Raw genomic sequence first — 57671 nt, 5'->3', positions numbered from 1 at the left:
CCTGGGCGCGGTACTCGGGCGAGACCGCGCCGAGGAGCCCGTAGAAGCCCTTCTGGTGCTCCTCGTGCGCGAAGTGCTCGGTGAGGATCTCCGCGAGCGACTCCAGCGCGGCGGTGATCGCGGCGACGTCCTTCGCCTCGGCGAGGCGGTCCACCACGGCCTCGATCCGCCCGTGGTCCTCGTGGAGCGCCGCCTGGACCTGCTCGGCCGCGTGGGTCGCGCCGGTCCTGCCCGCGGCGGTGAACTGCGCGGCCTCGGTGGAGCCCTCGAGGGCGAGGGTCGACGCGGTGCCGCCCGACACCGCGGTGGCGACGAGGTCGAAGTAGCCGGTGCCGACCTCGCGCTGGTGGCGCGTCGCGGTGTAGCCGTGGCGCTCGGAGGCGAACTCGGCCTGCTGCAGCTCGGTGTAGGCCGCCATGCCGCGGTCGCGGTAGCCGCGCGCGAGCTGGAACATCCCGTGGTTCAGGGCGTGGAACCCGGCGAGCGTGACGAACTGGAACCTGTAGCCGATCGCGCCGAGCTCGCGCTGGAACCGCGCGATGGTCGCGTCGTCGAGGTTCTTCTTCCAGTTGAACGACGGCGAGCAGTTGTAGGCGAGCAGCTTGCCCGGGAACTTCGCGTGGATCCCCTCCGCGAAGCGCCGCGCCTCCTGCAGGTCCGGCGTCTGCGTCTCGCACCAGATCACGTCCGCGTAGGGGGCGTAGGCGAGGCCGCGGGCGATGGCCGTGTCGACGCCGGGCTTCATCCGGTAGAACCCCTCCGCCGTGCGCTCGCCCTTCACGATGAAGGGCGCGTCGTACGGATCGACGTCGCTCATGACGAGCTTCGCGCCCTCCGCGTCGGTGCGGGCGACGAGGACCGTCGGGACGCCCATGACGTCGGCCGCGAGCCGCGCCGCGTTGAGCGTCCGGACGAACGTGGAGGTCGGGACGAGCACCTTGCCGCCGAGGTGGCCGCACTTCTTCTCGGAGGCGACCTGGTCCTCGAAGTGCACGCCCGCGGCGCCGGCCTCGATCATCGCCTTCATGAGCTCGAAGGCGTTGAGCGGGCCGCCGAAGCCCGCCTCGGCGTCGGCGACGATGGGGGCGAACCAGTAGGTGCCGCCCTTCCCCTCGGAGTGCTCGATCTGATCGGCCCGCTGCAGGGCGCGGTTGATGCGCCGCACGACCTCGGGGACCGAGTTCGCCGGGTAGAGGCTCTGGTCCGGATAGGTCTGGCCCGCGGAGTTGGCGTCGGCCGCGACCTGCCAGCCGGAGAGGTAGATGGCCTTGAGGCCCGCCTTCACCATCTGCACGGCCTGGTTGCCGGTGAGCGCGCCGAGCGCGTGCAGGTACGGCTCGCCGTGGAGGAGCTCCCACAGGCGGTTCGCGCCGAGCGCCGCGAGCGTGTACTCGATGCGCACCGAGCCGCGGAGCTTCTCGACGTCCTCCCGCGTGTAGCGCCGGACGATGCCCTCCCAGCGCCGCGGGTCGGGGTGGTGCGGCGCGGGCGAGCCGGCGAGGCCCTCCGTCCCGCCGGCGAGCATGCGCGCCTTCTCCTCGCCCTCGGCCTCGAGCAGCTCGTAGGCGGGGAGCGTGATGAACTCGACGAAGTCAGCCTGCGTGCTGATGCGCTCGAAGAGCGCGCGCGCCTCCTCGAAGCGGCCGCCCTGGAACGGGGCGTCGCCGACCTCGAGCCGGATCCGCTCCATCTCGTCGGCGAGCACGGTGCGGAACCGCTCGACCGTGAGCGGCTGGCCGTCGTCGAGCGTCGCGCCGTGGTGGATCCACTGCCACGCGAGCGAGCGGGAGATCTCCACCGTCGCCGCGTCCTCCATGAGGTCGTAGATCGGCACGCAGCCGGTGCCGCCCAGCCACGCCTCGAGGTACTGGACCGAGACGCGGATGTTGTGCCGGAGGCCCGCCTCGGTGCGCGGCCCCTCGGCGACCTTGAGGAGGTCGCGCGCGGTCACCTGGACGTCCTCGCGCTTGCGATGGAGCTGGTTCGGCGTCTTCATGTGCTGGTCGAAGATCGCCCTGGCGATGGGGACGAGGCCGGGGTGCGCGACCCAGGTGCCGTCGTGGCCGTCGGTCACCTCGCGGATCTTGTCGGCCCGCACCTTGGCGAGCGCGGACTCGTTCGCCGCCGGATCGTCCTTGATCGGGATCTGCGCGGCCATGCCGCCCATCGCGTGGACGTTGCGACGGTGGCAGGTCTTGATGAGGAGCTGCACGTACGCGCGCAGGAACCCCTTGTCCATCGTGATGTGCGAGCGGTCCGGCATGACGTGGCTCGGGTCTGCGCGGAACCGCTTGATGGTCGAGAAGATGTAGTCCCAGCGCCCGCAGTTGAGGCCGGCGGAGCGCTCGCGCAGCTCCCACAGGATCTCGTCCATCTCGAACGCGGCGGGGAGGGTCTCGATGAGGCAGGTGGCCTTGACGGAGCCGCGCGGGATGCCGAGCCGCTCCTCGCCGAGGGTGAACACCTCGTTCCAGACGCGCGCCTCGAGGTGGCTCTCGAGCTTCGGGCAGTAGAGGTACGGGCCGGTGCCCTTCGCGAGGAGCCGCCGCGCGGCGTTCCAGAAGTAGACGCCGAAGTCCCACAGCGCGGCGGTGGCGGGCTTCCCGTCCACGAGCACGTGCTTCTCGAGCAGGTGCCAGCCGCGCGGGCGCACCATGAGGACGGCGGTCCGATCCTTCAGCCGGTAGAGCTTGCCCGTCTCGGGCGCGGTGTAGGCGATCGTGCCGTCGACCGCGTCCTTGAGGTTCACCTGCCCCTCGACGACGTTGCGCCAGGTCGGCGAGTTCGAGTCCTCGAAGTCCGCCATGAACACGTTCGCGCCGGAGTTGAGCGCGTTGATGATCATCTTCCGGTCGACCGGCCCGGTGATCTCGACTCGCCGGTCCTGCAGGTCCGGCGGGAGCGGCGCGACGGTCCAGTCGCCGGCGCGGATCTCCTCGGTCGCGGAGAGGAAGTTCGGGCGCTCGCCGCCGTCGTAGCGGCGCTGCATCTCGCGGCGTCGCTCGAGGAGCGCCTCCACGCGCGGCCGGAAGCGGCGGACGAGCTCCGCGACGAGCGCGAGCGCGTCGCGGGTGAGCACCTCCTCAGCGCGCCGGGGAAGGGCGCCGCGGAGCTCCATCCCGGGCGGAAGGTCGAGCTGCGGGGTCTCTGGGGTCGGCATCGGGCGGGCTCCTCCTCGTTGAAGGAAAGGTTGTCGTGATTTCGATCAAGCTCAATACCTCCAGGGATTCCCGTCGGTTCAGATGCCAAAGCTCTGTAAAGGTCCGCCTGTAAGGCCGTAAACGTTGAAAATGTCCCCCTGCGTCAACATGTTCCGGAAAGGCGCTCGTCTGCCCCCACCTGAAGGAGGCGCGCCGTGCGGGATACCTCCCATCTGGGCGCCAAGGTTCGCTCGCTTCGCCGCCAGCAGAGCCTGACGCAGGCGCAGCTCGCGGAGCGGCTCGGCATCTCGGCGAGCTACCTCAACCTCATCGAGCACGGCCGGCGCAGCCTCTCCGCGCCGCTCCTCATCAAGCTCGCCGAGATCCTCGACCTCGACCTCAAGGCCCTCTCCGCCGAGAACCACGCGCGGAGCGTCGCCGACCTGATGGAGGTCTTCGGCGATCCCATCTTCGACGCGCACGACGTGACGAACGCGGAGGTCCGCGACCTCTGCGCCTCCACCCCCACCGCGGCGCGGGCGATGCTCGCCCTCTACCAGGCGTACCGCGCCGCGCGCGAGGCGGCGGACACGCTCGCCGCGACGCTCTCCGACGGCGATCTGGCCGGCGTGGACTCCTCGCACCTCCCCACCGAGGAGGTCTCGGATCTCATCCAGCGTCACATGAACCACTTCCCCGAGCTCGAGGAGGGGGCGGAGGCTTTCTGGCGCGAGGCCCGGATCGACCGGGACGACCTCTACGCCGGGCTCGTGAAGTACCTCGCGGAGCTCGGCGTGCAGGTCCGGATCGTCCGCACCGCCGAGATGCTGGGCGCGGTGCGCCGCTACGACGAGGAGGCGAAGGTGCTCTCCCTGTCCGAGGTGCTCCGCCGGGGCAGCCGGAACTTCCAGCTCGCCTACCAGATCGGCCTCCTCACGCTGGCGGGAGTGATCGATCGCATCGCGTCGGATCCGCACCTCACGAGCGAGTCGGCGCGCGGGCTCGCCCGCGTCGCGCTCGCGAACTACTTCGCCGCCGCCGTGCTCATGCCCTACGGGCCCTTCCTCGAGGCGGCGCGCACGGAGCGCTACGATCTCGACCTGCTCGGCCACCGCTTCCGCACGAGCTACGAGCAGACCTGCCACCGGCTCACCACGCTCCGCCGCCCAGGCGCCGAGGGCGTGCCGCTCCACATGGTGCGCGTCGACATCGCGGGGAACATCTCGAAGCGCTTCAGCGCCTCGGGCCTGCGCTTCGCACGCTTCTCCGGCGCGTGTCCGCGCTGGAACGTGTTCGAGGCCTTCACCACGCCCGGTCTCTTCCGCACCCAGCTCTCGCAGATGCCGGACGGGGCGACCTTCTTCTGGGTCGCGCGGACGGTGAACCGCGAGGGCGGCGGCTACCACGCGCCGCGCTCGGTGCTCGCAGTCGCCCTCGGCTGCGAGGGTTCGCGCGCGAAGGAGCTCGTGTACGCGGACGGCGTCGACCTCGAGAGCCGCGAGGCGGTGGTGCAGGTGGGGATCACCTGCCGGCTCTGCGAGCGCATGGACTGCGAGCAGCGCGCGTTTCCACCCCTGCAGCATCCGCTCAAGGTGAACGCGAACGTGCGAGGGGTGTCGTTCTACGCGCCGGTGTCGGGGAGGTAGAGGGGAGACGACCTCGACCTCGACCTCGGCCCGAGCCGCAGTCCGGCCCGCCCGCTCCCTCGCTCCCCGACCTCCCTCCCAGGTCCGCGCGCCCTCGCGCATTGACGCCCGCGGACGCACGGCGGAGCATCGGCTTGCCGAGGGGCCATGAGCGACGCGCGGCCACCTGTCTTTCGCGCCCGCGGGATCGAGAAGGTCTACCGGATGGGCGAGGTGGAGGTCCGCGCCCTGCGCGGCGTGGACGTGGATCTCTACGAGGGGGAGCTCGTCGTCCTCCTGGGGCCGTCCGGGAGCGGCAAGTCCACGCTCCTCAACATCCTCGGAGGGCTCGACGCACCGAGCGCGGGGACGGTCTCCTGGCGCGACCACGACCTCGCGACGCGCGACGACCGGCTCCTCACCCGCTACCGGCGCGATCACGTCGGCTTCGTGTTCCAGTTCTACAACCTCGTCCCCAGCCTGACCGCGCGCGAGAACGTCGCGCTCGCGGCGGAGATCTCCGAGCACCCGCTCCGGCCCGAGGAGGCGCTCGAGCGGGTGGGGCTCGGCGATCGGCTCGATCACTTCCCCGCGCAGCTCTCGGGCGGCGAGCAGCAGCGCGTCGCGATCGCGCGCGCGGTGGTGAAGCGTCCCGACGTGCTGCTCTGCGACGAGCCCACCGGGGCGCTCGACGCCGCGACCGGTCGGCTCGTCCTCGAGGTGCTCGACCGCGTGAACCGCGAGGTCGGCACGACGACGGTGCTCATCACCCACAACGCGAGCATCGCGGACATGGCCGACCGCGTGATCGCGCTCTCCGACGGGCGGATCGTCCGAGAGCGGGTGAACGCGACGAAGAAGCGGCCGGCGGAGCTGTCCTGGTGAGGGCCCTCGAGCGCAAGCTCCTGCGCGACCTCCGCGGCCTGGCGGTGCAGGCGGCCGCGATCGCCGTCCTGGTGGCGTGCGCGGTCGCGATGTTCGTGGGCTCGGTCGCGACCTGGCGCGCGCTCGCGCGGAGCCAGGCCCGCTACTACGAGACGCACCGCTTCGCGCAGGTGTTCGCGGAGGCGCGGCGCGTCCCGGAGCCGGTGCGGCAGCGGCTCGCGGCGATACCCGGGGTCGCGACGCTGGAGACGCGCGCGACCGGCGCCGCGACGGTGAGGGTCCCCGGCTCGGACGAGCCCGCCAGCGCGCGCGTCCTCTCCCTCCCGCCCGACGGGGCGCACCTCAACGTGCCCTACGTCCGCGCGGGACGCACGCTCGCGCCCGGCGCCGCCGACGAGGCCCTCGTGTCGGAGGGCTTCGCCGGCGCGAATCGGCTCGCGCCGGGGGACGTCCTCGACCTCGTCGTGAACGGGCGGCGCCAGCGGGTGCGGATCGCTGGGATCGCGATCTCGCCCGAGGTGGTCTATGCGATCCGCCCCGGCGACGTCTTCCCGGACGATCGCCACTACGGGATCCTCTGGCTCCCGCGCGAGGCGCTCGCGGCCGCGCTCGACCTCGAGGGCGCGTTCGACGAGGTGTCGCTCACGCTCGCCCCGGGCGCGCGGGAGGAGGCCGTCGTGGCGGCGGTGGATCGCGTCCTCACGCCCTACGGCGGGCTCGGCGCCTACGGCCGGGACGAGCAGGTCTCGCACCGCTTCCTGACCGACGAGATCTCGCAGCTGAAGACCATGGCCGCGGTGCTCCCGGCGATCTTCCTCGGGGTGGCCGCGTTCCTCGTGTCCCTCGTCATGTCGCGCCTCGTCGCGACCCAGCGGCAGCAGCTCGGGATGCTGAAGGCGGTCGGGTACTCGTCCGCGGAGATCGGCCTCCACTACGTCGAGCTCGTGGTCCTCGTCGCGGGCGCCGGGGCCTGCCTCGGGGCGATCGGCGGCGCCGCGATGGGCCAGGGGCTCGCGCGGACCTATGCGGACTTCTACAAGCTGCCGGTGCTGGTCTTCGAGGGGGACGCGGCCGTCGTGGCCATCGGCGCGGCGCTCGCGGTGGGCGGGGCGGTCGCGGGCGCGCTCGGGGCGGTGCTGCGCGCGGTGCGGCTGCCGCCCGCGGAGGCGATGCGTCCCGCCGCGCCGCCGAGCTACCGGCGCGCCGCGATCGAGCGGCTCGGCCCGGTGCGCCTCGTCTCGCCGGGCGCGCGCATGGTGCTGCGCGACCTGTCGCGTCGCCCGGTGCGCGCGCTCCTCTCCGCGCTGGGCCTCGCGCTCGCCATCGGGATCCTCGTGGTCGCGAGGTTCGCGGGCGACGCGATGGACCTCATGTTCACTCGGGTGATGGGCGAGGCCCAGCGGCAGGACGCGACGGTGACGTTCACGCACACGCTCACGGACGCGGCCGCGACCGAGCTGCGCGCGCTCCCGGGGGTCCGCCGCGTCGAGCCGTTCCGGGCGGTGCCGGCCACGCTGCGCAGCGGGCACCTGCGCCACCGCACCCCGCTCCTCGGCGTCGACGTCGACGCAGCGCTCACGCGGCTCGTGGACGCCGACGGCGCGGTGGTGCCGGTGCCGCCGGGCGGCGTCGTCCTGTCGAAGAAGCTCGCCGAGCTCCTCGCGCTGCGCCCCGGCGACGCGCTCGACGCGGAGGTGCTCGAGGGGCGGCGGCCGGTCCTGCGGCTGCGGGTGGCCGCGACGGTCGAGGACTACCTCGGCGTGCAGGCGACGGTGGCCCGGCCGTACCTCGCCGCGGCGCTCGGCGAGGGCGCGCTCGCGTCCGGTGCCCACCTCGCGCTCGATCCCCGCGCGCTCCCGGCGCTCCAGGCGGAGCTGCGCGCGCGGCCGAACGTCGCCTCGGTCACGCTGCGGGCGGCGACCGTCGCGGCGTTCCGCGCCCTCATCGCCGAGTTCCTCGGGATCTACCTCGGCGTGGTCGCCGGGCTGGCGCTCGCGATCGCCGCCGGGGTCGTCTACAGCTCGGCGCGCGTGACGTACTCGGAGCGCGAGCGGGAGCTCGCCACGCTGCGCGTCATCGGGTTCACGCGCGGCGAGGCCTGGCGGATCGTGGCCGGCGAGATCGCGCTGCACGTCGCGGCGGCGGTGCCGGCGGGGTGGCTCGTCGCGCTCGCCTTCGTCGTGTACACGGCGGGCGCGGCGAGCACCGACCTCTACCGCCTGCCGACGACGATCGCGCGCCCGACCTTCGCGACGGCGGCGCTCGTCGTCGCCGGCGGCTCGGCCCTCGTCACGCTGGTCGCGCGGCGCTGGATCCGCCGCCTCGACCTGGTCGAGGTGTTGAAGTCCCGGGAGTGAACATGGCCGCCTCGCGCAAACGGATCGCGCTCCTCGCCGTGGCCGCGGCGGTCGCCGTCGGCGTGGTCGCGCTCGCGCTCCGGCCGGAGCGGGTCCGGGTGGACGTCGGCGCAGCGTCGCGCGGCCCGATCCGCGAGACCGTCGACGGCACCGGCAAGACCCGGGTCCGCGAGCGGTTCGTGGTCTCGGCGCCCGTGCCTGGGCACCTCGAGCGCGTGGCGCTGCGGGCGGGCGACTGCGTGGCGGCGAGCGCGGTCGTCGCGGTGATGGCGCCGGCGGGGTCCGCGCCGCTCGACGCGCGCACGCGCGCGGAGCTCACGGCGCGGCTCGCCGCCGCTCGAGCGGCGCTGGAGGAGGCGCGCGCCGGCGCGAGCCGGGCGCGGGTCGCCTCCGAGCAGGCGGGGCGCGATCTCGCACGCACGCGCGCGCTCGCCTCGGGCGGCTCCGCGCCGGCCTCCGAGGTCGAGGCTGCGGTCGCCCTCGCGCAGGGGAGGGCGGAGGAGGCCGACATGGCGGAGCACGCGGTGCGCCGGGCCGCCGGAGAGGCGGAGGCGGCGCGTGCCGCCCTCGCCGGGGCCGCGGCCCGGGGCGGGGAGCGCGTCCCGCTCCGTGCCCCGGCGGAGGGGCGCGTGCTCGAGGTGCTGCGCGAGAGCGAGGGGCCCATCGCCGCCGGTACGCCCATCCTCGAGCTCGGCGACCCGCGCGTCCTCGAGGTCGAGGTGGAGCTCCTCACCACGCAGGCGGTCCGCGTCGCGCCGGCCGCGCCGGTGGAGGTCGTGCGCTGGGGCGGGGAGGGCGTGCTCGCCGGGCGGGTGCGCAGGGTCGAGCCCTCCGCGTTCACGAAGGTGTCGGCGCTCGGGGTCGAGGAGCAGCGCGTGTTCGTGCTCGTCGATCCGGTCGGTCCGGGATGGGAGCGGCTCGGGGACGGCTTCTCGGTGGAGGCGCGCGTCGTCGTCGCCGCTCGCGAGGATGCGCTCCAGGTGCCGGCGTCGGCGCTGTTCAGGAGCGGCGACCGCTGGGCGGTGTTCGTCGTGGAGGGTGGACGGGCGCGGCAGCGGGAGGTCACGGTCGCCGAGCAGGGCGAGGTCGCCGTCGCGATCGCGTCCGGGCTCACCCCCGGCGAGCGCGTGGTGCTGCACCCGACGGACGCGATCGCGGACGGCACGCGCGTCGCGCCGCGGTGACGGAGCGGCTCCGCCAAACGACAGCGCGATGCGCGACACCGGAGGTGATCGCGAATCGCGAGCTGTCGTCTCAGCCGGTCACGCCGAGCCGCTCGGAGGAGCGCTCGAGCCTGCGCACCGGGCGCACGAGCGCGTCGTGCGTCGCCTCGCTCGCGAGGCGCAGGAAGACGTAGCGGTCGAGCTCGAGCGCGCCGGCGAGCGACTCGGCCAGCCGCTCGAGGCGGCGGGCCTCGAGCCGGCTGCGCTCGCTGGCGGCCCGCTCGGCGTTCACGGCGCTCTGCTCGAGCGCGCGGATGCGGCGCCGGGCCTCGGCGCGGTCGGCCTCGACCCGCTCCACCTCGGCGCGCGCCTGATCGACGATCTCGATCCGGCGCGCGCGCTCCGAGACGTCGCGGGCGAGGGCGCGATCCCAGGCGAGCGCCGCGTCGAGGGCCGCGTCGCGGCTGGCCTGGAGCCGCGTCGCGACCCGGACGAGGAGCGCGCCCGCGAAGGGGACGATGGCGAGGAGCGCCACGTGGGCGAGCCGGTTCGGGGCGGTCGCGGCGGCGGCGACGCCGCCGGCCAGGAGCGCCGCGAGGAGCGCCGCGGTGCCGACGAGGCCACGGCGGGGCGCGCCGTCCGGCCGGTCGAGCAGCGCGGCACGCTCGAGCGAGACGGCCGCGAAGGCGAACACGGCCGCGGCGGCGCCGAGCGCGAAGATGAGCGCCATCCCCACCGGGACGGGCGAGGAGTTCAGGGCCTCGACGACGCGCGACGGGTCCACGCCCTGGGCGGACAGGATCGGGCCGGAGAAGAAGAACGCCTCCGCGACCACGAGCGCGAGCACGAAGCCCCGCAGGATCGCGGCCGGCGCCGGCGACGGGACCGGCGGGCGTCCGAGCTGCTCGGGCGTCGCGTCCACCGTGGAGGGCGCCGGCACCTTGCCCGCGGCGAGATCGTCGGCGAGGGTGCGCGCGAGCGCGTCGGCGCGGCTGCGGGCGGCCTCGGCGCGCGCGTCGAGCGCCGCGAGCGCGGCCAGCGCCTCGCGGATCTCCTGCGCGGCGAACGGTCCCTCGCGCTCGACGAGGGACTTCATCCAGCGCGCCTGGTCGTCCGTCCGGGGCTGCGCGGCGTACGACGCGCCGTAGGCAGCCGGGATCGCGGGCGCCGCGGCGACGCGGGCGTGCACGACCGGCTCGCCGCCCTCGACGTCGACGACGACCGGCAGATCCTCGAGCGTGACGGGGAGCCGCGACGCGTACTTCGCGAGGCGGTTGCGCAGGAAGTCCTCGAGCCGGACGCCCGAGCGGACCGCGAGCCGCGCCTCGAGCGCGACGTCGAGCCGCGACCGGGACACCCTCACGTCCGGCAGCGGCTTCGGCGCCTTCGCCGCAGCGCGGGCTGCGGCGCGCCGTCGCGACGCCTCGACGGCGAGGTCGAGCGCTCGGCGCCAGGCCGGCCCCTTCCGCCGCTTGAACTCCGCCACGAGGCCGACGTTGTCGTCACCGACGTGCATGGACTCGATGCCTCCGTTCCCCACCCGTCGCCGAACCTATGGAGGGCAAGCGAGCCCTGGAAGCGAACCCGGCGGGGCGAGCCTGGAGGGGCTCGGTGGAGAGGCGTACGGGCGGCGCGGGAGGGTTCGAGATCCGAGCGTGGCCTCGCTCGGAAGGACGCCCGGCCCGGGAGGGAGCCGTGCTCACGGAAGTCCTGCGGCGCAGCGCGATCGCGAGGTGAATCCCCCTCGCCTCGGGGGCGGCCGATCGGCGGGACCTGCAACGGGCCCTCGCCGGCGTCCTCGCCCTGCCAGGTTCACTGCGAGCGCCAGTCCGGTGGTGCGTAAAGTTGGGGACCGAGCGGGCGGTCGCTGGGGGTCGGCGAGAGGGGGGACGACGCGCGGGGAGCGGCGACCCGACCCCGACCCCGACCTAGACCCGACGCGACCCGGACCTCCCAAAAACCGCGCCCCCGACCCGGGCCAGCCGGGCGGGGGCGATCATTCGTCGCGGACGCGGCCGAGCGCTACCCGCGCGCGTACACCTCGAGCGCGGCCGCCGTCGCGGTGCCCGGCTTCGGCGCCTTGCCCTGCTTCGCGAGCGCCTGCTCGATCGCGGCGAGCACGACGAGCACGCTCTCCTGCCGCGAGCCCTCGCCCATGAGGCCGATGCGCCAGACCTTGCCCGCGAGCGGGCCGAGGCCGCCGCCGATCTCGATGCCGTGATCGGCGAGGAGCGACTTGCGCACCGCGGCCTCCTCGATCCCCGCCGGAACCTTCACGCAGTTCAGCGTCGGGAGCCGGCGACCCTCCTGCGCCTGCGGCGAGCACCCCAGCGCGGCGAGGCCCGCCATGAGCGCGGCCGCGTGGCGGCGGTGGCGCGCGAAGCGCGGCTCGAGCCCTTCCTCGTGGACGATCCGGAGCGCCTCGCGGAGCGCGTAGACCATGCTGATGGGCGCGGTGTGGTGGTAGGCGCGCTTCCCCTCCGCCCAGTAGTCCGCGATCATCGACGCGTCGAGGTACCAGCTCTGCACCTTGGTCTTGCGCGCGCGGACCACGTCGAGCGCGCGGTGCGAGAGGGTGAGCGGCGCGAGCCCCGGGGGGCAGGAGAGGCACTTCTGCGTGCCGGAGTAGCAGGCGTCGATCTCCCAGGCGTCCACCTCCACCGGCACGCCGCCGAGCGAGGTGACGGTGTCCGCGACGAGGAGCGCGCCGTGCGCGTGGCAGAGCTTGCCGAGCCCCTCGAGCGGCTGGTGCGCGCCGGTCGACGTCTCGGCGTGCACGATGCCGACCGCCTTCACCTTCTCCTTCTTCAGCTCCTCCTCGATCCGTCCGAGGTCGCAGGTCTGGCCCCACGGGATCTCGATCTTCACGAGCTTCGCCCCGCAGCGGCCGACGATGTCGGCCATGCGGTTGCCGAACACGCCCGCCGCGACGACGACGACCGTGTCGCCCGGCTCGACGACGTTCACGAGCGCCGCCTCCATGCCGGCGGAGCCCGTGCCCGACACCGCGATCGTGAACGGGTTCTGGGTCCGGAAGACCGCGCGGAGCTGGCCCTGGACGTCGTTCATGATCTCCAGGAACTTCGGGTCCAGGTGGCCGAGGAGCGGCGTCGACATGGCGCGCAGCACGCGCGGGTGGACGGGGCTCGGCCCGGGGCCGAGGAGGAGGCGGGCGGGCGGAGACAGCTCGGGGACGTTCATGTGCGGGACCTCGTGGGTTACGGGCGCGCGGCGGTGGTGCACGCCAGCTCGAGAGCGCGAGTCGAGTACAGATACACCACGGGGTTATCCGCGGCCCAGGGGTCATGGGGGCTCTCCGGGGCCGGTCGTCCGGCCGGGGGAGAGGCCGCACGCGGCAGGACGGGCGCGGCGCGTAAAACGGCCGATCGGAATTTCGCGATCAGGCGAGCGAAGCGAGCCCGCCGGGGCGCCGCCGCGTTCGCGGCGAAGCCGCCACGCGGTGGCGCAGGGGACCCGGCCAGCAGGGGTGGGGCCCCGACGACGGCGGCCAGCCGTCGGCGGGGCGGGGGCGCAGCCCCCGCTTAGATCGACGCGCGCCCCGCACCCCGGAGCCAGAGCTCCACCTGGCCGACCGCGTAGGGCACCGCCGCGTCGACGCGCAGCACGCGCGGCCCGAGCGAGAAGGGCGCGAAGCCGCGCGCGCCGAGCGCGTCCGCCTCGTAGGGCGTCCAGCCGCCCTCCGGACCGATGGCGACGCAGGCCCGCTCGGAGAGCGGCGTGAGCGTCTCGAGCGGCGCGCTCCCGGCCGGGTGCGCGAGGAGGCGCGATCGCGCGGGGAGCGTCGCGTCGAGCTCGTCCTCCACGAACGGCTTGAAGAAGCGCCGGAGCGACACCTCGGGGAGGATCGTGTCCTTCCCCTGCTCGAGGCCCAGGACGAGCTCCGCGCGGATCGCGTCGGGCGCGAGCAGCGGCGAGCCGAAGTAGCTCTTCTCGACGCGGTAGCTGCCGAGGAGCACGAGCCTCTTCACGCCCATGGAGGCGACCGCCTGCAGGACGCGGCGGAGGATCTTCGGACGGGGCACGGCGGCGAGGAGCGTCACCGGCGAAGGCGGCGGCGGGTCGCGATCGAGGCGGGGCGCGATCACCACCTCCGGGCCGGAGGCGTGGAGCACCTCCGCCTCACCCATGCGACCGCCCACGACGCCCGCCTGGATCCGATCGCCCGCGACGGCGCGCAGGACCTCGCGCACGTGCAGCGCGCGCCGGCCGGCCAGCCGGGCGGTCCCGTCCGCGGAGAGCTCGGAGGGCTCGAGGAGGAGGAGGTTCACGGAGGCGGAGACTACACCGCGCCGAGGCCGCCGCAGCGCACCTGGCCCCCCCGCCGGGCGCCGGGCCGTACGACCGGGTACAATCCGCTCGATGCCTGCGGATGCGTCCCAGTCCTGGACCCTCATCTCCGTCCTCTTCTCGTCGATCCCGCTCTCGCCGTCGCTCGCCGCGACGCTGCACGAGGCCGCGGTGGACCTCTACAGGCGCGACGACTCCGTGGGGCAGGTCGCGGGCGACCTCATGAGCGGGCGAGTCGTGAATTTGAAGAAGACGATGCAGCTCGGCGCGATCACGGGGCCCGCGTTCGAGGCGAAGCTCGACACGGAGCGCGGCGCCGGGACGGTCCGGTACCTGCTCACGCGGCAGGGCCTCGAGCTGCTCGGCCTCTCCGGCGAGCGGTCGCGCGAAGGCGGCTATCTCAACTGATGTCGGCGGGCGGTGGCGCTCCGCCCGACATCTGCGCACCGGCACGCCTGAGCCGTCCCTCGGTCGTGCGACCGGGCCGCGCGCGCGTCCGGGGTAGGCTCGCGCCGATGCCTTCGAGCAGGCGAGTCCTCCTCATCGAGCAAGACACCGCGGTGCGCGCGTCGCTCTCCGCGGCGCTCGCCGGCCGCGGCGCGGAGGTCGTCGTCGCGAGCGACGGCGCGGACGGGCTCGCCCGGCTCGAGGACGGCGCCGCGCCGGCGGTGGTGCTCCTCGGCCTCCGTCAGCCCCGGCTCGGGAGCGAGGCGTTCGTGACGGCGATGCGCGCCGATCCGCGCTTCGCCGACGTGCCCGTGATCACGATGGCCGGCGACGGTCACCACCGTCACGGCCCGACGCCGTTCGACGTCGACGACGTGCTCGCGCTCGTGCTGTCGCTCTGCGACCCCGATCGCCACGCCTGAGCGAGCGCACGGCGGTCGTGGAGGTCGCCGCCGGAGTGGACGCGCCGCGCGCACGCTCGCGCTGCGGCCGAGAAACCCTCGTTGGGCGTGACGACCCGTTACGGGAATGCCCTTCGGGAGCGTCGCTCCCAGCGTGAGCACCGGGAGGGGAATCCCCGATGAAGGGTGGTCGTCTCGCGCGGTTCGCCCTGGTGGGGCTCTCCGGTGTCCTCGTGAACCTCGCGGCGCTGCACCTCTTCGCCGGGGTGCTCGGGGTCCAGGAGGTCGTCGCCTCCGCCCTCGCCATCGAGACGAGCATCGTCACGAACTTCGCCCTGAACGACGCGTTCACCTTCCGCGATCGCCGCGCGCTCGGCGCGGGGGTCGTGGGCCGGATCGGGCGCTACCACGCGGTGAGCCTCGCGGGCGGCGTGGTGCAGCTCGTCACCTTCGTGCTCGTCGCGCTGGCGCTCGTGCGGACCCTCGGCCGGGCGGAGCTCGGGGGCCTGCGGTACCTCGCCCAGGGCGCGGGCATCGCCGTCGCCTTCGCGGTGAACTATCTGGGGAGCCTCCGCTTCGCCTGGGGGCCCGCCGGGGCGTGCGCGCCGAAGCCGGCGCTCTCGATGCGGCGCCCGGGGGCCTGGATCGCGCCCGCCATCTTCGCCGGGATCATCGCCCTCCACGTCCTGCCGATCTGGCTCGTGCACTACTTCCCGACGCAGGATGGGCCGCTGCACGTCGAGAACGTCCTCTCGCTCATGCGCTACCGCCACTCGCCGCTCCTGCAGCACTGGTACGTGGCGAACTGGGGCGCGCAGCCGAACTGGCTCACGCAGGCGCTCCTCGCCGGGCTCCTGCAGGTCGTCGGCCCGCTCACGGGCGAGAAGCTCGTGCTCACCGGCTACACGGTGCTGTTCCCGCTGGGCTTCCGGGCGATGCTTCCGCCGGGGCGCGACGGCTGGTGGGCCGCCTTCGCGGCGTTCCCGTTCGTCCACGCCTTCCCCTTCCAGATGGGCTTCTGGAACTTCTGCTACGGGCTCGCGCTGGCGCTCCTCACGGTGGGGTTCTGGATGCGAAGCCGCGGCCGGCTCGGGATCGGCCGCTGGCTCGTGCTCGCGGTGCTGTCGGTGCTCCTCTTCCTCGCCCACTCGGTCGCGTTCGCGGGCGCGTTCGTCGCGATCTGGACCCTCCTCGCGTGGCGGCTCGCCCTCGCGCTCACGCGCTCACGCGGGCAGCCGGGGCGCCGGCGCGCCGTGGTCCGCGCTTACACGGCGCGTGCCGGCGGCGCCGCGCTGGCGATGCTGCCCGGGGCGGTCCTGCTCGGCGCGTGGCTCGTCGCGCACGCGGATCGCGCGTCCTCGCGCATCCCGGTCTACGAGCTCGCGGCCAAGCTCGCGACCGCGTACGCGCTCGTCTCGATCGATCGCCGCGAGATCCTCCTCGCGTGCCTGGTGTCGCTCGTCCTGTTCATCGGCGTCGTGCACCTCGCCCTCGTGCGTGCCACCTCCACGCGCGCGTTCCGGCCGCACGACGGCTGGCTCCTCGCGGCGGTCGCGTTCGCCGTCCTGTACTTCGTGATGCCGGAGGTCGTGGCGTCGGGCGCGCACGTCTCGGACCGCTTCGCGCTGCTCACGCTCCTCAGCGTGGCCGCCTGGATCGCCACGGGCGCCGCGCCGGCGATCGCGGTGCGGCGACTCGCCCTCGCGCTCGCCGGCATCGCGGTCGTGGCGACGGGGATCCGCTACGACAAGCAGCGCCACCTCTCCGGCTACGTCGAGGAGTACGTGGCGGCGGCGGCGGGGCTCGGCCCGGACCGCGTGCTCCTGCCGATCGCGATCTCGCCCCACGGGCCGGTCGACGCGAACGGCCGGAACCTCGGCTATCGCGTGAAGCCGCTGCTGCACGCGACCGGCTGGATCGTGGCGAGCAACGGCGGGGTGGATCTCAAGAACAGCCAGGCGTTCACCGATCACTGTCCGCTGCGGTTTCCCGCCGACAACAACCCGTTCCTGATGCTCGCCGGATCGCTCGCGAAGATGGAGGGGATGCCACCGTGCATCGACCTGCGCGCGGCCGTGACCGCGCGGGTCGACTACGTCCTCCTCTACGGCCTCACCCCCGACGCGCTCGCGAGCCCGTGCGGCGCGCGGATGGCGCGCGAGCTCCGGTCCCGCTACGAGCCGGTCTCCCGCTCGGCGAGCGGCATGCTCGAGATCTGGCGGCCCAGGCCGGAGGGCACGCAGCACGCGCAGTATCCCTGACGTGACCGCGGCACGGCCCCCGCGGACGACGAGGCCCCCCGGCGCGGCGCGCCGGAGGGCCTCGGACGGCTCACGAAGAGCGGACGGCTACTTCTTCGCGGGCGCGGCCGCGGGCGCAGCGGCCGCGGGCGCAGCGGCGCCGTTGCGCTGATCCATCGAGCTGAAGATCGCCGCCTTCTTCGCGACGACCTTCCCATCGGCCTTGGCGGAGTGGCAGACGGCGCAGAACGCGTCCATGCTCTGCCCCTTCGCCGTGTCGACGCGCAGGTACTTGTAGTTCGCGTTCGACGGGTGCGGGTCATGGCAGCCGACGCACTCGAACCGGCCGCCGCGGAGGAGGTCGGCGGGGACGTTCGCGACCTTCGGGTTCACCGAGGTGAGGCCGTACGGGTGGCTCATGTGGCCGGAGACGGGGGCGTAGCCCTGGCCGCCCTTCGAGGTCTCCTCGTGGCAGCCGAGGCAGAGCGCCGTCGAGCCGGTGTACGCGGCCTTCGTGCGCGGGTTCTGCGCGACCTTGTTCGGGGCCACGGCGAAGATGACGTCGCCCTTCGCCGTGTGGATGCCGTGGCAGCCGTTGCAGCCGACGCCGTCGTGCCCGCCGAAGGCGAACGCGGAGAGAGGCAGCGCGGCCGCGAGGGAGAGGACGAGGATTCGAACGCCGTTCATGTGAAGAGCTCCTGATGCTTACCGCGGGTTGACACCCTCGATGGGTGCGAAAGCCGCGGGACTCTACGCAAACGGGTCGCTCGGCTGCCTTGACGAAGAGCAACCGGGCGAGCGTGCGTCAGGGGCCGTGGTCGGGTTCGAACGCGCCGGTTCGCCAGCCGAGCCGGATCGAGAGGAGACGTACCATGAACGCGAGACCTATCCCCCCGATCGCCGCGGTCTCCTCGGGCAGGTGCAGCCCCGCCGCGAGCGCGATGAAGGCGAGCACGCCGGCGAGGGCGGCGAGCGCGTAGAACTCGCCCGGCTTGAAGATGAGGGGCTCCTCGCGCACCAGGACGTCGCGCAGCATGCCGCCGCCCACCGCGTTCACGCAGCCGACCAGCGCCACCGACACGAGGGGGAGGCCTGCGGCGAGCGACTTCTGCGCGCCCACCACCCCGTATACGCCGAGGGCGAGCGCGTCGACGATCTCGATCGCGAGTCGGGCGCGCTGGACGTGCCGGCCGAAGAACGCGCCGGTGAGCCCGCCGCCGAGGACGCCGAGCAGGTAGCGCCCGTCGGTGAGCACGGCCGCCGGCCCCTGCTGGAGGAACAGTCCGTCGCGGAGGAGCGCGCCGCCGAGCCCCGTGGCGAACGAGAGCACGAGGATGCCGACGAGGTCGTAGCGCTTCCGGACCGCGGAGATCGCGCCGGTGACCGCGAACAGGAACGAGGCGGCGACGTCGAAGAAGATGGGGAGGTGGAAGCCGCCGTGGAGCACGCGCGCTACTTAGCACGACCCCAGCCGCCGCGAACGCGCGAGCTCACGGCGGCACGGCCTCGCGAGAGCCAGAGCGCCCGCTCCCCGCTCACGGGGCGTGGAGCGCCGGGTCGCGCGCGTGGCGGAGCACCTCCGCGGCGAGCGCCGTGCTCGCGTTCGCGATGTCCTCGACGGAGAGCATGCCGGCGAGGTGCCCGGTCCCATCGAGCACGATGAGCCGCCGCACCGCGCACGCCTCCATCGCGTGCGCCGCCTCGGCGAGCTCGTCCTCCTCGGTGCAGGCGACGACCTGCGGCGTCATCGCCTCACGGACCCGGGTGCGCCGGGGATCGGCGCCCGCGGCGGTCGCCCGCACGGCGAGATCGCGGTCGGTCACGATCCCCGAGAGCGTGCCGTCCTCGAGCACGGGGAGGGCGCCGACGCCGAGCTCCTTCATCTTCCGCGCAGCCGCGACCAGCGTCTCGTCGACGCCGATGGTCACGGCGTTCCGCGTCATCACCTCGCGCACTCGCATCGCCCACCTCCGCGTCCATCGAACCTCACGCGCTCGCGTCGCGCGAGAGGGACCGTCGGGGCGCTCCCGTGGAGGCGGGCAGCGCGCCGCGCCCACCGTGGCGCCGGCCGAGCGGGCGGGCGAGGAGGCGTCGTACGATGTCGCATGGCCGAAGCGAAGCCCCTCGTCGCCGCCCCCGTGCGGATCGTCCTGCTCCGCCCGCGCAACCCCGAGAACCTCGGCGCCGTCGCCCGCGCGATGAAGAACTTCGGCCTCGGCGACTGGGCGATCGCCGAGCTCGGCACGCACGACTTCGCGACCGCGCGCAGGGTGGCGGTGCACGCGGAGGACCTCCTCGACCGGCCCCGGCTCGTCCGGACGCTCGACGAGGCGGTCGCCGACTGCGCCTGGGTCGTCGGCACGAGCTCGCGGAGGGTCCGCGGCAAGCGGCGCCTCGCTCCCGCGGCGGTCGCGCGCGAGGCTCTCGAGCGCGCCCCGGCCGGGCGGACCGCGATCGTCTTCGGCGACGAGCGCAGCGGGCTCACGAACGACGAGGTCCACCGCTGCCACGACCTGTCGGCCATCCCGACGGACGAGGCGCAGCCGTCCGTGAACCTCGCCCAGGCGGTGCTCCTCTACGCGTACGAGCTCCGGCGGGCGGCGCTCGAGGCGCACGAGCGGGCTCCCGCGCCCGCGCCGGCGGGCGCGACGGACGAGGAGCTCGGCAACCTCGAGGAGGCGCTGCGGACCGCGCTGCGGACCGGGGGCTTCCTCGCGGGACCGGAGCGGCACGCGGTGCGCGACCTCGTCGCGCCGCTGCGTCGCGCGCGGCTCACGCAGCGGGAGGCGAGGCTGTGGGCGGCGGCGCTCCGGACGCTGGGGAGGGAGGGGTAGAACTCGACCGCGATCGCGACCTCGACCCCATCAACCCGCGATCACGGGCACCCGGCCCGCGCGCTCCGCCGCCTCTCCGATCCGCGGCAGCATCTCCCCTCCCACGCCCTCGACCACGATCGACGCAGCCGCCGCGCCGAGGCGGGCCGCGTCGCCCGCGTCGGCGCCGCGCGCGAGCGCGAGGAGGAAGCCGGCCGCGAACACGTCTCCGGCGCCCGTCGGATCGACCTCGCGCGTCGGGAACACGCCCACGTGGAAGGTGCGGCCCCTCGCGGTGACGGTGCAGCCGGCGGCGCCCCGGGTGAAGACGACGATGGGCACGGCCGCGGCGAGGCGCGCGAGGAGGTCGTCCTGGCCGGCGAGGTCGTCCTCTCCCACGAACGCGGCGGTGACGCCGGAGAGCTCGGCCGGCGCGAAAGACCAGCGCGGCTGCACGACCGCGCCGTCGGGCGCGACGGCACGCACGAGTCCCTGGACGCCCAGGCCGACGATGCGTGCGCCGGCGGCGTCCGCGAAGGCGCGGGGCGAGATCTCGCCGAGGACGGGCGCGAGGTGCAGCACGTCCGCCCCGCGCCATGCGGCGGGGAGCGCGGCGGGATCGAGCGGCGGGGCGGCGGCCTCGACCCGCTGCCGGCGGCCGCCGCCGGGCGCGTGCACGTTCACGAAGAGCGTGGTCCGCGCCGCCGCCGCGATGCGGGACTCCATCCCGGCGAGCGCGCTCTGCGGGTAGTCGGGGCCGGCGGCGGTGAGCACGCGTGCCTCGGCGCCGAGCCCGCGGAAGGTGTGCGCCGCGTACCACGCAGAGCCCCCCGGGACGAGCCGCCCGGCGACGCGGTCGAGGGTCACGAGGCCGCAGACGACGGCCGCTGGACGCGCGAGGGAGGAGTGCAGGTCGAGCATCGCGCCGAGCCTAACATCCGTCCCGCCGGGCGCAGCCTCGCGAGCAGGATCCGGCGGGGCCCGCCCCGACGCGCCGAGGGTCAGGGCAGGATCTCGAGCACGCGCGCCTGCCGGACCGGACCGTCCTCGATCTCCACCGTCGTTGGGACGTCGTAGGACGCCCGGACGACGAAGCCTTCGCGCGGCGCGTAGGTGCGGCCCGCGTCGCCGGCGAGGACGCGCACGCCGAGCGCGGCGAGCCGGTGGAACCAGGCGAGGCTGCGGGCGGCGAGCGACCGCTCGTAGAACACGTCGCCGGCGAGCAGCACGTCGACCGCGGGGAGCGGCGCCTCGATCGCGTCGCCCGCCCGGAACTCCGGCGCGACCCCGTTCAGCCCTGCGTTCACGCGTACGGCCGCCTCGCAGAACGGATCGAGGTCGAGCGCGAGGACCTTCGCCGCGCCGGCGCGGAGCGCGGCGATGGCGACGAGGCCGCTGCCGGTCGCGAAGTCGGCGATCGAGCGCCCGCGGACGAGCTCCGGGCCATCGAGCACGTACCGTGCGAGCGCCTGGCCTCCCGCCCACGGAAAGGCCCAGAACGGCGAGTCGTCCCATCCGGCCAGCTCGGCGGCCGTCGCGTGCCACAGCGGAGTGAGCTCGCTCGCCTGATGGAGGACGAGCTCCGGCGCGAGCGGGACGGGCGCGGGGTCGGTCCGCTCGCGGACGAATTGGACGAGCTCCTCGAGCGTTCGCAATGGCACGCACCAGACCACGCAGTTGCCGCCTCACGCAACCCGGACGGGCGGGCGCCGCCCTCCTTGCCGCACCCGGAGGCGGCTCCCCTTGGGGCACTTGGTGGCTCGGCTGCCGTGACGGAGGTTCGCCGCAAGGGTCATGTGGACGGTCATTCGCTTCGCGCTCTCGGGCGCCGATCTCGCTCCGTACCGCGCCGCCTTCGAGCTGCTCGGGCGCTCGGGCTTCCAGCCGCATCGCCGCCCTGACGCGGCAGCCGCCTGCGAGGTGTTCCCCGCCTCGGTGGTCGCGGACCTCTTCCAGGATCCGGGGGTCGTCGCGCGCGCCATCTTCGAGGCGCTCGCCGGCGCCCGGCTTCGCCCGGTGATGGTCACGGGCGCGCACGTGGAGGTGCGCGCTCGCGCACGCCCCGAGCCGCCCGTTGCGCCGCGCTGATCCCTCGGGCGAGGTTCGACGGACGAACGTCGTCGGCCCTCCAGCGGGCCGCGCGCGGAGGTCCTGCATGGACGCACCCGACCGGCGGCGGTTCTCGCGCATCCCCTTCCACGCCGGCGTCGAGCTGCACGTGGAGCGCGGCACCGCGCCCGCGCGGCTCCTGGACATCGGGCTCAAGGGCGCGCTCGTCGAGGTGGGCGAGGGGCTCGAGGTCGAGCGCGGCGACCCGTGCGCGCTCGCGCTCCGGCTCGAGGGCGGCGAGGTGGTGATCCGGATGGACGGCGCCATCGCGCATCGCGAGGGGACGCGCCTCGGCGTCCGCTGGTACGCGATCGACCTCGAGAGCATCGCGCACCTCCGCCGGCTCGTGGAGCTGAACGTCGGCAGCGACGTGCAGGGCGAGCTCGCGGCGCTGGTGGGGGGCGCGTAGGGGCCCGACCCTCGACCTCGACCGCGATGGACCTCGCGGGCGAGCTGGCCTCGATTCATCACATCTCAGGGTCGACCGCCCGGAGGGCCGTACGCCGATGGATTGGCGTATGGATGCGCGCATCGGACTCGGGCATCAACGAGGTGGGATCGCGCTCTCCGGGCACGGTTCCGAGCGGCCCGGCCGGAGTGGCGGGTTCAGGCGAGCGTCTCCACCGAGAGCGTCTTGCCGTGACCGCTCGCGCCCACGCGCGGCGGCGAGCCCGGAAGAGGCGCACACCAATTCACTAATCGTGACAACTATCGCCAGAGGAAGCGCCGGTCGTCGTACGGGCTTCCTGACGATATGAACAATCCGTCCCAGTTGCGGTGCGTAAAGAACGTCCTTGACTGCTCCCGCCGAAGTTCCGCTCCGGGGTTCGAGGCGGCGCGATAGGGCCGCTCCAGCGCGCGCAGCTGGGCCTGGCGCGCGAGTTCGACCGCGGGAGGGGGTTGCCGAGAGGAGGCCGAGAAAAGCCGCGCTCGCGCGAGCCTGGAGCGCCTCCGGAGCTCCCGAAATCGCGTGTTACGAAGGGTGCATATGGAGGTGCACCTTATGTCTTCGTTCGCCCCCGCCTCACTCGACTCGGACGCCCTCGCCGTTCGCTTGCGCCAGCTCGCCGGAGAGGAACGAAACGTCCAGGTCGACTTCCTCCTCCACCTCGACGAGTTCGACCGACGGCGCGCCTTCGTCGAGGCGGGGCATGCCTCGCTCTGGGCCTATTGCCTGAAGGTCCTCCACCTCCGGGAGGGGGCCGCCGGCCGCCGCATCCAGGCCATGCGCGTGCTGCGCCGCTTCCCGAGGCTCGAGGCGCCGCTGCGCGATGGGCGCGTCTGCCTGTCTACCGTGACGCTCCTCGGCCAGGTTTTCACCGAGGAGAACGTGGACGACCTCCTCTGCCGCGCCGCGTACCGGACCCGCGCCGAGGTCGAGCACCTCGTCGCCTCCATCCAGGCGCGCGCCGCGCCGCGCGCGGGGATCCGCAAGCTCCCGGAGCGCGAGCCCGCCCAGGCGAGCGCGGCGCTGCCGCTAACAGCGCCGGAAGCTGGCGGGGAGCGCGCCGAGCCGTCGGAGGGAGCACCCGCAGCGCCCATGCCCGCGAGCCCGACAGACGGCGCGTCCCCGGCAACCCGCGAAGTCCGGAGCGAGAGGCCGAGGCGCAGGTCGGAGACCGTGGCGGTCACCGAGAGCCACTGGTCCCTCCGCGTCACCCTCGACCGCGCCTGCAAGGAGGACCTCGAGACGCTCCGATGTCTTCTCTCGCACAAGATCCCGGACGGTGACCTGGCGGCGGTGCTCCACGAGGCGATCCGCTGCGCCATCGAGAAGCACGGCAAGCGCAAGGGCGCGGTCGCGCCGGAGCGAAAGACAAAGCGCCCGGAGCCGACCGCGGCGGCGTCCCCGGAGCCGACGTCCACGATCCCAGCGATAGTGCGCCGCGCGGTGTGGAAGCGCGACGGCGGGCGCTGCGCCTGGGTCGGTCCGGACGGGTGCCGCTGCAGCAGCCGCTGGAAGCTCGAGCTCGACCACATCCAACCCGTCGCGCTCGGGGGGCCCTCGACGATCGACAATCTACGGCTCGCCTGCCGAGCTCATAACCTGCTTCACGCCGAGAGGACCTTCGGACGCGAGCACATGGAGCGCTTCCGCCGCGACCTGGCCGAGGGCACGACGCCGCAGGAACGCGCTGGCGTCGCGCCCCTGCGCCCCGTCCTGCAGCTAGGAATGTGGGCGCAGTGAGACTTGCGGGCCGGCACGGCTGCGCCGGCGCCCCGCGCGCGGACGGCGCCTCGCCGCCGCGGCGGCACCCAAGCGACGGCTCTCCAGCTTCGGTCGGGCCGACGTCGCGGCGCGGCGCCTCCGCCAGGCGTTCGACCTCTCGGCCCGGGTCCCAGCAGTCAACGCTCGCCGCGAGCTTGCCGCTCGCGTACCGCTCCGAAGGGCGCGTTCCGGGCCGCACGGGCTCACCCCCGTCGATGCCCCACCGGTCCGCGCGCTGGGCCGCTCGTCGAGCGGCAACCGCGTGCACGGTTGCATCACCAGGACGCGATGAATGATGAGCATCGGCGCCCGCCGCGGAGGCGGCCACAGCGCGAGATCCGTCGCGCGGCGGCGGGTGGGCCCGTCAGCGCGCGGGCGTTCCGCGCGCGGGGGCGGGGCCGCCCGGGAGCTCTCCCGTCGAGGGCTCCTCGCCCGGGACGGGATCCACGCGGCGCAGGATCCGGGCGATGGCCCGCTCGAGATCGTCCGCCAGCCAGCGCGGCGGGTCGTAGGGGTCGCGCCGGAGCCGCCGGAAGAGCGCCTCGAGCGCGCGCCGCTCGCCGCGCGCGAACTCCGCGACGATGCCTGCCCGCGCGCCCTCGCCGGCGTCGACCGCGATCGCTCCGCGCCGGGCGTGGGTGCGGCGGACGACGCTGTCGTAGTGGAGGAGCGCGCGATCGAGCAGGACCCACGGGAAGTTGGGCTGCGCGTGGGGTCCGATCCGGAAGCGGCGCGCGCCGGACCAGTAGCGCTGGACGTCGAGGAGGAGGCCGGGGATGCCGGGCGGCCCGATCGAGCGGACGCGCGCGTAGCGCCTCCCGACGCCGTACAGCGCGCCGCCGCCGCCGAGCGCGCCGCCGAGGACGGTGCCCGCGAAGATGCTCGCGCCGCCGACCGCGGCGTCCACCGCGCCGCCGATCGCCGCGCCGGCGAGCGCGCCGGCGGCGACGAGCTGTGCGGGCGAGAGCCCGAGCATCTTCCACGCCTCCTCGGCGAAGAGATCCTGGCGGTACACCGGCCGCTCGAGGCCGGGGCCCTCGTCGAACCGCGCCTCGCGGTGACCGTAGAGCGCCTCGACGCGACGGCGCGCCTCCTGCTCTCGCGCGCGGAGCGCGTCGTGGAAGCTCCGCTCGAGCCGGTCGCGCTGCTCCTCGATGGCGGCCTCGTCCTCGACCGCGAGCTCCTCGGTGTGCGTGAGCGCGTCCACGAGGAGGCTGGAGACGAGCGCGGCCGCCTCCTCCCGGCGCCGCCGGCGCTGCGCGACGAGCGCGGCCACGGCCTCGTCCACCGCTGCGCGCCAGTCGGGCCGGAGCTCCCGGAAGACCTGCAGGAGGTGCACGCGCTCCTCGAACGAGACCGAGAACGCGTCGAAGTCGCGCACGATCTTGAAGTGCTGATCGAGCGCGCGGCGCCACTCGGCCGCGTGGTCCTCCGTGCCGATCCGGTTGACGAGCGCCATCCCGGGCCGGCCCGTCCAGCGGAGGATCTCCATCTCCGCGTCGTAGTTGGGGCGGTACGGGTGCGTGCCGTCGACGACGTACAGCACGCTCGCGCCGGCGAGGATCGGCGCGAGCAGGCGGCGCTCCTCGACGAACTCGGAGGTGCCCTCGAAGGCGCGCAGGAGCTCGGCGACGCGCGCCGGCCGCTCCGCGGCGCTCACCTCGCGCGCGCGGAGCCAGGCGAGCGCGCGCGGCGCGTCCTCGAACCCCGGCGTGTCGACGAGCACGAACAGCGTCCGCCCGTCCACGCGGACCGGGAACTCGCGGACCTCGGTGGTGGTCCCCGGCCGCGCGTCGATGCGCACCGAGTCGTCCTCCGCGAGCGTCGCGACGATGCTCGACTTCCCCTTGTTCACGCGGCCGACCACCGCGAAGCGCGGCACCGCCGGGATCACGGCGCCCCCCGGAGCGGCTCGACGGCGAGGTACGGATCCTCGAGCCGGGCGAGCCCCTCTCGCCAGGTGCGGACGGTCGCGTCCGCGGCCGGGCCGACGCGGTCCTCCCTCACCTCCGCCACGAGCACGAGCAGGTGCCGGCGGGGGCCCAGGGCGGCGCGCAGGTCGCGCACGAGCCGCAGCGCCGCCCGATCCGGCGCCTCGAAGCCCTCGGCGACCACGACCACCGGCTCCGCCCCGTCCACCGCGGCGAGCCAGCGCGCGCCGAGCTCGTCGCGCCCCTCACGCCCGCCGGCGGCGTGCACGTTCGCGATCTCGCACCGGACCTGCCGCGCGATGGCCGCCGCGAGGCCCGGGTGCTCCGGCACGTCTCGCCAGAGCACCACCGCGCAGCGCGTCCCCGCGGGCGGCGCGGCGGCGGGGACCGGACCCTGGAGCGCCCCGGAGAGCGCGGGCTCGGGGACGACCGCGCCCGTCTCGACGAGCGGGCCTGCGAGCCGGGCGAGGACGCGCGAGATCTCGGCGTCGTCGAGCGGCAGGCGGGCGAGGAGGCGCGCGGCGCGGAGGCGGGCGACGGCGAGCGCGAGCGCGCGCGGGAGGAGGCCGTAGGTCGCGACCGCGGCGAGGAGGAAGCGCCACCACCCGCCGACGAGGGCGAGATCCGCGGCGCGGCCGGCGCCTGCGTGCAGGTAGGCGCCCTCGAGGCGCGAGTAGCGCGTCGCCTCCACCAGGGCGAGCGAGGGGGCGGCGTCGGGCCAGAGCCACGCCCACGGCCGCGCGAGCGCGGAGACGAGGGCGTGGAAGCGAGGCGCGTCGAGGTCGACGAGCGTCGTGCTCCAGGCGAAGGCGATGTCGGAGAAGACGACGAGGCGCAGGCACCCGAGGAGCGCCCCGACGTTGAAGGCGACCCCGAACGTCTGCGTCGCGCCGAGCAGGAGCCAGGGCTCCACGGCGTGGTACAGCGAGCGGCGGCTGCGCAGCCGGTGCCAGAGCGCGCGCCACTCCTCCGCGCGCGCCGTTCCCGCGGCGCGCCTGGCGAGGCGCGGGTAGAGCGCCCCGACCGCCTCGCGGAAGACGCCCACGAGCGGCGCCCCGAGCGTCGCGAGAGGGAAGAGGAACGCGGAGAGGAGGAACAGGAGCAGGAGCACCTGCACGCCGACGAGGACGAGCAGCACGTCCCACACGTTCACGGGGTGCTCGCCGGTGTAGTGCAGGAGCGCGGTGGCTGCGCCCCAGCCGAGCGCGAGCCCCAGCGCCGCCAGCGCGAGCCGGACGCCGGCCAGCGCGCGGGACACCGTGCGCCCGGGGAAGAGGAGGCCCGGCTCGCGCTCGCGGAGCGCGGCGAGCCAGCGGCCGAGCAGCTCCGCCCGTCCGCCCGCGCGGGAGTCCTCCCGCAGCGCCTCGCGATCGCGCCGCTCGAGCGCGCCGGCGGGCGCGTCCCGATCGCGGGCGAGCTGGGCCTCGAGGTCGATGAGGTCGGCGAGCGTCACGGCAGGTCGCGGAGGGAACATAAGGGATTGGCGCGCCCGGGTCCCGGCCGGCGGGTGTGCTCGACCTCGGGTCGGCCGGGCCGGGCCCGTCCGCCTGCGGCGGCCGCGGAGCCCTATCCGCCCGGGTCCCAGGATCGGCGGCAGCTTGGACCCCCGCTTCTTGACGGTGCGCGGATCCGCCACAGGCGGCCTCCGTCCTGCATTCGGAGGACGGTCGAGACGTCCTGTCCGGGTAGGTGAACGTGATGAAGCTGCGGCTCAGTGGGAAGGTGCTGGGACTCCTCGTCGTGGCGGTGATCTTCGTCGCGCTGGTCGGCGGCGCCGGTCTCCTCGCCACGTCCTCGATGGGCGGCGTGGTCGGCGACTACGCGCGCGCGAAGGTGCCCCAGCTCGTCGCGGTGTCGCGCCTCGCCACGGCGGTGGGGCGCGCCACGGGCGCGGCCTCGGCGGTCGAGAACGGCACCCTCGAGCCGGCGGTGCACGAGGCCGCGCTTGCGCTGATCGCCGGCCAGCTCCGCGAGGCGGTGGACGCCGAGCGGGGGTTCGAGGCGGCGCGGCGTGGCGCGGACGCCGGGGCGCCCGCGATCGCGCCCGCGCTCGACCGCTGGAAGCAGGATCTCGCGCAGCTCGACGCCGCCGCGCGGGCGAGGCAGGAGGCGGGCGCGGCGGGCCAGTTCGCGGAGGAGGCCGGCGCGCAGCACGACGTCACGGACGCGTTCGAGCGCCTCCGCGTCGACGCGCAGCGGCTCCTCGAGGTCGTCGACGCGAGCGCGGCGGAGACCCGCGCCGCCGCCGACGCGAGCGAGGCGCGCGCCCGCGACGCCGAGGCCGAGGCCCGGCGCGACATCGCGCTCGTCTTCCTCTTCGCGACGACGGCGCTCGCCGCCGCCGGGGCGTTCCTCGTCCGCGCCATCCGCCGCGGCCTCCGCTCGGTCGTGCAGGCGGCGGAGCGGATCGAGGCGGGCGACCTGCGCGACGCGGTGGAGGTGACGAGCCAGGACGAGCTCGGCGACCTGCAGGCCGCGATGCGCCGGATGGGCGCACAGCTCGCGCAGGTGATCGGCGACGTGCGCTCCGGCGCCGCCGCGCTGGCCTCGGTCGCGGGCCAGGTCTCCGCCACCTCGCAGCAGCTCTCGCAGGGCACCGGCGAGCAGGCCTCCAGCGTGGAGGAGACCTCGGCGCTGCTCGAGGAGATGAACGCGTCCATCGGCTCCAACGCGGCGAGCAGCCGGGACGTGGAGCGGATGGCGGGCGAGGGCGCGAGGAACGCGGAGCGCAGCGGCGCGGCCGTCGCGGAGACCGTGAACGCGATGCGCGCCATCGCCGACCGGGTCTCGATCGTCGAGGAGATCGCCTACCAGACGAACCTCCTCGCCCTGAACGCCGCCATCGAGGCGGCGCGGGCGGGCGAGCAGGGGCGGGGCTTCGGCGTCGTGGCGACCGAGGTCCGAAAGCTCGCCGAGCGCAGCCAGGCGGCCGCGAAGGAGATCGGCGAGCTCGCCGCCCGCTCCGTCGGCGTCGCCGAGCGCAGCGGCGGGCTCCTCGCGGAGCTCGTGACGACCATCGCGACGACCGCCGAGCGGGTGCGCGAGGTCTCGGCGGCGTCGCAGGAGCAGTCGGCCGGCGTGGGTCAGCTCTCGAAGGCGATGACGGTCGTCGATCAGGTCACGCAGCGGAACGCCTCCGCCGCCGAGGAGCTGTCTGCCACCGCCGAGGAGCTCTCCACCCACGCCGACGCGCTCCGCGAGCGGGCCGCCTTCTTCACCGTCGCGGACGACGGCCCCGCGAAGGCGCCGGACGCCCACCCGCGCGCGCTCGCCCCGGCCGACCTGCCCCGCCTGCGCGCCGCCGGCGCCCGCTGACCCGGGGCCGCCCCGCGACGCTCCACCCGCCGACCCGATCTCGCACCCCGATCCTGGAGGATCCCGCATGAAGAAGCTCCTCGCCGCCGCCCTCGCCGCCGTCGTCCTCGGAGCGTTCGGGCAGGCCGCCGCCGCAGAGCCGTACGCCACCAGCAAGGACGCCGAGCTGCTCGTGCACCGGGCGGCGCTGTTCATGAAGAAGGAGGGCAAGGAGAAGGCGATCGCGACCTTCAACGACCCGCACGGTCCGTTCATCTACCGGGATCTGTACGTCTTCGCGTACGACCTCGACGGCACCTGTCTCGCGCACCCGACGAAGCCGGAGCGCGTCGGCAAGAACAACATGAGCGACAAGGACCCCGACGGGCGGGAGTTCGTCCGCGAGCGGCTCCAGCTCGCCCGGAAGCACGGGAAGGGCTGGCAGCAGTACAAGTTCAACAACCCCGTCACGAACAAGGTCGAGCAGAAGGTGGCGTACTTCGAGCTCGTCGACGGCGTGGTGCTCGTCGCCGGCGCCTACAAGAAGTAGGCGCGCCGCCCCTCGGGCCGAGGGCTCCCGCGCGGTCCGAGGCGCCGGTCGCCGTCAGGAGGCGGACGGCGCCGCAGCCGCGCGAGCGAGCCCGGCGCCGGACCCGGGTCCGGCCGCCCGGAGCGCGGCGAGCCGCCCGTCGAGGCGCGGCAGCACCTCCTCGTGCGTGTAGCGGAGGAGGTGCTCGCCGAGCACCGCGAGCGTCACCGCGCGCGGGACCGCCGCGGGGCCGAGCCGCAGCGCCTGGGCGACGAGGCGCCAGAAGTGCCGGCGGCGCGATCCGCGCGCGCCGAGGCGCCAGACGATCCGCGCGAGCGCGGCGAGGGACCCCGGCCTGAGCGGGCTCGGGCGGGCCGGCGCGAGCGCGAGGTGCAGCGCGCAGCGGCGGAAGTACGCGTCCTCGTCGTAGAGCTCCGCGAGCAGCCGGCGGTAGCCCTCGAGGAGCGGCAGCTCGCCCATGGCCGGCTCGAAGTTCGTCTCGCCGAACTGGTCACCGCTGGCCTCGGCGCGCAGCCGACCCTCGCGCGCGAGCCGTCGCCACAGCGCGGTGCCGGGCAGGGCGGTCAGCGTCCCGACCATCGCGCGCGGGATCGGGAGCGCCTGGATGAACGCGCGCTGGCGCGCGAACGTGCCCGCGTCGTCGGCGTCGAAGCCCACGATGAACCCGGCGAACACCTCGAGCCCGGCGGCGGTGAGGCGCATCACCGCCTCCGCCGGATCGACGCGCAGGTTCTGGCGCTTGCCGGCCTCCTGGAGGGCGGCGCGATCGGGCGTCTCGATCCCCACGAACACCGCGGAGAAGCCGGCGTCGATCATCGCGGCGAGCAGCTCCGGGAGCGTCGCGAGATCGAGGCTCGCCTCCGTGTAGAGGTCGAACGGCCGCCCGTGCGCCTCCTGCCAGCGCGCGATCTCGGGGAGGAGCCGGGCCGCCGCGCGCCGGTTGCCGATGAAGTTGTCGTCGACGAGGAACAGCGGCCCGCGCGCTCCGAGGCGGCGGAGCGCCTCCAGCTCGGCGAGCACCTGCGCCGCGGTCTTCACCCTCGGCGTGCGCCCGAAGACCTCGATGATGTCGCAGAACTCGCAGCTGAACGGGCACCCGCGCGACACCTGGATCGCGTGGCTCGCGTAGCGGTCGAGGGCGAGGAGATCGAAGCGCGGGACCCGCGCGAGCGCGAGATCGGGCCGCTCCTCGCCGGCTGGCGAGAGGACGCGGTCGTGACCGCCGGGGTGCTCGAGCGCTTCGACGAGCCGCTCGAGCCGGCCCTCGGCCTCGCCCTGGAACACGTACCCCGCCTCCGGGAACCGCTCCGGCAAGGTGGTGGGGGCGGGCCCGCCCGCGACGGTGACCTTGCCGAGCGCGGCGGCGCGCGCGAGGGTCGCGCGCATCGACGGAGCCTGCACGAGCATGCCCGACACGAGCACCGCGTCCGCCCAGCGGAGGAGCTCGTCCGGCAGCGCCTCGAGGTGCTCGTCGTGGAGCCTGAGCTCCCAGCTCGCCGGCAGGTGCGCCGCGAGCGTCGCGAGCCCGAGCGGCGGGAGCGCCGCGTCCTTGCGGATGAACGGGAGGCTGTGCCCGTAACCCCAGTACGTCGGCGGCGTGGAGCCCTGCACGAGGAGTGCACGCATTCGCGCGGTTTACGCCGCGCGGGTCATCCGTGAGTCACGAGGCCGAGCCTTCGGTGGGGTGACCAGGCCGAGGCGGTCGCGCGGCCCGGGTCGAGCCGCCCGAGGGGCCCGCGCAGGGCGCACGTCCTCCCCAGCACGGGGCAGCCGGCCGACACGCTCGGGGCGCAAACGTCCGATCCGGCCGCGAGGGGTTGCGGCACGACGCCGCGGTCGTCATGAGTTGCGCAGGCTCCGCTCCGGGGGCCCGAACGAAGGAGTGATCCATGAAGCTCGTTCTCCGCGCCGCCGCTGCGCTCGCGATCCTCGGCCTCGCGACCCCTGCCTTCCCGTGTGGCGAGAAGCAGATGACGACCGCGTCCTCGTCGTCCTCGACCACCGCCTCGACGAAGGGCAAGGAGGCCGTAGCGAAGACCGAGAAGAAGGCCCAGACGAAGACGGCCAAGGCGGCGCCTCAGAAGGCCACTGCCACCAACTAGTTTCGAAGCGCGGGCCCCCCGCATCGCCACGGGGGGTGGGCGCCGCCGGGCTCCGGGCCGGCGGCGCTCTTTTTTTCTCCCGCCGCCGTCAGGGCGCCTTGTGCTTCGTGAAGTCGTGACCGCGCAGCGCGAGGCACGGATCCTCACGCTCTGCGGCGGGCGTGAACACGACGAAGTCGAAGGGGAGCGGCCCCGTCCCGAACTCCGCGGCGTAGAGCGCCGGGTCGAGCTTCCCGGGCGAGACCTCGAACAGCCCCACCGAGACGACGCGCCGGCCCGGGCGCTCGCGCGCGAGCGCCGCCGGGACGCCGCGGTCGGTGCGGGCGTGGCCGTTGCCGGTCACGAGGATGGCTCCGCCGGCCGCCTCGCCCGCGGCGGAGAGCCGGCGCGCCATCTGCGCGTCCCGGGCGCGCTGCGCGAGCGCGAGCCGGTCGAGGATCGGGTCCGGCATCGGCGCGTCGCAGTGCGCGGCCTTCATCTCGGCGCGGAGCGAGGTGACGACCTCGGGCGGGAGCGGCTCCTCCTTCTCGAGCGCGCCGCGGAGCTCCGGGGTGAGCGCCTCGGAGCCCTTCATGGCGATCGCCTTCGCGAGGGGGACGGGCAGGTTCGCGCCGACGATCGGCATGCCCGCCTCGAGCCCGGCGGCGAAGATCGGCCGGTACGTCGCGAAGTCGTACCAGCCGCTGTGATTCCAGTCGACGGCCCGGGCGATCGCGTCGGGATCGCGGGGGGCGCGGGCGATCGCGGCGTCGATGGCGGGCTGGTCGTCCTCCTCCATCATCTCGAAGGCGAGGGCCGGCCGCTTCCCCGCCGCGCCGATCGCGCGCACGAGCCGGGCCTGCAGCAGGTGGTGGTCGAGGTTGTCGTGCATCTCGCCGAGCATCACGAGATCGGCCCCGTCGACCGCGCTCGTGAGCGTGGCCTCGTCGACGAGCCGCCCCGCGCGCGCGTCCCAGATCTTCCCCACGAGGGGGTGATCGCGGAGGCGCTCGGACACCCAGGTGCGCTCGGTGGAGATCGGCTCCTGCACGAGCTTCGGGTTCGGGCGGCTCGCGCAGGCGGCGGAGAGGAGGGCGAGGGCGGAGGCGGCGACGACTCGGTTCGGGCTCACCCCTCGACAGATAGCGCGTCGCGGCGAGCGACGCTCGTGTCCGGTGGGGCCGCCACGCACCTCGCGTGATGCGGGCCGGCCTCCGCCGGCTCCGGGCCCGCCGCGTCAGCGCGCCGCGGCCGACGGCGCGGCGCCCGCGTCCTCGAGCTTCACCGCGACGTCGAGCCGCTCGGTGCCGAGATGGCCGCGCTCCACCACCTCGCCGCCGCGCCACACCGTCCAGCCGGGCAGCCCGCGCTGCCAGGCGTGGGTCATCTGCCAGAGCTGGAGGCGCGAGTTCGCGAGGTACACGTAGAGCCCGCGCCGCGGGTTCCACGGGTTCCGCAGGGCGACCGCGAGCCCCTCGTCGGCGCGCCCGTGGAGCGTCCCGTCCCACCGGAAGAAGCCGCGCCCGGCCTCGAACGGCAGCTTGCCCTCGCGCGCGAGCCGCGCGACGAGCGCGTTGTCGGCGACGCCGCCGAGGACCACGAGGTCGTGCGCCGCGAGATCGGCGTCCGACACCTCGGCGTCCGGCGACAGCGACGGGAGGACCTCGGTGAAGGCGTCCGCCACGGTGTCGCGCCAGACGATCGCGAGCGAGTGGCCGGCCTCGACCTGGCGAGACGAGCCCCACACGAAGAGCGCGCCCGGGAAGTCGTCGAGGAGGTTCGGGAGCACGAACGGATCGTCGCGCCCCACGGCGGCGTCACCCGCGAGGGCGACGCGCAGCGGACGCTCGGGGAGCTCGAACGTGAACTTCTGGGAGGCGGCGGCGGGGATCTCGATCCGCTCGTACCGGACCGTCTTCTCGCCCCGGATCGCCAGCGTGGACACGAACGGCCAAGGGTCCCCGCGCTGCGCGACCTCCACCACGAGCCGGAAGCGTTCGCCCGCGCGCGTGGCCACGGCGGAGAGCGCGGGGTCCGGGAGATCCGCGCGCTCGATCCACGGTCTCACGAACGGAGCGACGTCGCGGCCCGCCGCGGCGGAGAACGTGCGCAGGAAGTCCTCGGTGCGCATCGGCCTCCCCGCGTAGCGCTCGTGCACCGCGCGCATGCCCCTGGCGAACGCCACGTTCCCGAGGAGGAGCCGCAGCTGGTGCAGCGCGAACGTCCCGCGGATGCGCGGGATCTGGTACGGGCCGTAGCGATCGTAGGCGAGGGAGAGCCGGGCCGGGGCGGCCGCGCCCTCGCGCAGCGTGAGCCAGGCGAGCCGCGCGGACAGGTCGTCGAGGCCTCCGCGGAGCGCCTCGAGCGCCTTCGCGGGCTCCTCGGGGAGCTTCGCGAGCAGGGCGTGGTACGCGGCCGAGCCGCTCGTGAACCACGCGTCCGCGTCGGTCGCGGGGAACACCGTGTCCTTCCAGAGCAGCTTCGGGTCGTAGGCGAGCGCCGGGGCGATCCCGGCGAGCTCCGGCTTCGGCCGCGCGTCGGGCGCGGGCGCCGCGCCGGACCCGGGGCGGGCGGCGTCGCGCGCCGCGCGGGCGCGGGCGAGGCCGTCCGCCACGACGATCGGGCTGAAGGCCGTGTAGCCGAGCGTGAGGTGCGGGATCGCGTCCGGGAGGTCGGCGGGGATCCACCGCCCGCCCACCCACTTCTCGCGGAGGGTCGTCTTCCCGTAGTGGGCGAGGAACACGAGCTTCTCCGCCATCTCCGCGGTGGTGAGCTTGCCGTCGCACGCGTGCGGACGGTTCAGGGGCGACGATGCCCAGAGCCGCACGCCCGCCTCCAGGTCGATCCCGCCCCGGCCGTGCTCGCGGTAGAACTCCTGGAAGGCGATGTCGCGGTTCCAGGCCGGGAAGTTGACGTCCACCGGGGCGTCGCCGGGCCCGAGGGTGAGCTCGCGCCTCACCGCGGGATCGCGGGCGTTGTTGTTGGCCCACACGAAGTCGCGGAGCCCGCCGGGCGTGTCGCCGCGCCGCCCGCGCGCGCCGGTGCGCCAGAGGCGGCTCGTCCTCGTCCCGAGGAGCAGGCACGCGCCCTCGTCCGTCTTGGCGTCCGCGATCGTCCAGTCGTTCGAGTAGAGCCCGTTGTTCCCGGTGCGCAGCAGCGCGGCGACCTCGTCGATCGACGACCCGTACTGCGCCGCCTTGCGGATCCGGTTCGACTGCGGGGTCCCGTCCGGAGCGAAGGGCGTCTGGCCCACGGTGGTCTCGCCGATCACGATCCCTGCGCCGTTCAGGTACCAGTCGGACCCAGAGTGGATCCCGCCGGGGAAGGTCTGCATCACGAGCCGGTGGCCCTTCGCCGGCAGGACGTCGAGCACCACGTCCCAGTGCACGCCGGTGTAGCCGTTCCACATGAAGAGCTGGCCCATGACGAAGCGGCCGCTCCGCGTCGCCGAGCGGGTGGCGACGAACGAGGAGCAGCGATCGCCCTCCGCCTGCGCCGTCTCGTCCTCCGCCTTCACGAAGCTCCGGCCGCTGAGCGGCGTGCGCGAGACCTGCAACGCGTCGTCGAGCTGGCCGAGGTCCACTGCCGAGTTGAGCGCCGCCACGTCGAGGAGGTCGAGCGGGCGGCCCTTCCAGCGCGCTCCCGCCTTCGCGGCGCCATCGGCGATGCCCTTCATCTCCTCCAGGTACTCGGCGTCGTACTTGCGGAGCATGAGCGCGTCGGTGAGCCGGCGGAGGTCGTTCCAGCCGCGCTCCGGGTCGGCCTTGTCGTGCAGCGTGGCGACCTTCGCGAGGAAGCGCGCGATCTCGGCCGAGACGAGCTCGCCGTACTGCGCCCCCCGGGCGTACGGCTCGCCCTCCACGTGGACGAAGATCCAGCCGCCGTCGTCGTAACGGAACCCCTTGCCCGCCCAGCGCACGGTCTCGAGCGGGACGTACTCGGTGACGTCGGCCACCGGCTCGAGCCGCACGTCGTCGAACACCGCCTCGCCGGTGGCGCGTCCGTTCCGGCCGAGGTGCAGCGCGACGCGGTCCTCGGGCGCGAGCGCGAAGAACAGGAGCGAGAGCCGCCCCTCGCCGCTCGAGGCCGCCGGGGGCGAGCAGTTGGTGAACGGGGTGCTCGCCATCGCCACGCACGCGCCGAGCGCGGTGGGGTAGCGGGCGAGCGGATCGGCGCGCACGCCGCGGGTCCGCACCCAGGCGGACAACCGGTAGAGCTTGCCGACCTCGAGCCGCACGGGCGCGGAGGCGACCGTGACCTCGGCGCCCGCGGCGGGAGCGGTGATCGCGAGCGCGCGGGTGCCCTCTGCGCGCACGGCGTCGGTGACGGCCACGCGCGCCCCTTCGCTCGCGCGGACGGTCCAGGCCGGGGGCGGCGCGCCGGGCGCGCCCGCCTCGAACCCGGGGTCCTGGAGGGAGAGGAGCGCAGGCGCGGCGGCGAGGGCCGAGGCGAGCAGGGCGGAGACGGGCATGCCGCGATTGTCGCGGATGCCCGCCCCGCTCGCCAGCGCGTGCGCGCGCTCGGGCCTACTTCGCGCTCTTCAGCTGCTCGAGCTGGGTGCGCGCCTGGATCGCCTGCCCGCTGCTCGGGTCGGTGGCGACGACCTTCTCCCACGCCTCGATCGCCTTCTTCGGCTGCTTGAGGTCGTACGCGTAGACGACGCCGAGGTTGAAGAGGCTCTGCAGGTGGCGCGGGTTCGCCTCGTTCGCCTTCTTGAAGTTCTCGACCGCCTTGTCGAACTGGCCCAGCGCCCGGTACATGACGCCCTGATCGGTGAGGACGTCCGAGTTGTTGGGCTGCGCCTCGAGCACGTGGGCGTAGGCCTCGACCGCCTTCTGCGGCTGGTTCGTGTCGAAGTAGTCGTTCCCGAGCTGCGACCAGGCCTGGACGTTCTTGGGGTCCTGCGCGACGGCCTGCTGGAGCATGGCGATCCGCTGCTGGGCGTTCACGCCTCCCGGAGCGCCGGGCATGCCGGCCGGCGCGGGCGCGCCGGCGGGCGCGGCGACGACCGGCGGGCGCGAGCTCCCGCCCCCCATGCTCGAGCCGACCGAGTAGCCGATGATGAGGCCGGCGAGCACGCCGACGAGCAGCGCGATGACGGTGTTCTTGTTCAACGGACTTCCTCCTCATTTGCGGACCGGCGGGTCCGGACGTGCGATTCTCGCACAGGAGCGTCCCGCCAGGTACGCCACCTCGCCCGGTGCGGCCCGGCGGCGCAGCGAGGCGGCGGTCGAGGGGCGCGCGGGTGCACGGAGCGGTGCACGGTGAGGTGAACCATGCGGAGCACGTCCCTCGAGCCTCTCGTCGTCGCCGCCCTCTGTGCGGCCCTCCCGGCCTTCGCGGCGGCGGCGCCGCCGGCCGGCGAGTACCGCGTCGCCGCCACCGTGCGTGTCCACGCCGGGGGCGTGCTGGATCGCGAGGTCCGCGAGGACGCACGGGCGGTGCTCGCCCCGGCCTCGGCGGGGCGCGTCCGGGTCAAGCTCTCCGCGCGGGGCAAGACCTGCGAGCTCTCCGCCCGCGCCGGCGAGCAGGGCGAGCTCACGTTCGCCCCGGGACAGCGCTGCGCGCTCGCCCTCGACGAGGAGGACGTTCGGGGGCGCGTGGAGGCGACGCTCGGCTCCGGCACCGGGCGCGCGCAGGGAGACGCGCTCACGCTCGCGCTCGACTGGCAGCTCGTGGGCACCGTGAGCCTGCGCATGGGCGGCGAGCGGATCGAGGTGATGGGGAGCGAGATCGCGGTCCCGGCGGGCTGGGCTCCCGAGGTGCCCGTGCGCGGCACGGCCGACGCGCGCGCGCAGGGCAGGCGCTCGGGGGCGCGGTAGCCGCCGGCTACCGCCGGAGCGGCAGCCGGATCGCGAACACCGTCCCGCGCTCCGGATCCGAGCTGAACGAAACCTCGCCGCCGAGGACCTGCTCGCCGAGGAGCTTCATGCCGTAGGTCCCGAGGCCGCGGCCGCGCGCGGCCTTGGTGCTGAACGAGCGCTGGAAGATCCGCGCCTGCACCTCGGGCGGGATGACGCCGGCGTTGTGCACCTTCAGCGTGGCCTCGCCGCCCGCTGCCCCGCACGCGACCCGGACCTCGCCGCCGGAGGGGCTCGCCTCGAGCCCGTTCATGACCATGTTCACGAGGACGCGGAGGAGGAGCGACGCGTCCGTGTGCAAGACGAGCTCGGCGGGCGCGGGAGCGATCGCGAGCCGCCGCTCGCGCGCGGCCGCGTGCGACGAGAACACCGCCTCGAGCTCGGCGAGCAGGTCCGAGGCGCGAACGGGCGCGGGCTCGAGGACGAGCAGGCGGCGCTCGGCGAGCAGGAGGGCGCGGTGATCGCGGATCTCGCGCTCGAGCTGGCCGGTCAGCTGGTCCATCCGCTCGAAGGCGGCGGCGGGCTGCACGGTGCCGCGCCTGACCCGCGCCGCCCAGCCGCGGAGCCCGGCGACGGTGTTGAGGACGTCGTGCAGGAAGAGCTGCTCGAGCGCGTCGCGCCGCTTCTCGGCGGAGACGTCGCGCAGGGACATCGCGGTGAAGCGGTGGCCCTCCACCTGGAGCGGCGTCGCGCGGACGTTGAGCTCGAGGGCGGCCCGGCCCGGCAGCTCGCTGCGCAAGAGACACTCCGCCTCGAGCGAGCGCGCCTCGCGCTGGGAGCACAGCATGGCGGTGAGCGCCCCGCACTGCCGGCACGCGGGCGACGCGCCGCAGTCCCCCGCCGCGCGCGCGTTCACGCAGCCGAGCGCCTCGCCCATCCGGAGGCCCGCGAGCGCCGCGGCGTCACCGGCGAGCTGGCCGCGATCGTTCGCCGCGACGATCTGGCGCTGCGCGTTGACCACGAAGACCGCGCCGTCGGCGGCGTCGAGCACCGCCGTCACGACGGGGCTCCGGCGCGCGAGCTCGATCTCGCGGAGGACCTGCTCCGGCGGGGCGCGGCGCGCGTCGGGGAGGGCCATGGGCCCGGAGCTCTGGTCGCACGCGGCGCTGTCGAGATCCGAGGACATGAAACGGCGAGGATAACCGGGACACGGCCGGGCCGTCTCCCCCCGCCCGCGACCGGGTGCTCGCGGGTCCCGTCCTCTAGGGACGCCGCGCTTGACCGGCGCGGCGGGCTCTCCGCAAGCTAGCGGGATGAAGATCGCAACACCCGCCCCCGTCGATCTGTTCCAGGTGCAGGACCGGCTGTCTGACGAGGAGCGACTCGTCCGCCGCGCCGTCGGCCGCTTCGTGGACGAGAGGTTCCTCCCGCTCGTGCAGCGCCACTTCCGCGCCGGGACCTTCCCCCTCGAGCTCGTGCCCGAGATGGGCGCGCTCGGGATCTTCGGGATGACGCTCGAGGGCTACGGCTGCGCGGGCGCCTCGGCGATCGCCTATGGCGCGGCGATGCAGGAGCTCGAGCGCGGCGACTCGGCGCTGCGCAGCTTCGCGTCGGTGCAGGGCGCGCTCTGCATGTACCCCATCCACGCGTACGGCTCGGAGGCGCAGCGCGCCCGCTTCCTGCCGCCGATGGCGCGGGGCGAGCTCATCGGCTGCTTCGGCCTGACCGAGCCGGACTTCGGCTCCGATCCGGGCGGGCTCCGCACCCGCGCCGTGCGCGACGGCGACGCGTACGTCCTCGACGGCGCGAAGGCCTGGATCACGAACGGCAGCCTCGCCGACGTGGCGGTGATCTGGGCCAAGGTGGGCGGCCCGGACGCCCGCGCGATCCGCGGCTTCCTCGTGGAGAAGGGGACGCCCGGGTTCACCGCGCGAGACGTCGAGGGCAAGCTCTCCCTGCGCGCGTCGGTCACCTCGGAGCTGCACCTCGACGGCGTGCGCGTCCCCGCCGAGAACGTGCTGCCGGGGACCGAGGGGCTCGGGCTCCGCGCGCCGCTCTCGTGCCTCTCGAAGGCGCGCTACGGGATCGCGTGGGGCGCGGTGGGCGCGGCGATCGCCTGCTTCGAGTCGGCGCGCGCCTACGCGCGGGAGCGGATCCAGTTCGCACGTCCGATCGCGTCGTTCCAGCTCGTGCAGGAGAAGCTCGTGGACGTGTGGGAGGGGATCGTGAAGGGCCAGCTCCTCGCGCTCCGCCTCGGCGAGCTCGAGGACCAGGGCGGCGCGACCGCCGCGCAGATCTCGATGGCGAAGCGCGCGAACGTGCGGATGGCGCGCGACGCGGCGCGCACCTGCCGCGAGATCCTGGGCGCGGCCGGCATCGTGGACGATCACCCGCCCATGCGGCACATGGCCAACCTGGAGTCCGTCTACACGTACGAGGGGACCCACGACGTGCACACGCTGGCGCTGGGGAGGGCGGCGACGGGGATCGACGCCTTCACCTAGCTCGGCGAACGATACCGGGCCAGCGGCGGGCGTCCTCGCTCCTTGCGCCTGCGGCGCACTGCCAGGCGCCGCTGTGCGCGGCTCGAACAAGATGAGCGCCTCGGCGCGCGTCGCTGCGGGTGCCCGCCTCGGCGCCTGCGGCGTACGGTCTGGACTCCGCTCCCGCCCGGGCCGTCGCGCCGGGCGCGCGCTCCGTTACTCGATCCGGCGCGGTCTTCCCTCTCCCCGGAGCGCGCCGATGCCCCACCTCTCCTTCGACCTGAACTTCGCACCCACCGCCGAGGAGAAGCGGCGCTTCGCGGAGGCCGTCGTCGGCCACTTCGCGAGGGTCATGGACACCGGCACCGATCACATCGGCATCACGCTCCGCTCCTACGGCCGGGACGACCTCGTGTTCGGGCGCGCGGAGCAGCCGGAGAGGGGCATCGCCTTCCTCGACGCGGACATCCGGCGCGGGCGGACCGCCGATCAGAAGCGTCGGCTCGCCCTCGCGATCATGGACGAGCTCGAGCGGACCTGGCGCGTGCCGAAGCGCAGCGTCTACGTCGTGTATACCGAGCACGACGGCGAGAACTTCCAGCTCGAGGACCGCGTGCTGCCGTCGTGGTCCGAGGGCGAGGACCCGCTCGCAGGCTGACCGCCTCGGCGAACGGCACCGGGCCTGCGGCAGGCGTCCTCGCGCCTGCGGCGCTCCTCTTCTACGTCCCCCAGTCCAGCACGACCTTGCCGGACTGGCCGCTCCGCATCACGTCGAAGCCGCGCTGGAACTCGTCGATCGGGAAGCGGTGCGTGACGACGGGCGAGATGTCGAGCCCGCTCTGGAGCATCGCGACCATCTTGTACCAGGTCTCGTACATCTCCCGGCCGTAGATGCCCTTCAGGAGGAGGCCCTTGAAGACGACCTGGCTCCAGTCGATCGCCTCCTCCCCCGGCATGATCCCGAGGAGCGCGAGCTTGGCGCCGTGGTTCATGACGTCGAGCATCTGCCGGAACGCGCGACCGTTGCCGCTCATCTCGAGCCCGACGTCGAACCCCTCCTTCATCCCCAGGTCCTTCATCACGCCGCGCAGATCCTCGCGCGCGACGTTCACCGCGCGCGTCGCGCCCATCTTCCGCGCGAGGTCGAGCCGGTAGTCGTTCACGTCGGTGACGACGACGTGGCGGGCGCCGACGTGGCGCGCGATCGCGACCGCCATCACGCCGATGGGGCCCGCGCCCGTGACGAGCACGTCCTCGCCGACGAGATCGAACGAGAGCGCGGTGTGGGTGGCGTTGCCGTAGGGATCGAAGATCGAGGCCACGTCGTCCGGGATGTCGTCCGGGATCCGGTACACGTTGCTCGCCGGGATCACGAGGTACTCGGCGAACGAGCCGGGCCGGTTCACGCCGACGCCGACCGTGTGGCGGCAGAGGTGGCGCCGGCCGGCGCGGCAGTTCCGGCAGAACCCGCAGGTGACGTGCCCCTCGCCGGAGACACGGTCTCCCGGCTTGAAGGCCTCGATCTCTGCGCCCACGGCGTCCACCACGCCCACGTACTCGTGCCCGACGATCATCGGCACCGGGACCGTCCGCTGGCTCCACTCGTCCCAGTTGTAGATGTGGACGTCGGTCCCGCAGATCGCGCTCTTCCGGACGCGGATGCGCACGTCGTGGACGCCGACCTCCGGGACGGGCGCGTCCCGCACCATCCAGATGCCCTCGGCCCGCTCCGACTTCATCAGCGCCTTCATCGATGTCTGCCCTCGTTGCCTGTCAGCGGATGACGCCGAGCGCGCGCCCGACCTTGGAGAAGGCGGCCACGGCGAAGTCGAGGTCCTCCCGCGAGTGCGCGGCGCTCATCTGCGTGCGGATGCGCGCCTGGCCCTTCGGGACGACCGGGAAGAAGAAGCCGATCGCGTACACCCCCTCGTCGAGGAGCCGCCGCGCGAACTCCTGCGCCAGCGGCGCCTCGTGCAGCATCACCGGGATGATCGGGTGCTCGCCCGGGAGGAGCTCGAACCCGAGCTTCGTCAGCTCGGCGCGGAAGTACGCCGCGTTCTCGCGGAGCCGCCGGCGGAGGTCGTCGCTCTGCTCGACGAGGTCGAGGACCTCGAGGCTCACCGCCGCGATCACCGGCGCGAGCGTGTTCGAGAAGAGGTAGGGCCGCGCCTTCTGCCGGAGCCACTCCACCACCTCGCGCGAGCCCGCCACGTAGCCGCCCGACGCGCCGCCGAGCGCCTTGCCCAGCGTGCCCGTGACGAGGTCCACCCGGCCCATCACCCCGAAGTGCTCGGGCGTGCCGCGGCCCTTCTCGCCGATGAACCCCACGGCGTGGCTGTCGTCCACCATGACGAGCGCGCCGTGCCGCTCGGCGGCCTCGCAGATGGCCGGCAGCTTCGCGAGGTACCCGTCCATCGAGAAGACGCCGTCGGTGACGACGAGCTTGAAGCGCGCGCCCCCGGCGTCCGCCTCGGCGAGCTTCGCCTCGAGATCGGCCATGTCGCCGTTCGCGTAGCGGTAGCGGCGCGCCTTGCACAAGCGGATGCCGTCGATGATGGAGGCGTGGTTGAGCGCGTCCGAGACGACCGCGTCCTCCTCGCCGAGCAGCGCCTCGAACACGCCGCCGTTCGCGTCGAAGCAGGACGAGAACAGGATCGCGTCCTCGAACCCGAGGAACCGGGCGATGCGCGCCTCGAGCTCCTTGTGGACGTCCTGGGTGCCGCAGATGAACCGGACCGACGAGAGGCCGAAGCCGTGGCGCGGCAGCGCCTCCTGGGCGGCCTTCACGAGCTCGGGCCGGCCGGCGAGGCCGAGGTAGTTGTTGGCGCAGAGGTTCACGACGCGCCGCCCGTCCGCCTCGACCCAGGCGCCCTGCGGCGTGGTGATGATCCGCTCGCGCTTGAGCAGGCCGTCGGCCTCGAGCTGGCGGAGCTGCGAACGGAGGTGGTCGGTGAAGGCGGCGTTCATGGGGACCCTCGAACGGTTCGGGCCCCCGGTTTAACCGATTTCCGGCTGGGGCGCCTCTCCGCGCGCGTCACCCGCCTGGAGGGGGCGAGCGGTCGGGCGTGTCGGGCTCAGACGCCGCGCGCGGAGGCGGCGAGGACCGCGCCGAGCTCCTCGAGCGAGACCGGCTTCGCGAGGTGCCGGTCGAACCCGGCGCGCGCCGCCTTCTCGACGTCGTCCGGCAGCGCGTAGCCGGAGAGGGCGACGAGGAGGGTCGTGGCGAGCTCCGGGTCGCCGCGCAGGGCGCGGGCGACCTCGTAGCCGTCCATGAGCGGGAGGCCGATGTCGCAGAGGACGAGGTCGGGCCGGGTCGCGCGAGCGAGCGCCACGCCCGCGCGCCCGTCGGGCGCGATCTCGACCTCGTGCGCCGCCCCGGAGAGCAGATCGCGCAGCATCTCGGCGGCGTCGGCGTTGTCCTCGATGACGAGCACGCGCCGCGGCTGGCCCAGGGCGAGCGGGTCCCGGGGCGCCTCCGGCGCGGGGGCGTCCTGGGCCGCGAGCGGCAGCGCGAGGGTGAACTCCGCGCCGCGGCCCGCCCCGCCGCTCGTGACCTCGACCGAGCCGCCGTGCAGCTCCACGAGGGATCGCACGAGGTAGAGCCCGAGCCCGAGCCCGCCGCGCGCGCGGTCGAGCCCGGCGTCCGCCTGCACGAACGGGGCGAACAGGCGCGGCAGGAGCGCCGGGTCGATGCCCTCGCCGTCGTCGGAGATGGACAGGAGCGCCCGGTCCGCCTCCTGCCGCAGCGCCACCGTCACGCTGCCGCCGCCGTGGGTGAACTTCTCGGCGTTCGCGAGGAGGTTCCCGATCACCTGCGCGAGGCGCGTCGGGTCGCCGTCGACGTGGAGGGACGCGCCGCCTCCCTCGATCCGCAGCGCGACGCCCTGCGCCGCGAGCAGGTCCGCGTGATCGTCGGCGGTCTGGCGCGCGAGCGCGGCGAGATCGACGCGCTCCCGCCGGAGCTGGATCTTCCCGTGCGCGACGCGCGTCACGTCGAGGAGGTCGTCCACGAGGCGCGCGAGGTGATCGGTCTGCCGGCGGACCACCTCGCGCGCGCGGATCGCCTCGGGTCCCCCCGGCGTGGCGCGATCGAGGACGGCGAGCGCGGTGCGCACCGGGGCGAGCGGGTTGCGCAGCTCGTGAGAGAGCATCGCGATGAACTCGCTCTTGCGCCGGTCCTCCGCCCGGAGCGCCTCCTCGGCGGCGACGCGCTCCGTGGTGTCGACGCCGGCCTCGACGAGGTGCCAGTGGTCGAGCGGGAAGATCGACGTCAGGTAGTGGCGACCGTCCCACGCGAAGCGGCGCTCGAAGGTGCGGCCACAGCCGCTCGCCATCACCTCGCGAGAGGCGTCGAGGTCGTCCGCGATCGCCTCCGCGCCGAAGAGCTCCGTCGCGCGCCGGCCGGCGACCTCGTGGAGCGGCGCGCCGAGGAGCCGGAGCGCCTCGCGGTTCGCGTCGGAGAGCACCCAGTCGACGATCCGGCCCGCGCCGTCGCGGACCACCGTGTAGACGAAGACGTGCTCGCGCAGCTCGTCGAAGAGGCGGCGGTAGCGGGCGCCGCCCTCGAGCCCGGGCCCGGGCGCAGCCTCGGCGGTGACGTCGCGCAGCGCCAGGAGCCGGCCGAGGCCGCCCTCGAGCGGGACCGCGGTGACGCGCCCCTCCCACCACGCCTCGCGTCCGTTCACGATCCGCGGCCGTCGCGGCAGCTCGCGCCGCTCGCCCGCGGCGAGCGGCTCGCTCAGCGCGCGCGTGAGCGCGCGGTCCCAGGGGAGGAGCTCCGCCACCTCGCGCCCGAGCGCCTCGTCGGAGAGGTGGCCGGTGACGCGGAGCCACTCGGGGTTGGTCCGGAGGACCTTCCCCGCGGCGCTCACGAGGCAGAGGCCGATGGCGGCCTGCTCGAACAGCGCCTCCACGAGTCCGTCCGCTGCGGTGCCCCCATCGCTGCGCACGTTGGAACACCTCCGCTGCAGGTGTAGGGCGGATGATACCCGGGGGGTGGGTCGCCGTCACATTCCGGGCCGTCCCGCGAATCGGGGAAGGGCAGTTGGGGGCCTTCGACGTCGCTCCGCCGCGGGCGCGGCGTCGCGGCGCACGGGATGAACGGCCTCTCGGTCCGTCGCGGTCGAGGTCGAGGTCGGGCCGCTCGCCAGTGTCCCCGATCCCGGCGTGCGTCCGCCGGGATCGCTCCTTACGCTCAACGACCATGAGCGACACGAACCTCGAGGCGGGCGGGCTCGACGTGCGGCACGAGGAGCAGGGCGGCCGCGGCGCGTTCTACGTCGAGCAGGGCGGGCGGCGCGTGGCGGAGCTGACGTACGCGGGCGAGGGCGGCGGTCGAGCCGTGATCGAGCACACCGAGGTGTCCGACGTGCTGCGGGGGCAGGGCGTCGCGCGGAAGCTCGTGGACGCGGCCGTGACCTGGGCCCGCGCGAGCGGAACGCGCATCGTGCCGATCTGTCCGTACGCGCGGGCGGTCTTCGACCGCGACGCCTCGCTGCGCGACGTGCTCGTCTGATCACGGGCCGCGTCGCGCGGAGACGCTGCGCGACCTCGCCGGTGTCTCTGCGCGTGACGAGCGCGTGGCTCGATCGGGGCCCCGCATCCCTCGTTCCCGCGTCGCGCCACGCCTGGGAAGCCGGTGGCGCGCGCGAGGGCGGCTAGATTTCCCAGGTGAGCGGGCCGCACCACCTCCTCCTCGTCCCAGGCTTCTTCGGGTTCGCGAGCCTCGGCGACTTCGCCTACTTCGGCCACGTCCGCGAGTACCTGTCCGAGATCGGGCCCGCGCTCGGCATCCGCGGCGAGGTCCGGGTCGTGCGGACGATCCCCACCGCGTCACTGCGGATCCGCGCGGCGCGGCTCGTGGAGAGCATCGACGAGCTCCTCGACGAGAAGGGGGGCGCCGTCAGCGTGATCGGCCACTCGAGCGGCGGCCTCGACGCGCGCCTCGTGGTCACGCCCGACGTGTCGCTCCCGTCGCCCCTCGACGTCGAGCGCTGCGCGCGTGCGGTCCGCACGGTCGTGACCGTCTCCGCCCCGCACCACGGCACGCCGGTCGCGCACCTCTTCAACAACCTCCTCGGCCAGCAGCTGCTGCGGCTCCTGTCGGTCCTGACGATCTACGTCATCCGGGCCGGCCGGCTCCCCATCGGCCTCGGCCTGCGCGTCGCCCGTCTCCTCCGGCGTCGCGACGCGGCGCCGGGCAGCCTCGTCGACCAGCTCCTGAAGGAGCTCCTCGCCGACTTCTCGCGCGATCGCCGCGAGGAGATCGAGTCGTTCTTCTCGAGCCTCGGAAAGGACCAGGATCTGGTCGGCCAGATCACCCCCGGCTCGATGGACGTGTTCAACGCTGCGACGCACGACCGCCCCGGCGTGCGCTACGGCTGCGTGGTGACGCGCGCGCGGCCGCCGGGGCTCCGCTCGGCCATCGGCGCCGGCCTGAACCCGTACGCGCAGACGACGCACGCCGTCTACGTGGCGCTCTACCGCGTCGCGTCCCGCACGCCCGTCGCGCACCAGCCGCGGCTCACCCGCGCGCAGGCGGCCACCCTGCGCCGCGCGTACGGGTGGCGCACCGACGCGCGCGCGAACGACGGGATGGTCCCGACCCTGAGCCAGGTCTGGGGCGACGTCATCCACGCGGCGTGGGCCGATCACCTCGACGTCATCGGCCACTTCCACCACCCGACGCACGTGCCGCCGCACTTCGACTGGCTCACGAGCGGCAGCGGCTTCGACCGGCAGCAGTTCGAGCGCGTCTGGCGAGAGGTCGCGGCGTACGTGGCCGCGGGCATGTGAGCTACGGGCGGACGGCGCTCTGGCGTGCCACCGCGACCGGCGCCTCGACGCCGCGCGCCGGGAGGCGCGTGCGGAGGAAGAGCCAGAGCGGCGCGGCGAGGAGCGCCGCGCCGTAGCCGAGCTTCCCGGCGCCGGAGGCGAGGCTGAGGTCTCCCGCGGCGTGGAGCGCCGCGGACAGGGCGAGCCCGCCCGCGAGGGAGCCCCACGCGCCCCGCCCGCCACGCGCGACGGCAGCGACGCCGAGGCCGATGGGGAGCGCGAGCATCGCGTGCGCGGCGGGGCCGAGCGCCACGCGCGCGAGCGCGACCGGCGAGTCCCAGCCCTGGAGCGTCGTGAGCGCCTCGAGCGCCGCGAACCCGGCCGAGACGCCGACCGCCGCGCCCATCACGGTCCGCGTCCGCCACCCCCGCTCCACGACGAGGAGCAGCCCCGCGAGCTTCGCGCCCTCCTCGACGAGGCCGATCAGGCCCGCGAGCGGCGCGGCCTCGGCGAGATCGGCCCCGGCGAGCCGCTCCCACTGGACCCGCGCGCCCACCCCGTCCAGGAGGTCGTAGGCGATCACGGCGAACCCGAACGCCGCCGCACCCCCGAACAAGGAGTGAAGGGCGAGGCCGCGGACCACCCCCGCCCGTCGCGCCGCGAGGGAGGCCCAGACGAGGGCCGAGGACAGACACGCGGCGGCGAGGAGGAGCTCCCACGGCATGGAGCCAAGGTGGGAGCAGGGCGGACGTCCGGGCGAGCCCCCGTGCGGACGTCGGCCCGGAGAGGGCACGCGGCCTGCGGCCGCATGATCTCACCGGGGGCTGCTCGCGAACTGCCCCGTCGCTCAGGGCGTGAACGTGGAGGTCAGCGTCGTCGCGTCGCTGCCCACGTTGGAGGACCGGTTGGGCGCGGTGTCGAGCTGCTCCGGCGTACGCGCGTACGCGGTGATCTCGACGTAGTACGTCTTGCCGGCGACGACGAGGCCCGCCGGCAGCGTGATCGAGCGGCCCGTGACGGCCCAGGTCGCGACCGCCCGCGTCGCGCTCGCGGTCCCCGCGGCGTACAGCTCGCGCAGGGTGACGCCGTAGCTCGAGGGCGCACCCACCGTCGGGGCGGACCAGGCGATCGTCGGGGTCGTGCCGACGGCGCCGAGCGGGCCGAGGGCGTCGAGCCCGTTCACGAGCGGCGCCTGGACGGGGCCGACCGCCGGCACGATCGGCGACGGGGGCGCGGGCAGCATCGGCTCGCGCCGCGCGATGGTCGCGAGCGCGTCGAGCGCGGTGACGGCGCCCGGCGCGGTGTAGCTCACGCGGGCCGTGAACGTGGCCGCTCGCGACTCCGACCAGAGCGCAGAGTCCAGATACCGGCCGTAGACGATCGGCGGAGTGAGCGCGGTCAGATCCACGTCCGCGGTGGCGGCCGGCTGGACGAGACGGAAGAGCTCGAGCGCGCCGCCGGCGGCGACCGGGGCCGGGCTCGAGAGCGCGTAGGGGTGCGCACGGACGACGAGCGCGTGCGGGTTCGAGGCGGGCTGGGCGCCGGGGCCCATCGACGCGAGGAGCCCCTCGAACTGGCTCGTGCGCCAGTCGATGGTGAGCGTCCCGGTCTGCGTCGTCGTGCCGAGCGGCGCGGTGAGGCTCGCGGCGACCCCGCTCGTCATGTCGGCGCCGAACGTCGTCGCGGCATAGCGGGTCACCGCCTGGTAGGCGAACGCGCGGACCCCGCTCGTCACCGTCGAGGTCGAGAGCTGGTGCACCCAGACCGCGTCCGTCCCGCCGACGAGGTTCAGCGCCCGCCCGATCGAGCTCGCCGACCAGTCCTCCACGACGCTGCCGCCCACCTCGCCGGCGAGGATCTCCGCGCCGGTGATCGGCGCGTCCCACGCGTCCACGTCGGGCGCGGCGAGCTGCACGTCGTCGCTGTCGATCCAGCCGGAGAGCCCGGAGACCGAGATGGTGACCGGCGTCGGGGCGCTCGCGGCGGTGGCCTCGCGGCCGAGGACGTCGTAGCCGAGGTCGACGGTGCTCGCGGAGGTCTCGTAGAAGTGCGTGACGCCGGCGCCGTCCGTGAACGCGAGGGTGTACGCGCCCGGGGGAACGCCCGAGATCGAGAAGGAGCCCGACGGCGAGAACGAGCCGGGGTAGCGCGTGCCGTCCGGCCCGATCGCCTCCACCTGCGCGGTGAGCGAGACGACGTCCGGCGCGACCGTGGTCGTCTGACAGGGCGCCGCCGTCGAGCAGCCGAGGCCCGTCGTCCAGCGCGTGACGAGCCGCGTGCCGCTGACGACGCGGATGCACGATCCCGACCGGCAGACGAGGTCCGTGCCGCAAGTGGCGCCCTCGTTCGCCGCGACCGTGCCGTTGTCGCAAACCTGCGCGCCCGTCGCGCAGGAGGTGACGCCCGCGACGCAGATGTTCGGGTTGGTGGTGCAGGCGGCGCCCGCGGTGCAAGCGACGCAGCTCCCGCCGTTGCACACCTGGTTCGTGCCGCACGAGCTGCCGTTCGCCTTCACGGTGGTCGTGTCGGCGCAGGTGAGGGAGCCCGTGGAGCAGGACTCGACGCCGTCCACGCAGGGGTTCGGGTTCGTCGAGCACGCGCCGCCCGCCGCGCAGGCCACGCAGGCGCCCGCGTCGCAGACCTGGTTCGTGCCGCAGCTCGTGCCGTTCGCGAGGTTCGTCGTCGTGTTCTCGCAGGTCTGGGTGCCGGTCGAGCACGAGGTCGTCCCGGCGGCGCACTTGTTCGTATTCGTCGCGCAGGCCGCCCCCGCGGTGCACGCGGTGCAAGTCCCGCCGTTGCAGACCTGGTTCGCGCCGCAGGTCGTGCCGTTCGCGAGCGGGGTGGTCGTCGCGACACAGGTCTGGGTGCCGGTCGAGCACGAGGTCTGGGACACGACGCAGGCGCCCGCGGGCGTGCAGTCCGTGCCGGCGACGCAGGAGCTGCAGGTGCCGGCGTTGCAGACGAGGTTCGTCCCGCAGGTCGTGCCGTTCGACTTCGGCGTCGCCGTGTCGACGCAGGTCTGGGTGCCGCTCGTGCAGGAGGTGGTGCCGTCGAGGCACGGGTTCGGGTTCGTGGTGCACGGCAGGTTCGCGGTGCAGGTCGAGCAGACGCCTCCGTTGCACACCTCGTTCACGCCGCAGGTCGTGCCGTTCGCGAGGACCGTCGCCGAGTTCTCGCAGGTCTGCGTGCCGGTCGTGCACGAGGTGGTGCCGGCCCGGCACCGGTCGGAGTTCGTCGAGCAGGCCTGGTTCGCGGTGCAGGCCGAGCAGGCGCCGCCGTTACAGACGAGGTTCGTCCCGCAGAGCGTGCCGTTCGGCTCCGCCGTCGCCGTATCCACACAGGTGGACGTCCCGGTGGAGCAGGAGGTCGTGCCGGTGTGGCACGGATCGGGGTTCGTCGTGCAGGCGACGCCCGCCGTGCAGGGCGAGCAGACGCCGGCGCTGCAGAAGAGGTTCGTCCCGCAGCTCGTGCCGTTCGCGAGCACCGTCGTCGAGTTGACGCAGGTCGAGGTCCCGCTCGAGCAGGAGGTCGTGCCGGCGAGGCACGGGTCAGGGTTCCCGGAGCAGGAGAGCCCGGCGGTGCAGGCGGAGCACACGCCGCCGCTGCAGACCTGGTTCGTCCCGCAGGCCGTCCCGTTCGTCTTCGGCTTCAGCGGATCGTCGAGGCACGCCTGGGTGCCGGTCGAGCAGGAGGTCGTCCCGCCGAGGCACGTGCTCGGGTTCGTCGCGCAGTCGAGCCCCGCGGTGCAGGAGCCGCACACGCCGCCCGAGCAGACCATGTTCGTCCCGCAGCTCGTCCCGTCGCCCTTCGGCGTCGAGTCGACGCAGACCTCGGCCCCGGTCGAGCAGGACGTCACGCCGTTGAGGCAGGCGGCGCCCGGGTTCGTGGTGCAGGCGGTGCCGGCGGTGCAGGCGGAGCAGGCGCCGGCGCTGCAGACGAGGTTCGTGCCGCAGGAGGTGCCATTCGTGACGGCCGTCGAGGTGTTCTCGCAGGTCTGCACGCCCGACGAGCAGGAGGTGAGGCCGGTGACGCAGGGGTTCGAGTTCGTCGAGCAGGCGGTTCCGGCCGTGCAGGCGGTGCACGTCCCCGCGTTGCAGACCTGGTTCGTGCCGCAGGTGGTGCCGTTCGGCGCGGGCGTCGCGGTGTCGACGCACGTCTGCGAGCCGGTCGAGCACGACGTCGTGCCGAGGAAGCACGAGCCCGGGTTCGTGCAGGAGAGGCCCCCGGTACAGGTGGTGCAGGCGCCGCCGTTGCAGACCTGGTTCAGGCCGCAGCTCGTCCCGTTCGGCTTCGCCGTCGAGTCGAGGCAGGTCTGGGTGCCGGTCGAGCAGGAGGTGACGCCGTCGTGGCAGGCCGCGTCCGGGTTGGCGGTGCAGGCCGCGTTCGCCGTGCAGGCGCTGCACGCCCCGCCATTGCAGACCAGGTTCGTGCCGCACGTGGTGCCGTTCGTCTTCGCGGCGCCGTCGATGCAGGTCTGGGTGCCGGTGGCGCACGAGGTGACGCCGTCGTGACAGGCCGTGTCCGGGTTCGTCGTGCAGGCGAGGTTCGCCGTGCAGGCGGAGCAGACGCCGCCGCTGCACACCAGGTCCGTTCCGCAGGCGGTGCCGTTCGCCTTCGCCGCGCCGTCGACGCAGGCCTCGGTGCCGGTCGAGCAGGAGGTGACGCCGTCGTGGCAGGCGGGATCCGGATTCCCGACGCAGGCGGTGCCGGCGGTGCAGGCGGAGCACGTGCCGCCGCTACAGACCAGGTTCGTGCCGCAGGTGGTGCCGTTCGGCTTGGGCGTCGAGTCGATGCAGGTCTCGGTGCCGGTCGAGCAGGACGTCACGCCCGTCAGGCAGGCGGCGTTCGGGTTCGTCGAGCAGGACAGGCCCGCGGTGCAGGCGAGGCACGCCCCGCCGTTGCAGACCAGGTTCGACCCGCAGCTCGTGCCGTTCGGCTTGGGCGTCGAGTCGACGCAGGTCTCGGTGCCGGTCGAGCAGGAGGTGACGCCCGTGAGGCACGCGGCGCCCGGGTTCGTCGCGCAGGCGAGGCCCGCCGTGCAGGCGCTGCACGTCCCGTTGAAGCAGACCTCGGGGACGCTCGGGTTCACGTCGCAGGTCGTGCCGTTCGCGATGATCGTCGTCGTGTCGATGCACCGCTCGGTGCCGGTGGAGCAGTCGGACACGCCCGCGACGCACTTGTTGGGGTTCGTCGAGCAGGCGGTGCCAGCGGTGCAGGCGGAGCAGGTCCCGCCGTTGCAGACCTGGTTGGTGCCGCACACGGTGCCGTCCGGCAGGTTCGTCGCCGTGTTCACGCAGGTCTGGGCGCCCGTGGAGCAGGAGGTCGTGCCCGCCACGCAGTTGTTCGGGTTCGTGGAGCAGGACAGCGCGGCCGTGCAGGCGATGCAGGTGCCGGTGCCGTTGCAGACCTGGTTCACGCCGCAGGTCGTGCCGGCTGCGATGCTCGTCGCCGTGTTCTCGCAGGTCTGCTGGCCGGTGGCGCAGGAGAACGTGCCCGCGACGCACGGGTTCGCGTTCGTAGAGCAGGTGCCCCCGGCCGTGCAGGCGTTGCACGTACCGTTGAGGCACACCTCGGGGACGCTCGGGTTCACGTCGCAGGTCGTGCCGTTTGCGATCGGCGTGGTCGTGTCGACGCAGAGCTCCTGGCCGGTGGCGCAGGACGTCGTGCCGGCGACGCACTTGTTGGGGTTCGTCGCGCAGGCGGTGCCGGCGGTGCAGGCGGAGCAGGTGCCGTTGTAGCAGACCTCGGGGACGCTCGGGTTCACGTCGCAGGTCGTGCCGTTGGCGATGTTCGTCGCGGTGTTCTCGCACGTCTCCGCGCCCGTGGCGCACGAGGTCGTTCCCGCGACGCACTTGTTCGCGTTCGTGGAGCAGGCCACGCCCGCCGTGCACGCGATGCAGGTGCCGGTGCCGGTGCAGACCTGGTTCGTACCGCAGGAGGTACCGGCGGCGATGGGCGTGGCCGTGTCGACGCACACCTCCTGCCCGGTCGCGCAGGAGGTCGTTCCGGCAACGCACTTGTTGGGGTTCGTCGCGCAGGTCACACCGGCGGTGCAGGCGACGCAGGTCCCGGTGAAGCAGACCTGGTTCGTGCCGCAGGTCGTGCCGTTCGCGAGCGACGTGCCGGTGTCGGTGCACACCTTGAAGCCGGTGTCGCAGGTGATCCCGCCCACGTGGCAGACGTTGGTGGGCGTGCACGCCTCGCCGACCGTGCACGCGTTGCACACGCCGTCGCCGCAGACCAGGTTCGTCCCGCAGTACGTGCCGTTCGTGACGTTGCCGTTCTCGACGCAGAGCGGGAGGCCCGAGTCGCAGCTGATCGCGGCGGTCTTGCAGATGTTCGTGGACTGGCAGACCTCTCCCGGCACGCAGCGCTCGAAGTGCCAGTCGGCGTCGATGGTGCCCTGGGTCCCGCAGTCGATGCGGTACTGGCCGAGGACCTTGTCCGTCTGGATCACGGGCGGCGCGAGGTAGGCCCGCGCGCACTGGAGATAGTTGATGCCGACGTTGTCGAAGACGACGTACGAGAAACCCGGCACCTGCGTGCCGGTGTCCGTGGTGCAGGCGGTGTCCCAGACCCCGCTCGCGCCCCAGCGGAAGCGGGTCGGGTTCGAGAGGATCTCGGCGATGTTCGGCCCGACGTCCTGCGTCGCCGCGGTGGGGGTGCAGGTGGCGCCCGGGATGGAGATGGGCGAGTCGACGGTGATCCGGCCGGACTGGAGGTAGTAGTTCGAGCTCGAGTCGCCGCTCTCGAAGTAGAGGCGCGAGATCCCGTGCGCCACGACGCCGTCGCGAGTCGAGGAGATCTGGAACACGCCCGAGAGGTCGCGATCGGAGGGGGCGGGGATGAGCGCCCAGTCGCTGAAGTGCGTGGTGGTCGCGACGACGGTGTGCGCGACCGGATCGCGCCGGACGCCGGGGACCCGGACCCAGAAGCCGGAGGGATCCTGGGTCGCGACGGCGAGGTCGAAGACGGACACGTCGGGATCGACGCGGAAGATGAGCGCGACGGGCGCGGAGAACTTCGTTCCCTCCGGTCCGAGCCGGTAGGCCGAGCCCGTGCCGTTCGGCGCGTGGTTCGTGATCTCGGTGATGGTGATGTCGATGGGCGACGCGATCGCGCCCGCCGGGACCGCGACGACGAGCCCGCCGCCGCGCGCGGTGACGTTCCCTCCGACCGGGCTCACCGCGCCCTGGGTCCCGTCGCTCGTCGGCGTCCCGGGCGTCGTGGGGGAGGGGGGCGACGCGGCTTCGCGGGTGCCGCACGCCGCCGAGATGAGCAGCGCGGCCGCGATCGCCCGGGCGAGGAAGCGGGTGCGGAGCATGTGGCCGGAAACTATCACGCCACTCCTTCGCGGGGGCGGGCGCCACCAGGCCGAGCCTACTGGCCGCGTGGCAAAACGCCGCGTGTAAGGCACTCCGGTTCAAGGCCGGCGGAACCCGCGCCAGCCCGGACTCTCGCTGAACGATGGATGCGCTCGACTTCTTCCGCCGGGTCGCGGGCGGGTCCGACCGGTTGGGTCGACGATTGACACAGCGTGTCGCCGCTGGGAGGCGCGCGGCGCGACGCGGGCTTCAGCCCATGCCCGGTTCCGAGGTCGTCTTCTTCCCCCCTTCCTCCTGGGGTGGCCCCTGGAATGGACCGAGATCGTCGTCACCTTACATGCCGATCCTCATCCCGCTCCTTCGGCCACTTCGCGAACGACCCGCTGCTTCCCCGTCCTGCTCGTGTCGGTGAACCTCAAGACCGCGTTCCTGTCGCCGCCCGTCGCGATGGCGGGGGTTTGCCTGAAGGGGGCCACGGCGATCGTGCCCTGGCTCCCGGAGGCGCTCGACCCGTGACTGCCCGGAGCGCAGCGGGGGAGGCGGCCCGACGGGAAGGCGTCGGCGCACGGTCCCTCGCTCGCCAGCTCGCCGGGATCGTGGGGCCGCGGAACGTCGTCGTCGATCCCGCGGAGCTGCTCGTGTACGAGTGCGACGGCCTGACCCACGGGCGCGTGTGCCCCGAGCTCGTCGTGCTCCCGGGCTCGACCGAGGAGGTCGCGGCGGTCGTCCGGGTGGCGCGCGACGCGAACGTACCCCTCGTGCCACGGGGCGCGGGGACCGGCCTGTCCGGCGGGGCCCGTCCGGTGCCGGGCTGCGCGGTCGTCTCGCTCTCGCGCATGCGGCGCATCCTCGCGCTCGACCTCGAGAACGGCTGGGCGCGCGTGGAGCCCGGGGTCATCAACCTCGACGTCACGCGCGCGGTGGCCGGCGACGGCTTCTACTACGCGCCCGATCCCTCGTCGCAGAGCGTCTGCTCGATCGGCGGCAACGTCGCCGAGAACTCCGGCGGCGCCCACTGCCTCAAGTACGGCTTCACGACGAACCACGTGCTCGCCGCCCGGGTCGTCCTCTCCGACGGCGCCGTCGTCGACCTCGGCGGCCCGGCGCCGGACGCGCCGGGCTACGACCTGCTCGCCGCGCTCGTCGGGAGCGAGGGGATGCTCGGGGTCGTCACCGAGGTCACGGTGCGGCTCCTGCGCAAGCCCGAGACCACGCGGACCTTCTTCGCGACCTTCCCCTCCACCGACGAGGCGGGCGCGGCGGTCTCCGGCATCATCGCGGCGGGCATCCTCCCCGCGGCGATCGAGATGATGGACCGGCTCGCGATCGTGGCGGCCAAGGCCGCGACCGGGCTCGACTGGCCCGACGTGGGCGCGGCGCTGCTCATGGACGCGGACGGGCCGCGCGCAGAGGTCGAGCACGTCTCGGCGCGGGCCATCGAGATCGCGCGCGCGGCGGGTGCGCTCGAGGTCCGCGTGCCGCGCGACGAGGCGGAGCGGCAGCTCATGTGGAAGGGGCGCAAGTCGGCGTTCGCGGCGGTGGGCCGCATCAGCCCGAGCTACCTCGTCGAGGACGGTGTCATCCCGCGCTCCGAGATCGCGCGCGTGCTCCGCGACATCGCGCGCCTCGCCGACGAGGCGGGGCTCCGGGTCGCGAACGTCTTCCACGCCGGGGACGGGAACCTCCACCCGCTCGTGCTCTACGACGCGCGCGTGCCGGGCGAGGAGGAGCGCGCGGCCCGGCTCGGCGGCGAGATCCTGCGCCTGTGCATCCGCTACGGGGGCTCGATCACCGGCGAGCACGGCGTCGGCGCCGAGAAGGCGGCGTACATGGCGGAGCAGTTCGGGCCGGACGATCTCGACACGATGCAGCGCGTCCGCTGCGCCTTCGACGGCGCCGCGCTCATGAACCCGGGCAAGGTCTTCCCGACGCCGCGCCTCTGCGGCGAGAAGCCCGGCCCCTACCGCCCCCACCCCGCGGAGGTGGCCGGGCTCGCGGAGCGCTGGTGAGCGGCGTACGCGCGCCGGTGGACGGCGACGCCGTCCTGGGCCTCTCCCCGCGGGTGGCGCTCGAGCCCGCCTCGCTCGACGAGGCGGCCGACGCGATGCGCGCGCTCGCCCGCGACCGGGCCGCGGTGACGTTCGTCGGAGGCGGCACGGATCTCGAGCTCGGCGCGCCGCCGGCGCGTCTCGACGCGGTGCTCCACACGAGGCGGCTCGACCGCGTCCGCGAGCACGCCCCCGCCGACCAGATCGTCGCGGTCGAGGCGGGCATGACCGTCGCGGCGCTCCAGCGCCACCTCGCGCCGCACGGGCAGCGGCTGGCGCTCGACCCGCCGCATCCGGAGCGCGCGACGGTGGGCGGCGTCGTCGCCGCGAACGCGTTCGGCCCGCGCCGCACGCGCTTCGGCACGGTGCGCGACCTCGTCATCGGGGTGACGATCGTCCGGGCGGACGGCGTCGTCGCGCGCGGCGGCGGCAAGGTCGTGAAGAACGTGGCGGGGTTCGACCTCCCGCGGCTCCTCTGCGGCTCGCTCGGCTCGCTCGGGCTCCTCGCCGAGGTGGTCTTCCGGCTCCATCCGCTGCCCGAGGCGTCCGCCACGGTCGCCGTCCCCGGCCTCGCTCCGGCGGAGGTCCGCGCCCTCGCGCGCGCCGCGCTCGACGCGCGGCTCGATCCGGTCGCGATGGCGGCGCTGCAGGAGGGCGACCGGTTCCGGCTCGCGATCCGCTTCGAGGGGTTCGGCCCGGGCGTGCACGAGCAGGCCGAGCGGCTCCTCGCCCTCGACGCGCGGGGCGAGCGGATCGAGGGCGCCGACGAGGCGGCGCTCTGGGCGCGGCACGACGCGCTCCGCCTCGCGGGCGACGTGCGGGCCAAGGCCGCCTTTCCGCCCGCCGCGCTCGAGGGCGCGGTGCGGGCGCTCGAGCCCGTCGTCGCGACGCTCGCCGCGGGGGCGCTCGTGCTCCACCCCGCGCTCGGGATCGCGTTCGTCGCGGGAACGCTCTCGCGCGCCGAGGCGACCGGGCGGGCCATCGCCGCGGCGCGCCCCGCGCTCCGGCCGGGGAACGGCTCGCTCGTGCTCGCCGCCGCGCCGGCGGCGCTGCGCGCCGTCGCGGATCCGTGGGGCGACCCGCCGCCCGCGGTCGAGGTGATGCGCAGGCTGAAGCGTGAGCTCGATCCGGACGGGCGGCTCGCGCCCGGGCGGCTGGCGGGAGGGATCTGATGGCGACGGCAGACGACGCGCGCATCGCCACGCAGCGGACCGTCGCCCGCGACGCGCGCGGCGTCCCCGCCGAGGACCGCGGGACGAGCCGCAGCGGCGGCGAGCCGGCGCGCGCGCGGAGCCCCGCGGACGACTGCGTCCACTGCGGCTTCTGCCTGCCGGTCTGCCCCACCTGGCAGAGCTGGCAGGAGGAGATGGACTCGCCGCGCGGCCGCATCGACCTCTTCCGGGCGCTCGAGGACGGCCGCGTCGCGATGTCGCCCATCGTCGCCGAGCACTTCGACCGCTGCCTCGGCTGCATGGCGTGCATGACCGCGTGCCCCTCGGGCGTGCGCTACGACCACGTCATCGAGGCCGCGCGCTTCCGGGTGGAGCGCGAGCTCAGGCGCACGCCGGCGGACCGGCTGCACCGCGCCGGCGTCTTCGCGCTGTTCCCGCGCCCCGCGCGGCTGCGCGCCGCGGCGCTCCTCCTCTGGGCGTGGCGCGCGAGCGGCCTGCAGCGGCTCGCGCGCCGG

General features: G+C 74.4%; 43 protein-coding genes (1 of these 43 running past the window's edge). 22 read left to right on the top strand and 21 right to left on the bottom strand.

Annotated elements, in window-relative coordinates; genetic code table 11:
- A protein-coding gene (gene aceB, locus MNY62_RS25620; RefSeq protein ID WP_408628814.1) for a malate synthase A crosses the window boundary here: on the bottom strand, positions 1-3160 show its 5' portion. The gene continues 173 nt to the left of window position 1, outside the view; 3160 of the gene's 3333 nt are visible here — the first part of the coding sequence; it begins with the start codon at positions 3158-3160; its stop codon lies beyond the left edge, outside the window.
- A gap of 195 nt (positions 3161-3355) precedes the next feature.
- Here aceB and MNY62_RS02645 point away from each other — a divergent pair, with 195 nt between their 5' ends.
- From MNY62_RS02645 to MNY62_RS02630, 4 genes are all read left to right on the top strand, one after another.
- Entirely contained in the window at positions 3356-4786 is a 1431-nt protein-coding gene (locus tag MNY62_RS02645; protein ID WP_242342546.1) for a helix-turn-helix domain-containing protein, read from the top strand.
- A 147-nt stretch (positions 4787-4933) separates the two neighbouring features.
- A complete protein-coding gene (locus MNY62_RS02640) occupies positions 4934-5650 on the top strand; it encodes an ABC transporter ATP-binding protein (RefSeq protein WP_242342545.1) in 717 nt (238 codons plus the stop codon).
- Entirely contained in the window at positions 5647-8007 is a 2361-nt protein-coding gene (locus tag MNY62_RS02635) for an ABC transporter permease (protein ID WP_242342544.1), read from the top strand. The genes MNY62_RS02640 and MNY62_RS02635 overlap by 4 nt, the downstream gene beginning before the upstream one ends.
- Positions 8008-8009: 2 nt before the next feature.
- Entirely contained in the window at positions 8010-9191 is a 1182-nt protein-coding gene (locus MNY62_RS02630; protein WP_242342543.1) for an efflux RND transporter periplasmic adaptor subunit, read from the top strand.
- Between the two features lie 70 nt (positions 9192-9261).
- Here the strand turns inward: MNY62_RS02630 and MNY62_RS02625 are convergent, their stop codons facing one another.
- From MNY62_RS02625 to MNY62_RS02615, 3 genes are all read right to left on the bottom strand, one after another.
- The gene (locus MNY62_RS02625) at positions 9262-10686 is read right to left on the bottom strand and encodes a hypothetical protein (RefSeq protein WP_242342542.1); all 1425 of its coding nucleotides are present in this window, start codon (positions 10684-10686) and stop codon (positions 9262-9264) included.
- A gap of 506 nt (positions 10687-11192) precedes the next feature.
- Positions 11193-12371 carry a pyridoxal-phosphate-dependent aminotransferase family protein gene (locus MNY62_RS02620; RefSeq protein WP_242342541.1) on the bottom strand — a complete coding sequence of 393 codons (1179 nt, stop codon included), beginning with the start codon at positions 12369-12371 and terminating at the stop codon, positions 11193-11195.
- Between the two features lie 341 nt (positions 12372-12712).
- Positions 12713-13459: a 16S rRNA (uracil(1498)-N(3))-methyltransferase gene (locus MNY62_RS02615; protein WP_242342540.1), complete on the bottom strand. Its 747-nt coding sequence runs from the start codon at positions 13457-13459 to the stop codon at positions 12713-12715.
- A 91-nt stretch (positions 13460-13550) separates the two neighbouring features.
- Between MNY62_RS02615 and MNY62_RS02610 the strand changes: the two genes are divergently transcribed.
- From MNY62_RS02610 to MNY62_RS02600, 3 genes are all read left to right on the top strand, one after another.
- Complete coding sequence (locus tag MNY62_RS02610) at positions 13551-13886, top strand: hypothetical protein (RefSeq protein ID WP_242342539.1); 336 nt, start codon at positions 13551-13553, stop codon at positions 13884-13886.
- Between the two features lie 107 nt (positions 13887-13993).
- Complete coding sequence (locus MNY62_RS02605; RefSeq protein ID WP_242342538.1) at positions 13994-14347, top strand: response regulator; 354 nt, start codon at positions 13994-13996, stop codon at positions 14345-14347.
- A 158-nt stretch (positions 14348-14505) separates the two neighbouring features.
- The gene (locus MNY62_RS02600; RefSeq protein ID WP_242342537.1) at positions 14506-16587 is read left to right on the top strand and encodes a GtrA family protein; all 2082 of its coding nucleotides are present in this window, start codon (positions 14506-14508) and stop codon (positions 16585-16587) included.
- Between the two features lie 87 nt (positions 16588-16674).
- On the opposite strand, the gene MNY62_RS02595 is transcribed toward MNY62_RS02600, so the two are convergent.
- The 3 genes from MNY62_RS02595 to MNY62_RS02585 form a co-directional block, all read right to left on the bottom strand.
- Positions 16675-17253, bottom strand: a complete 579-nt coding sequence (locus tag MNY62_RS02595; RefSeq protein WP_242342536.1) for a cytochrome c3 family protein — start codon at positions 17251-17253, stop codon at positions 16675-16677.
- 118 nt (positions 17254-17371) lie between these two features.
- Positions 17372-18013, bottom strand: a complete 642-nt coding sequence (locus tag MNY62_RS02590) for a trimeric intracellular cation channel family protein (protein ID WP_242342535.1) — start codon at positions 18011-18013, stop codon at positions 17372-17374.
- Between the two features lie 88 nt (positions 18014-18101).
- Positions 18102-18527 carry a CBS domain-containing protein gene (locus MNY62_RS02585; RefSeq protein WP_242342534.1) on the bottom strand — a complete coding sequence of 142 codons (426 nt, stop codon included), beginning with the start codon at positions 18525-18527 and terminating at the stop codon, positions 18102-18104.
- 144 nt (positions 18528-18671) lie between these two features.
- Between MNY62_RS02585 and MNY62_RS02580 the strand changes: the two genes are divergently transcribed.
- Positions 18672-19400: an RNA methyltransferase gene (locus tag MNY62_RS02580; RefSeq protein WP_242342533.1), complete on the top strand. Its 729-nt coding sequence runs from the start codon at positions 18672-18674 to the stop codon at positions 19398-19400.
- A gap of 30 nt (positions 19401-19430) precedes the next feature.
- On the opposite strand, the gene MNY62_RS02575 is transcribed toward MNY62_RS02580, so the two are convergent.
- Together MNY62_RS02575 and MNY62_RS02570 are read right to left on the bottom strand one after the other, a co-directional pair.
- Positions 19431-20300 (bottom strand): PfkB family carbohydrate kinase, encoded by an 870-nt coding sequence (locus tag MNY62_RS02575; RefSeq protein ID WP_242342532.1) that lies wholly within the window; start codon positions 20298-20300, stop codon positions 19431-19433.
- An 80-nt stretch (positions 20301-20380) separates the two neighbouring features.
- Positions 20381-21040 carry a class I SAM-dependent methyltransferase gene (locus tag MNY62_RS02570; protein WP_242342531.1) on the bottom strand — a complete coding sequence of 220 codons (660 nt, stop codon included), beginning with the start codon at positions 21038-21040 and terminating at the stop codon, positions 20381-20383.
- 133 nt (positions 21041-21173) lie between these two features.
- Here MNY62_RS02570 and MNY62_RS02565 point away from each other — a divergent pair, with 133 nt between their 5' ends.
- The 3 genes from MNY62_RS02565 (at position 21174) to MNY62_RS02555 (ending at position 23676) form a co-directional block, all read left to right on the top strand.
- A complete protein-coding gene (locus tag MNY62_RS02565; protein ID WP_242342530.1) occupies positions 21174-21467 on the top strand; it encodes a hypothetical protein in 294 nt (97 codons plus the stop codon).
- 67 nt (positions 21468-21534) lie between these two features.
- The gene (locus tag MNY62_RS02560; protein WP_242342529.1) at positions 21535-21897 is read left to right on the top strand and encodes a PilZ domain-containing protein; all 363 of its coding nucleotides are present in this window, start codon (positions 21535-21537) and stop codon (positions 21895-21897) included.
- A gap of 594 nt (positions 21898-22491) precedes the next feature.
- Positions 22492-23676 (top strand): HNH endonuclease, encoded by a 1185-nt coding sequence (locus MNY62_RS02555; protein ID WP_242342528.1) that lies wholly within the window; start codon positions 22492-22494, stop codon positions 23674-23676.
- A gap of 385 nt (positions 23677-24061) precedes the next feature.
- On the opposite strand, the gene MNY62_RS02550 is transcribed toward MNY62_RS02555, so the two are convergent.
- Together MNY62_RS02550 and MNY62_RS02545 are read right to left on the bottom strand one after the other, a co-directional pair.
- Positions 24062-25591 carry a DUF3482 domain-containing protein gene (locus MNY62_RS02550; protein WP_242342527.1) on the bottom strand — a complete coding sequence of 510 codons (1530 nt, stop codon included), beginning with the start codon at positions 25589-25591 and terminating at the stop codon, positions 24062-24064.
- The gene (locus MNY62_RS02545) at positions 25588-27081 is read right to left on the bottom strand and encodes a DUF2868 domain-containing protein (RefSeq protein ID WP_242342526.1); all 1494 of its coding nucleotides are present in this window, start codon (positions 27079-27081) and stop codon (positions 25588-25590) included. The genes MNY62_RS02550 and MNY62_RS02545 overlap by 4 nt, the downstream gene beginning before the upstream one ends.
- Positions 27082-27326: 245 nt before the next feature.
- Between MNY62_RS02545 and MNY62_RS02540 the strand changes: the two genes are divergently transcribed.
- Both MNY62_RS02540 and MNY62_RS02535 read left to right on the top strand, forming a co-directional pair.
- Complete coding sequence (locus MNY62_RS02540) at positions 27327-28943, top strand: methyl-accepting chemotaxis protein (protein WP_242342525.1); 1617 nt, start codon at positions 27327-27329, stop codon at positions 28941-28943.
- Positions 28944-29010: 67 nt separating this feature from the next.
- Positions 29011-29472, top strand: a complete 462-nt coding sequence (locus MNY62_RS02535; RefSeq protein WP_242342524.1) for a cache domain-containing protein — start codon at positions 29011-29013, stop codon at positions 29470-29472.
- 54 nt (positions 29473-29526) lie between these two features.
- On the opposite strand, the gene MNY62_RS02530 is transcribed toward MNY62_RS02535, so the two are convergent.
- Complete coding sequence (locus MNY62_RS02530; protein WP_242342523.1) at positions 29527-31098, bottom strand: B12-binding domain-containing radical SAM protein; 1572 nt, start codon at positions 31096-31098, stop codon at positions 29527-29529.
- A gap of 263 nt (positions 31099-31361) precedes the next feature.
- Between MNY62_RS02530 and MNY62_RS02525 the strand changes: the two genes are divergently transcribed.
- Positions 31362-31574 (top strand): hypothetical protein, encoded by a 213-nt coding sequence (locus MNY62_RS02525; protein ID WP_242342522.1) that lies wholly within the window; start codon positions 31362-31364, stop codon positions 31572-31574.
- An 88-nt stretch (positions 31575-31662) separates the two neighbouring features.
- Here MNY62_RS02525 and MNY62_RS02520 read toward each other — a convergent pair whose 3' ends face one another.
- The 3 genes from MNY62_RS02520 to MNY62_RS02510 form a co-directional block, all read right to left on the bottom strand.
- On the bottom strand, positions 31663-32685 hold the full coding sequence (locus tag MNY62_RS02520) for a ChaN family lipoprotein (RefSeq protein ID WP_242342521.1): 1023 nt from the start codon (positions 32683-32685) through the stop codon (positions 31663-31665).
- Positions 32686-32790: 105 nt separating this feature from the next.
- A complete protein-coding gene (locus tag MNY62_RS02515) occupies positions 32791-36024 on the bottom strand; it encodes a C45 family autoproteolytic acyltransferase/hydolase (RefSeq protein ID WP_242342520.1) in 3234 nt (1077 codons plus the stop codon).
- 55 nt (positions 36025-36079) lie between these two features.
- A complete protein-coding gene (locus MNY62_RS02510; RefSeq protein WP_242342519.1) occupies positions 36080-36667 on the bottom strand; it encodes a tetratricopeptide repeat protein in 588 nt (195 codons plus the stop codon).
- 162 nt (positions 36668-36829) lie between these two features.
- Between MNY62_RS02510 and MNY62_RS02505 the strand changes: the two genes are divergently transcribed.
- Positions 36830-37375, top strand: coding sequence for a hypothetical protein (locus tag MNY62_RS02505; protein WP_242342518.1), 546 nt, complete (start codon positions 36830-36832; stop codon positions 37373-37375).
- Positions 37376-37382: 7 nt separating this feature from the next.
- Here MNY62_RS02505 and MNY62_RS02500 read toward each other — a convergent pair whose 3' ends face one another.
- Positions 37383-38492 carry a sensor histidine kinase gene (locus MNY62_RS02500; protein WP_242342517.1) on the bottom strand — a complete coding sequence of 370 codons (1110 nt, stop codon included), beginning with the start codon at positions 38490-38492 and terminating at the stop codon, positions 37383-37385.
- A 175-nt stretch (positions 38493-38667) separates the two neighbouring features.
- Between MNY62_RS02500 and MNY62_RS02495 the strand changes: the two genes are divergently transcribed.
- Together MNY62_RS02495 and MNY62_RS02490 are read left to right on the top strand one after the other, a co-directional pair.
- A complete protein-coding gene (locus MNY62_RS02495) occupies positions 38668-39858 on the top strand; it encodes an acyl-CoA dehydrogenase family protein (RefSeq protein ID WP_242342516.1) in 1191 nt (396 codons plus the stop codon).
- Between the two features lie 238 nt (positions 39859-40096).
- Positions 40097-40495, top strand: a complete 399-nt coding sequence (locus MNY62_RS02490) for a tautomerase family protein (RefSeq protein WP_242342515.1) — start codon at positions 40097-40099, stop codon at positions 40493-40495.
- 61 nt (positions 40496-40556) lie between these two features.
- Here MNY62_RS02490 and tdh read toward each other — a convergent pair whose 3' ends face one another.
- The 3 genes from tdh to MNY62_RS02475 form a co-directional block, all read right to left on the bottom strand.
- Positions 40557-41588 carry an L-threonine 3-dehydrogenase gene (gene tdh, locus MNY62_RS02485; RefSeq protein WP_242342514.1) on the bottom strand — a complete coding sequence of 344 codons (1032 nt, stop codon included), beginning with the start codon at positions 41586-41588 and terminating at the stop codon, positions 40557-40559.
- 22 nt (positions 41589-41610) lie between these two features.
- On the bottom strand, positions 41611-42804 hold the full coding sequence (locus MNY62_RS02480) for a glycine C-acetyltransferase (protein WP_242342513.1): 1194 nt from the start codon (positions 42802-42804) through the stop codon (positions 41611-41613).
- 107 nt (positions 42805-42911) lie between these two features.
- Positions 42912-44786 carry a hybrid sensor histidine kinase/response regulator gene (locus tag MNY62_RS02475; protein ID WP_242342512.1) on the bottom strand — a complete coding sequence of 625 codons (1875 nt, stop codon included), beginning with the start codon at positions 44784-44786 and terminating at the stop codon, positions 42912-42914.
- A gap of 254 nt (positions 44787-45040) precedes the next feature.
- On the opposite strand from MNY62_RS02475, the gene MNY62_RS02470 reads away from it, so the two are divergent.
- Both MNY62_RS02470 and MNY62_RS02465 read left to right on the top strand, forming a co-directional pair.
- On the top strand, positions 45041-45352 hold the full coding sequence (locus MNY62_RS02470; RefSeq protein ID WP_242342511.1) for a GNAT family N-acetyltransferase: 312 nt from the start codon (positions 45041-45043) through the stop codon (positions 45350-45352).
- A 155-nt stretch (positions 45353-45507) separates the two neighbouring features.
- Positions 45508-46632, top strand: a complete 1125-nt coding sequence (locus tag MNY62_RS02465; protein ID WP_242342510.1) for an esterase/lipase family protein — start codon at positions 45508-45510, stop codon at positions 46630-46632.
- Between the two features lies 1 nt (position 46633).
- On the opposite strand, the gene MNY62_RS02460 is transcribed toward MNY62_RS02465, so the two are convergent.
- Entirely contained in the window at positions 46634-47335 is a 702-nt protein-coding gene (locus MNY62_RS02460; RefSeq protein WP_242342509.1) for a PrsW family glutamic-type intramembrane protease, read from the bottom strand.
- A gap of 123 nt (positions 47336-47458) precedes the next feature.
- Positions 47459-53935, bottom strand: coding sequence for a hypothetical protein (locus MNY62_RS02455; RefSeq protein ID WP_242342508.1), 6477 nt, complete (start codon positions 53933-53935; stop codon positions 47459-47461).
- Positions 53936-54448: 513 nt separating this feature from the next.
- On the opposite strand from MNY62_RS02455, the gene MNY62_RS02450 reads away from it, so the two are divergent.
- From MNY62_RS02450 to MNY62_RS02440, 3 genes are all read left to right on the top strand, one after another.
- Entirely contained in the window at positions 54449-55945 is a 1497-nt protein-coding gene (locus MNY62_RS02450) for an FAD-linked oxidase C-terminal domain-containing protein (protein WP_242342507.1), read from the top strand.
- A complete protein-coding gene (locus tag MNY62_RS02445; protein WP_242342506.1) occupies positions 55942-57156 on the top strand; it encodes an FAD-binding oxidoreductase in 1215 nt (404 codons plus the stop codon). The genes MNY62_RS02450 and MNY62_RS02445 overlap by 4 nt, the downstream gene beginning before the upstream one ends.
- The coding region (locus MNY62_RS02440) for a (Fe-S)-binding protein (RefSeq protein WP_242342505.1) at positions 57156-57671 on the top strand (516 nt) is incomplete at its 3' end. The genes MNY62_RS02445 and MNY62_RS02440, both read left to right, overlap by 1 nt.

The sequence above is a fragment of the Anaeromyxobacter terrae genome (genome assembly GCF_022690685.1).
Taxonomy (GTDB): domain Bacteria; phylum Myxococcota; class Myxococcia; order Myxococcales; family Anaeromyxobacteraceae; genus Anaeromyxobacter; species Anaeromyxobacter terrae.
Note: the sequence above shows the minus strand (reverse complement) of the source record. Positions and strands in the feature narration are given on the sequence as shown.

Bases quoted from the DNA above. Each gene is read 5' to 3' on its own strand.
- MNY62_RS02640 (WP_242342545.1), top strand. From the start codon at position 4,934: ATGAGCGACGCGCGGCCACCTGTCTTTCGCGCCCGCGGGATCGAGAAG.
- MNY62_RS02630 (WP_242342543.1), top strand. From the start codon at position 8,010: ATGGCCGCCTCGCGCAAACGGATCGCGCTCCTCGCCGTGGCCGCGGCG.
- MNY62_RS02625 (WP_242342542.1), bottom strand. From the start codon at position 10,686: ATGCACGTCGGTGACGACAACGTCGGCCTCGTGGCGGAGTTCAAGCGG.
- MNY62_RS02620 (WP_242342541.1), bottom strand. From the start codon at position 12,371: ATGAACGTCCCCGAGCTGTCTCCGCCCGCCCGCCTCCTCCTCGGCCCC.
- MNY62_RS02610 (WP_242342539.1), top strand. From the start codon at position 13,551: ATGCCTGCGGATGCGTCCCAGTCCTGGACCCTCATCTCCGTCCTCTTC.
- MNY62_RS02605 (WP_242342538.1), top strand. From the start codon at position 13,994: ATGCCTTCGAGCAGGCGAGTCCTCCTCATCGAGCAAGACACCGCGGTG.
- MNY62_RS02600 (WP_242342537.1), top strand. From the start codon at position 14,506: ATGAAGGGTGGTCGTCTCGCGCGGTTCGCCCTGGTGGGGCTCTCCGGT.
- MNY62_RS02595 (WP_242342536.1), bottom strand. From the start codon at position 17,253: ATGAACGGCGTTCGAATCCTCGTCCTCTCCCTCGCGGCCGCGCTGCCT.
- MNY62_RS02585 (WP_242342534.1), bottom strand. From the start codon at position 18,527: ATGCGAGTGCGCGAGGTGATGACGCGGAACGCCGTGACCATCGGCGTC.
- MNY62_RS02580 (WP_242342533.1), top strand. From the start codon at position 18,672: ATGGCCGAAGCGAAGCCCCTCGTCGCCGCCCCCGTGCGGATCGTCCTG.
- MNY62_RS02575 (WP_242342532.1), bottom strand. From the start codon at position 20,300: ATGCTCGACCTGCACTCCTCCCTCGCGCGTCCAGCGGCCGTCGTCTGC.
- MNY62_RS02565 (WP_242342530.1), top strand. From the start codon at position 21,174: ATGTGGACGGTCATTCGCTTCGCGCTCTCGGGCGCCGATCTCGCTCCG.
- MNY62_RS02560 (WP_242342529.1), top strand. From the start codon at position 21,535: ATGGACGCACCCGACCGGCGGCGGTTCTCGCGCATCCCCTTCCACGCC.
- MNY62_RS02555 (WP_242342528.1), top strand. From the start codon at position 22,492: ATGTCTTCGTTCGCCCCCGCCTCACTCGACTCGGACGCCCTCGCCGTT.
- MNY62_RS02540 (WP_242342525.1), top strand. From the start codon at position 27,327: ATGAAGCTGCGGCTCAGTGGGAAGGTGCTGGGACTCCTCGTCGTGGCG.
- MNY62_RS02535 (WP_242342524.1), top strand. From the start codon at position 29,011: ATGAAGAAGCTCCTCGCCGCCGCCCTCGCCGCCGTCGTCCTCGGAGCG.
- MNY62_RS02530 (WP_242342523.1), bottom strand. From the start codon at position 31,098: ATGCGTGCACTCCTCGTGCAGGGCTCCACGCCGCCGACGTACTGGGGT.
- MNY62_RS02525 (WP_242342522.1), top strand. From the start codon at position 31,362: ATGAAGCTCGTTCTCCGCGCCGCCGCTGCGCTCGCGATCCTCGGCCTC.
- MNY62_RS02515 (WP_242342520.1), bottom strand. From the start codon at position 36,024: ATGCCCGTCTCCGCCCTGCTCGCCTCGGCCCTCGCCGCCGCGCCTGCG.
- MNY62_RS02505 (WP_242342518.1), top strand. From the start codon at position 36,830: ATGCGGAGCACGTCCCTCGAGCCTCTCGTCGTCGCCGCCCTCTGTGCG.
- MNY62_RS02500 (WP_242342517.1), bottom strand. From the start codon at position 38,492: ATGGCCCTCCCCGACGCGCGCCGCGCCCCGCCGGAGCAGGTCCTCCGC.
- MNY62_RS02495 (WP_242342516.1), top strand. From the start codon at position 38,668: ATGAAGATCGCAACACCCGCCCCCGTCGATCTGTTCCAGGTGCAGGAC.
- MNY62_RS02490 (WP_242342515.1), top strand. From the start codon at position 40,097: ATGCCCCACCTCTCCTTCGACCTGAACTTCGCACCCACCGCCGAGGAG.
- tdh (WP_242342514.1), bottom strand. From the start codon at position 41,588: ATGAAGGCGCTGATGAAGTCGGAGCGGGCCGAGGGCATCTGGATGGTG.
- MNY62_RS02480 (WP_242342513.1), bottom strand. From the start codon at position 42,804: ATGAACGCCGCCTTCACCGACCACCTCCGTTCGCAGCTCCGCCAGCTC.
- MNY62_RS02470 (WP_242342511.1), top strand. From the start codon at position 45,041: ATGAGCGACACGAACCTCGAGGCGGGCGGGCTCGACGTGCGGCACGAG.
- MNY62_RS02460 (WP_242342509.1), bottom strand. From the start codon at position 47,335: ATGCCGTGGGAGCTCCTCCTCGCCGCCGCGTGTCTGTCCTCGGCCCTC.
- MNY62_RS02455 (WP_242342508.1), bottom strand. From the start codon at position 53,935: ATGCTCCGCACCCGCTTCCTCGCCCGGGCGATCGCGGCCGCGCTGCTC.